61 protein-coding genes and 3 tRNA genes (1 of these 64 running past the window's edge) are annotated in these 54,830 nt (G+C 54.2%); 21 read left to right on the forward strand and 43 right to left on the reverse strand.

Features of this window, described 5'->3' with window-relative positions; genetic code table 11:
- Positions 1-865: 865 nt before the first annotated feature.
- On the reverse strand, positions 866-2,227 hold the full coding sequence (locus ACTIDN_RS01675) for a hypothetical protein (protein ID WP_441375771.1): 1,362 nt from the start codon (positions 2,225-2,227) through the stop codon (positions 866-868).
- A gap of 507 nt (positions 2,228-2,734) precedes the next feature.
- Between ACTIDN_RS01675 and ACTIDN_RS01680 the strand changes: the two genes are divergently transcribed.
- Both ACTIDN_RS01680 and ACTIDN_RS01685 read left to right on the forward strand, forming a co-directional pair.
- Positions 2,735-3,055 (forward strand): hypothetical protein, encoded by a 321-nt coding sequence (locus ACTIDN_RS01680; protein ID WP_441375772.1) that lies wholly within the window; start codon positions 2,735-2,737, stop codon positions 3,053-3,055.
- A 149-nt stretch (positions 3,056-3,204) separates the two neighbouring features.
- Positions 3,205-3,858, forward strand: coding sequence for an HNH endonuclease (locus tag ACTIDN_RS01685; protein WP_082770781.1), 654 nt, complete (start codon positions 3,205-3,207; stop codon positions 3,856-3,858).
- Between the two features lie 48 nt (positions 3,859-3,906).
- Here ACTIDN_RS01685 and ACTIDN_RS01690 read toward each other — a convergent pair whose 3' ends face one another.
- From ACTIDN_RS01690 to ACTIDN_RS01730, 9 genes are all read right to left on the reverse strand, one after another.
- A complete protein-coding gene (locus tag ACTIDN_RS01690; RefSeq protein WP_082770780.1) occupies positions 3,907-4,887 on the reverse strand; it encodes a DNA cytosine methyltransferase in 981 nt (326 codons plus the stop codon).
- Positions 4,888-5,001: 114 nt separating this feature from the next.
- Positions 5,002-6,162, reverse strand: a complete 1,161-nt coding sequence (locus ACTIDN_RS01695; RefSeq protein WP_441375773.1) for a DUF3644 domain-containing protein — start codon at positions 6,160-6,162, stop codon at positions 5,002-5,004.
- A gap of 44 nt (positions 6,163-6,206) precedes the next feature.
- Positions 6,207-7,808 (reverse strand): DUF6538 domain-containing protein, encoded by a 1,602-nt coding sequence (locus tag ACTIDN_RS01700; protein WP_441375774.1) that lies wholly within the window; start codon positions 7,806-7,808, stop codon positions 6,207-6,209.
- A gap of 95 nt (positions 7,809-7,903) precedes the next feature.
- Positions 7,904-7,989 (reverse strand) — tRNA-Leu (locus tag ACTIDN_RS01705).
- A 92-nt stretch (positions 7,990-8,081) separates the two neighbouring features.
- Positions 8,082-8,780: a M48 family metallopeptidase gene (locus ACTIDN_RS01710; RefSeq protein WP_441375775.1), complete on the reverse strand. Its 699-nt coding sequence runs from the start codon at positions 8,778-8,780 to the stop codon at positions 8,082-8,084.
- Between the two features lie 68 nt (positions 8,781-8,848).
- Positions 8,849-9,364, reverse strand: a complete 516-nt coding sequence (locus tag ACTIDN_RS01715; protein WP_415508607.1) for a YcgN family cysteine cluster protein — start codon at positions 9,362-9,364, stop codon at positions 8,849-8,851.
- Positions 9,365-9,392: 28 nt separating this feature from the next.
- Positions 9,393-9,839 carry a hypothetical protein gene (locus tag ACTIDN_RS01720; RefSeq protein ID WP_441375776.1) on the reverse strand — a complete coding sequence of 149 codons (447 nt, stop codon included), beginning with the start codon at positions 9,837-9,839 and terminating at the stop codon, positions 9,393-9,395.
- A gap of 16 nt (positions 9,840-9,855) precedes the next feature.
- Positions 9,856-10,953, reverse strand: coding sequence for an extracellular solute-binding protein (locus ACTIDN_RS01725; RefSeq protein WP_441375777.1), 1,098 nt, complete (start codon positions 10,951-10,953; stop codon positions 9,856-9,858).
- Between the two features lie 44 nt (positions 10,954-10,997).
- Positions 10,998-12,113 (reverse strand): ABC transporter ATP-binding protein, encoded by a 1,116-nt coding sequence (locus ACTIDN_RS01730; protein WP_441375778.1) that lies wholly within the window; start codon positions 12,111-12,113, stop codon positions 10,998-11,000.
- Between the two features lie 68 nt (positions 12,114-12,181).
- Between ACTIDN_RS01730 and ACTIDN_RS01735 the strand changes: the two genes are divergently transcribed.
- The 7 genes from ACTIDN_RS01735 (at position 12,182) to ACTIDN_RS01765 (ending at position 16,575) form a co-directional block, all read left to right on the forward strand.
- On the forward strand, positions 12,182-12,484 hold the full coding sequence (locus ACTIDN_RS01735) for a hypothetical protein (RefSeq protein ID WP_048837818.1): 303 nt from the start codon (positions 12,182-12,184) through the stop codon (positions 12,482-12,484).
- 39 nt (positions 12,485-12,523) lie between these two features.
- Positions 12,524-12,949 carry a phage holin family protein gene (locus ACTIDN_RS01740; protein ID WP_415508603.1) on the forward strand — a complete coding sequence of 142 codons (426 nt, stop codon included), beginning with the start codon at positions 12,524-12,526 and terminating at the stop codon, positions 12,947-12,949.
- A gap of 138 nt (positions 12,950-13,087) precedes the next feature.
- Complete coding sequence (locus ACTIDN_RS01745) at positions 13,088-13,585, forward strand: MarR family winged helix-turn-helix transcriptional regulator (protein WP_441375779.1); 498 nt, start codon at positions 13,088-13,090, stop codon at positions 13,583-13,585.
- Between the two features lie 19 nt (positions 13,586-13,604).
- On the forward strand, positions 13,605-13,799 hold the full coding sequence (locus ACTIDN_RS01750; RefSeq protein WP_048837815.1) for a DUF1656 domain-containing protein: 195 nt from the start codon (positions 13,605-13,607) through the stop codon (positions 13,797-13,799).
- A gap of 29 nt (positions 13,800-13,828) precedes the next feature.
- Positions 13,829-14,740, forward strand: coding sequence for a biotin/lipoyl-binding protein (locus ACTIDN_RS01755; RefSeq protein ID WP_048837814.1), 912 nt, complete (start codon positions 13,829-13,831; stop codon positions 14,738-14,740).
- A gap of 19 nt (positions 14,741-14,759) precedes the next feature.
- Positions 14,760-16,274, forward strand: coding sequence for an efflux transporter outer membrane subunit (locus ACTIDN_RS01760; RefSeq protein WP_441375780.1), 1,515 nt, complete (start codon positions 14,760-14,762; stop codon positions 16,272-16,274).
- Between the two features lie 16 nt (positions 16,275-16,290).
- Positions 16,291-16,575, forward strand: coding sequence for a hypothetical protein (locus ACTIDN_RS01765; RefSeq protein WP_415508600.1), 285 nt, complete (start codon positions 16,291-16,293; stop codon positions 16,573-16,575).
- A 99-nt stretch (positions 16,576-16,674) separates the two neighbouring features.
- On the opposite strand, the gene ACTIDN_RS01770 is transcribed toward ACTIDN_RS01765, so the two are convergent.
- The 8 genes from ACTIDN_RS01770 to hpnC form a co-directional block, all read right to left on the reverse strand.
- The gene (locus ACTIDN_RS01770; protein WP_441375781.1) at positions 16,675-17,187 is read right to left on the reverse strand and encodes a RidA family protein; all 513 of its coding nucleotides are present in this window, start codon (positions 17,185-17,187) and stop codon (positions 16,675-16,677) included.
- A gap of 1 nt (position 17,188) precedes the next feature.
- Positions 17,189-17,623, reverse strand: a complete 435-nt coding sequence (locus ACTIDN_RS01775) for a c-type cytochrome (RefSeq protein WP_441375782.1) — start codon at positions 17,621-17,623, stop codon at positions 17,189-17,191.
- Positions 17,623-19,221, reverse strand: coding sequence for an FAD-dependent oxidoreductase (locus tag ACTIDN_RS01780; protein WP_441375783.1), 1,599 nt, complete (start codon positions 19,219-19,221; stop codon positions 17,623-17,625). Before ACTIDN_RS01780 ends, ACTIDN_RS01775 begins: the two co-directional genes overlap by 1 nt.
- Before the next feature lie 440 nt (positions 19,222-19,661).
- Positions 19,662-20,366 (reverse strand): phosphorylase family protein, encoded by a 705-nt coding sequence (locus ACTIDN_RS01785; protein ID WP_441375784.1) that lies wholly within the window; start codon positions 20,364-20,366, stop codon positions 19,662-19,664.
- A gap of 5 nt (positions 20,367-20,371) precedes the next feature.
- Entirely contained in the window at positions 20,372-22,342 is a 1,971-nt protein-coding gene (gene shc / locus ACTIDN_RS01790) for a squalene--hopene cyclase (protein ID WP_441375785.1), read from the reverse strand.
- A 61-nt stretch (positions 22,343-22,403) separates the two neighbouring features.
- Positions 22,404-23,702, reverse strand: coding sequence for a hydroxysqualene dehydroxylase HpnE (hpnE, locus tag ACTIDN_RS01795; RefSeq protein WP_441375786.1), 1,299 nt, complete (start codon positions 23,700-23,702; stop codon positions 22,404-22,406).
- A 24-nt stretch (positions 23,703-23,726) separates the two neighbouring features.
- Positions 23,727-24,617, reverse strand: coding sequence for a presqualene diphosphate synthase HpnD (gene hpnD, locus ACTIDN_RS01800; protein ID WP_048837934.1), 891 nt, complete (start codon positions 24,615-24,617; stop codon positions 23,727-23,729).
- Positions 24,618-24,693: 76 nt separating this feature from the next.
- Positions 24,694-25,557 (reverse strand): squalene synthase HpnC, encoded by an 864-nt coding sequence (hpnC, locus tag ACTIDN_RS01805; protein ID WP_441375787.1) that lies wholly within the window; start codon positions 25,555-25,557, stop codon positions 24,694-24,696.
- Between the two features lie 2 nt (positions 25,558-25,559).
- On the opposite strand from hpnC, the gene ACTIDN_RS01810 reads away from it, so the two are divergent.
- Together ACTIDN_RS01810 and ACTIDN_RS01815 are read left to right on the forward strand one after the other, a co-directional pair.
- On the forward strand, positions 25,560-25,739 hold the full coding sequence (locus ACTIDN_RS01810; RefSeq protein ID WP_441375788.1) for a hypothetical protein: 180 nt from the start codon (positions 25,560-25,562) through the stop codon (positions 25,737-25,739).
- An 82-nt stretch (positions 25,740-25,821) separates the two neighbouring features.
- The gene (locus ACTIDN_RS01815) at positions 25,822-26,157 is read left to right on the forward strand and encodes a YegP family protein (protein WP_415508592.1); all 336 of its coding nucleotides are present in this window, start codon (positions 25,822-25,824) and stop codon (positions 26,155-26,157) included.
- Positions 26,158-26,227: 70 nt separating this feature from the next.
- Here the strand turns inward: ACTIDN_RS01815 and ACTIDN_RS01820 are convergent, their stop codons facing one another.
- Entirely contained in the window at positions 26,228-27,481 is a 1,254-nt protein-coding gene (locus tag ACTIDN_RS01820; RefSeq protein WP_441375789.1) for a glycosyltransferase, read from the reverse strand.
- Between the two features lie 12 nt (positions 27,482-27,493).
- Positions 27,494-28,489: a hopanoid-associated sugar epimerase gene (hpnA, locus tag ACTIDN_RS01825; RefSeq protein ID WP_415508590.1), complete on the reverse strand. Its 996-nt coding sequence runs from the start codon at positions 28,487-28,489 to the stop codon at positions 27,494-27,496.
- 208 nt (positions 28,490-28,697) lie between these two features.
- Here hpnA and ACTIDN_RS01830 point away from each other — a divergent pair, with 208 nt between their 5' ends.
- Together ACTIDN_RS01830 and ACTIDN_RS01835 are read left to right on the forward strand one after the other, a co-directional pair.
- On the forward strand, positions 28,698-29,759 hold the full coding sequence (locus ACTIDN_RS01830; protein ID WP_441375790.1) for a lysylphosphatidylglycerol synthase domain-containing protein: 1,062 nt from the start codon (positions 28,698-28,700) through the stop codon (positions 29,757-29,759).
- Positions 29,760-29,763: 4 nt separating this feature from the next.
- Complete coding sequence (locus ACTIDN_RS01835; RefSeq protein ID WP_441375791.1) at positions 29,764-30,675, forward strand: prephenate dehydrogenase/arogenate dehydrogenase family protein; 912 nt, start codon at positions 29,764-29,766, stop codon at positions 30,673-30,675.
- Positions 30,676-30,719: 44 nt separating this feature from the next.
- On the opposite strand, the gene ACTIDN_RS01840 is transcribed toward ACTIDN_RS01835, so the two are convergent.
- The 3 genes from ACTIDN_RS01840 to ACTIDN_RS01850 all read right to left on the reverse strand — a co-directional run bounded on the left by ACTIDN_RS01840 (position 30,720) and on the right by ACTIDN_RS01850 (position 32,792).
- Positions 30,720-31,559 carry a tetratricopeptide repeat protein gene (locus tag ACTIDN_RS01840; protein ID WP_441375792.1) on the reverse strand — a complete coding sequence of 280 codons (840 nt, stop codon included), beginning with the start codon at positions 31,557-31,559 and terminating at the stop codon, positions 30,720-30,722.
- 3 nt (positions 31,560-31,562) lie between these two features.
- A complete protein-coding gene (ykgO, locus tag ACTIDN_RS01845; protein WP_003625637.1) occupies positions 31,563-31,688 on the reverse strand; it encodes a type B 50S ribosomal protein L36 in 126 nt (41 codons plus the stop codon).
- Positions 31,689-31,823: 135 nt separating this feature from the next.
- Complete coding sequence (locus ACTIDN_RS01850; protein WP_441375793.1) at positions 31,824-32,792, reverse strand: hydrogen peroxide-inducible genes activator; 969 nt, start codon at positions 32,790-32,792, stop codon at positions 31,824-31,826.
- A 209-nt stretch (positions 32,793-33,001) separates the two neighbouring features.
- On the opposite strand from ACTIDN_RS01850, the gene ACTIDN_RS01855 reads away from it, so the two are divergent.
- Both ACTIDN_RS01855 and ACTIDN_RS01860 read left to right on the forward strand, forming a co-directional pair.
- The gene (locus ACTIDN_RS01855) at positions 33,002-33,544 is read left to right on the forward strand and encodes a peroxiredoxin (RefSeq protein WP_048837798.1); all 543 of its coding nucleotides are present in this window, start codon (positions 33,002-33,004) and stop codon (positions 33,542-33,544) included.
- 270 nt (positions 33,545-33,814) lie between these two features.
- On the forward strand, positions 33,815-34,342 hold the full coding sequence (locus ACTIDN_RS01860) for a carboxymuconolactone decarboxylase family protein (RefSeq protein ID WP_441375794.1): 528 nt from the start codon (positions 33,815-33,817) through the stop codon (positions 34,340-34,342).
- A 349-nt stretch (positions 34,343-34,691) separates the two neighbouring features.
- Here the strand turns inward: ACTIDN_RS01860 and ACTIDN_RS01865 are convergent.
- From ACTIDN_RS01865 to ACTIDN_RS01875, 3 genes are all read right to left on the reverse strand, one after another.
- Positions 34,692-34,768, reverse strand: a tRNA-Asp gene (locus ACTIDN_RS01865).
- A gap of 190 nt (positions 34,769-34,958) precedes the next feature.
- Positions 34,959-35,567 carry a YceI family protein gene (locus ACTIDN_RS01870; protein WP_441375795.1) on the reverse strand — a complete coding sequence of 203 codons (609 nt, stop codon included), beginning with the start codon at positions 35,565-35,567 and terminating at the stop codon, positions 34,959-34,961.
- A gap of 55 nt (positions 35,568-35,622) precedes the next feature.
- Positions 35,623-36,498, reverse strand: coding sequence for a DODA-type extradiol aromatic ring-opening family dioxygenase (locus tag ACTIDN_RS01875; protein WP_441375796.1), 876 nt, complete (start codon positions 36,496-36,498; stop codon positions 35,623-35,625).
- A gap of 317 nt (positions 36,499-36,815) precedes the next feature.
- On the opposite strand from ACTIDN_RS01875, the gene ACTIDN_RS01880 reads away from it, so the two are divergent.
- Complete coding sequence (locus ACTIDN_RS01880; protein ID WP_441375797.1) at positions 36,816-37,355, forward strand: glycine zipper family protein; 540 nt, start codon at positions 36,816-36,818, stop codon at positions 37,353-37,355.
- Between the two features lie 56 nt (positions 37,356-37,411).
- On the opposite strand, the gene ACTIDN_RS01885 is transcribed toward ACTIDN_RS01880, so the two are convergent.
- From ACTIDN_RS01885 to ppa, 4 genes are all read right to left on the reverse strand, one after another.
- Positions 37,412-38,647, reverse strand: a complete 1,236-nt coding sequence (locus ACTIDN_RS01885; protein WP_441375798.1) for a hypothetical protein — start codon at positions 38,645-38,647, stop codon at positions 37,412-37,414.
- A gap of 10 nt (positions 38,648-38,657) precedes the next feature.
- On the reverse strand, positions 38,658-38,987 hold the full coding sequence (locus ACTIDN_RS01890; protein ID WP_415509086.1) for a DUF4282 domain-containing protein: 330 nt from the start codon (positions 38,985-38,987) through the stop codon (positions 38,658-38,660).
- A gap of 73 nt (positions 38,988-39,060) precedes the next feature.
- Positions 39,061-40,749 carry a hypothetical protein gene (locus ACTIDN_RS01895; RefSeq protein WP_441375799.1) on the reverse strand — a complete coding sequence of 563 codons (1,689 nt, stop codon included), beginning with the start codon at positions 40,747-40,749 and terminating at the stop codon, positions 39,061-39,063.
- Between the two features lie 197 nt (positions 40,750-40,946).
- Positions 40,947-41,474 (reverse strand): inorganic diphosphatase, encoded by a 528-nt coding sequence (gene ppa / locus ACTIDN_RS01900; RefSeq protein WP_441375800.1) that lies wholly within the window; start codon positions 41,472-41,474, stop codon positions 40,947-40,949.
- A 151-nt stretch (positions 41,475-41,625) separates the two neighbouring features.
- Here ppa and ACTIDN_RS01905 point away from each other — a divergent pair.
- The 3 genes from ACTIDN_RS01905 (at position 41,626) to ACTIDN_RS01915 (ending at position 44,067) form a co-directional block, all read left to right on the forward strand.
- Positions 41,626-41,699 (forward strand) — tRNA-Ile (locus ACTIDN_RS01905).
- 59 nt (positions 41,700-41,758) lie between these two features.
- Positions 41,759-43,438 (forward strand): energy-dependent translational throttle protein EttA, encoded by a 1,680-nt coding sequence (gene ettA, locus ACTIDN_RS01910; RefSeq protein WP_048837930.1) that lies wholly within the window; start codon positions 41,759-41,761, stop codon positions 43,436-43,438.
- Positions 43,439-43,563: 125 nt separating this feature from the next.
- Positions 43,564-44,067 (forward strand): GNAT family N-acetyltransferase, encoded by a 504-nt coding sequence (locus tag ACTIDN_RS01915; protein ID WP_441375801.1) that lies wholly within the window; start codon positions 43,564-43,566, stop codon positions 44,065-44,067.
- A gap of 73 nt (positions 44,068-44,140) precedes the next feature.
- Here the strand turns inward: ACTIDN_RS01915 and ACTIDN_RS01920 are convergent, their stop codons facing one another.
- The 9 genes from ACTIDN_RS01920 to queA all read right to left on the reverse strand — a co-directional run bounded on the left by ACTIDN_RS01920 (position 44,141) and on the right by queA (position 51,599).
- Positions 44,141-44,764, reverse strand: a complete 624-nt coding sequence (locus tag ACTIDN_RS01920; protein ID WP_048837790.1) for an MlaC/ttg2D family ABC transporter substrate-binding protein — start codon at positions 44,762-44,764, stop codon at positions 44,141-44,143.
- Positions 44,765-44,771: 7 nt separating this feature from the next.
- Complete coding sequence (locus ACTIDN_RS01925; RefSeq protein ID WP_415509081.1) at positions 44,772-45,641, reverse strand: MlaA family lipoprotein; 870 nt, start codon at positions 45,639-45,641, stop codon at positions 44,772-44,774.
- Between the two features lie 278 nt (positions 45,642-45,919).
- On the reverse strand, positions 45,920-46,747 hold the full coding sequence (locus ACTIDN_RS01930; RefSeq protein WP_441375802.1) for a TerB family tellurite resistance protein: 828 nt from the start codon (positions 46,745-46,747) through the stop codon (positions 45,920-45,922).
- A 145-nt stretch (positions 46,748-46,892) separates the two neighbouring features.
- Positions 46,893-47,198, reverse strand: a complete 306-nt coding sequence (locus ACTIDN_RS01935; protein WP_441375803.1) for a winged helix-turn-helix domain-containing protein — start codon at positions 47,196-47,198, stop codon at positions 46,893-46,895.
- A gap of 7 nt (positions 47,199-47,205) precedes the next feature.
- Positions 47,206-47,820 (reverse strand): hypothetical protein, encoded by a 615-nt coding sequence (locus ACTIDN_RS01940; RefSeq protein WP_441375804.1) that lies wholly within the window; start codon positions 47,818-47,820, stop codon positions 47,206-47,208.
- Positions 47,821-47,945: 125 nt separating this feature from the next.
- Positions 47,946-48,185, reverse strand: coding sequence for a ribbon-helix-helix domain-containing protein (locus tag ACTIDN_RS01945; protein WP_441375805.1), 240 nt, complete (start codon positions 48,183-48,185; stop codon positions 47,946-47,948).
- Positions 48,182-49,279, reverse strand: coding sequence for a tRNA epoxyqueuosine(34) reductase QueG (gene queG, locus ACTIDN_RS01950; RefSeq protein WP_441375806.1), 1,098 nt, complete (start codon positions 49,277-49,279; stop codon positions 48,182-48,184). Before queG ends, ACTIDN_RS01945 begins: the two co-directional genes overlap by 4 nt.
- A gap of 77 nt (positions 49,280-49,356) precedes the next feature.
- Positions 49,357-50,517, reverse strand: coding sequence for a tRNA guanosine(34) transglycosylase Tgt (tgt, locus tag ACTIDN_RS01955; RefSeq protein WP_048837783.1), 1,161 nt, complete (start codon positions 50,515-50,517; stop codon positions 49,357-49,359).
- Complete coding sequence (gene queA / locus ACTIDN_RS01960) at positions 50,514-51,599, reverse strand: tRNA preQ1(34) S-adenosylmethionine ribosyltransferase-isomerase QueA (protein ID WP_441375807.1); 1,086 nt, start codon at positions 51,597-51,599, stop codon at positions 50,514-50,516. Before queA ends, tgt begins: the two co-directional genes overlap by 4 nt.
- Before the next feature lie 175 nt (positions 51,600-51,774).
- On the opposite strand from queA, the gene ACTIDN_RS01965 reads away from it, so the two are divergent.
- Entirely contained in the window at positions 51,775-51,993 is a 219-nt protein-coding gene (locus ACTIDN_RS01965; RefSeq protein WP_048837781.1) for a hypothetical protein, read from the forward strand.
- Between the two features lie 20 nt (positions 51,994-52,013).
- Positions 52,014-52,499, forward strand: coding sequence for a kinase inhibitor (locus ACTIDN_RS01970; RefSeq protein WP_415508186.1), 486 nt, complete (start codon positions 52,014-52,016; stop codon positions 52,497-52,499).
- 62 nt (positions 52,500-52,561) lie between these two features.
- Here ACTIDN_RS01970 and ACTIDN_RS01975 read toward each other — a convergent pair whose 3' ends face one another.
- From ACTIDN_RS01975 to ACTIDN_RS01990, 4 genes are all read right to left on the reverse strand, one after another.
- Positions 52,562-52,909, reverse strand: coding sequence for a hypothetical protein (locus ACTIDN_RS01975; protein WP_441375808.1), 348 nt, complete (start codon positions 52,907-52,909; stop codon positions 52,562-52,564).
- Positions 52,910-52,940: 31 nt separating this feature from the next.
- Entirely contained in the window at positions 52,941-53,225 is a 285-nt protein-coding gene (locus tag ACTIDN_RS01980; RefSeq protein WP_441375809.1) for a hypothetical protein, read from the reverse strand.
- 498 nt (positions 53,226-53,723) lie between these two features.
- On the reverse strand, positions 53,724-54,479 hold the full coding sequence (locus ACTIDN_RS01985; protein WP_441375810.1) for a methylenetetrahydrofolate reductase: 756 nt from the start codon (positions 54,477-54,479) through the stop codon (positions 53,724-53,726).
- Positions 54,476-54,830: the end of a bifunctional methylenetetrahydrofolate dehydrogenase/methenyltetrahydrofolate cyclohydrolase gene (locus ACTIDN_RS01990; protein ID WP_415508195.1), read on the reverse strand. Its footprint extends 554 nt past the window's final position; 355 of the gene's 909 nt are visible here — the last part of the coding sequence; its start codon lies off the right edge, out of view; the stop codon is at positions 54,476-54,478. Before ACTIDN_RS01990 ends, ACTIDN_RS01985 begins: the two co-directional genes overlap by 4 nt.

Consider the following 54,830-nt stretch of genomic DNA (forward strand, 5'->3'; position numbering starts at 1 on the left):
GAATAACCCGGATGGGAAAGCATCAGACATGCTGTTCCAATGCGAAATAAGCCACACACAGACACGAAACAGGAATGAAGGGTATAATCTTCCCTGAAAAGGGAAAAATCGCATCCACGGGTCAATTATGGAGATTTACGGAGGATATGGAACGAACCTGATAGAGTGAATCACAAGAAACAGAAAAATGGGTCTGATTAATCTGAAAGTGATAGGGAAAAAGAAAAGAACCAAAAGAAAAAGAAAAAAAAAGAAGGTTGGGTGGATTTCATAATCCATAGTTATCCGTCCACACCTGTCTCACGTCAAAAACAAAACCAGAACCTTACAAAGTCCCTGATTTTTTCATTCTGTAATAACCCGGATGGGAAAGCATCAGACATGCTGTTCCAATGCGAAATAAGCCACGTTGAGAAGCAAAACAGACTTTCAGGGAAGGATTATACCCTCCAAGGGTAAACCCTGCATCTACGGTTCATTTATGAAGAAAACCGGAAGTTCACTACAAAGAAAAAAAATCTGTAGTGACCTTTGAAACCAGAAACAGATTTTCCAGATGGATCTGGTGAAACAGATAAAACGCGAAATAAGCCACACACAGACACGAAACAGGAATGAAGGGTATAATCTTCCCTGAAAAGGGAAAAATCGCATCCACGGGTCAATTATGGAGATTTACGGAGGATATGGAACGAACCTGATAGAGTGAATCACAAGAAACAGAAAAATGGGTCTGATTAATCTGAAAGTGATAGGGAAAAAGAAAAGAACCAAAAGAAAAAGAAAAAAAAAGAAGGTTGGGTGGATTTCATAATCCATAGTTATCCGTCCACACCTGTCTCACGTCAAAAACAAAACCAGAACCTTACAAAGCTCCTGATTTTTTCATTCTGTAATAAGTCGCTCTGGAAATGTTCAGGGTTTCCCATGGTTTGGAAACTGACAGATTATTTTCCGCAAGCCATGCTTCTCGGCTTTGTCCCTGACTGGTTGGTCTTTCTACATTTCCCTGTTCATGACGTTTGGTGCGTTTTCTGAGCAATCTTTCCTCATGGTCAATGAGGACACTCAGATGTTTCATTTCCTCGCGGGTAATGCCTAATTTCTGAATAATGGTCTTTGTGCCAGTCGTGTAGCCCTTATGTCGCTTTTTGGCTGAATAGTCCTGACCGGCTTTCTTGTAGAGGGTCTGCATGGCGTTGTGCATATGTTTGGCAATATATCCCTCATCAATCACGCCTTCAGCCCATTGTTCCAGATTGGAGGGAAGATTGTCAGGATTGGATATCTGAGCCAGCAGGATGCCCGCTTCATGGCAGAAAATATCACATTCCCCTTTGCGAACTGGTCCCCTGTAGCGCAGGAAGCCAAGCGTTTTCAGGTCATACAGTCCTTTCTTGGCCCATGAAGCCCACCCCTTGAAACCCTGGGCTCCACGTTCGTCAGGAACAAGCGCATTGGTTTTCCTGCGAGCCAGATATTCAACCCTGGCTTTTTCACGCCTCTCCTGTCTGGCTATCTTCTGTTTTTTGTAATCTTCGTATTTCTTTGGAAGAACCATGTCGCACAGGGTCGAGAAGTCATAAAACTTTCCTCTGTAATCAAGGAACTCGCATCGATGACGCCTTGGATGCTGAGAGTTCACACTCCCAGGAAGACGAAAGACACGTGAAAAATCATAGGTTGCCTGGTCTGCTCCCCATGGGATGAATTTTCTTAACAGTTCTCTGTGAGTAGCCTGAAAGCGTCCTTTGCATCGTGCTGGAACAGGACATTCAAACGTATAATGCAGATAAATACCTCTGCCAGAACTGAGGATATTGGAGGGACGAGGAATGTTGTTGTCATCGCAGAACTTGAGCAGGATTTCATAATTCTCCCCAAGGTCGTGATATTGAATGGTGGGGTTGGTTTCATATTTGTAGCAATCAAGGTCGATGCAGATATGGTCAAAAACCGCGACAAACTCGCCCCTGCGACTGCATTTGTAAAACCAGTTCATGGAGATATAGGAATCTTCAATGTCCTGGGCCATGTCAAAAACGGTTTCGTATTCCGAGATATGGTAAGGTTTATCCCACCACGTTCTGCCTTTTGCATCAGGCTGTTTTAATTTTTGACCCATGATGAAAAACAGATTTGGATTGTAAGGTTTGAACCTTTTCATCCTCCAATCGTATGGATATCTGTCGAGTGCTACTTCAGGTTTTTTAAATGCTAATCCCATAAAATTCTTCTCCTTTAATCAGGATGAAGAAAAAATTACGAGAACTACATTTTTTACTTGACTAATTCATTTAAATACTACATAATCAAAATCATAAAACGTGGTTGTTTTGTTCTCGGTGGCCTCTTCTCCATCGCATTTGTTAAAGTCAGATGTTTGTCGCATCTGGCTTTTTCCATTATTAAAGCATGAAATATTAATTTATGCAAGTAAAATATAAACTGTAGTTATATACAGGAAAGATTATTAACAAATATGTATTTTTATTTGACAAAATACCTTAAATTGTGCATACTAAAATTACACAAAAACAGTAGTTTGGATGGAGTAGTTCCCCATCTGTGTTATGGAAGCCAGATTCTCACAAGTCTGGCTTTTTTGTTGTCCGGATTTCAGGGCATTCTTTGTTAAACTGGCTGTTGAGCCATTCTTTGCAACGTCCAGTCTTCCTTGCCTGTGTTCCTGTCATACTGGTTGGACAGGGCTGTTTAACAGGGAAGGAAACATATGGAAGACACTACGAAAACATGGGGCATCAGGGGGATTTCTGCTGATGTCAGGCAAGCTGTCATCACACAGAGCCAGAAGCAGGGCATGAAAGCTGGAGAGTGGCTGACACTGGCTATTCTGGAAAAAATCAGACAGGACAGAAATGCAGGGAAAGCCATGGTGGCTACCAATGGGAAACCTGCTGTCAGTGCAGAGGATGCCTCTGCTGTTCTGGCTTTGCTGGAACGTCTTCAGGGCATGGGAATTGAACCTCCTGACAGAATGAAGAAGAAAGCGATCACTCTTGTCAGAAGGTGCATGATGCTCACGAAGGCGTGATGTAATGGCGCATACCAGAAACATGGGGTTTTGATAAGCCATTTTTATGATGAAGATATTGAATCTAGTTTAATGATAGGTCCTAGTTAGCGGAATAACTTCCTGATATCATTGATACAGTTTTCATTGTATCTGGGAGTTTTTCAATAATGGATATTGAAGAATATTTAAAAAAAGTTGGAGAAAAAAGCAAAGTTAAAAATATTTTGCTTAGAGAGTTATGGGGAGAACCCTTGGATAATAATTTCCCGAAAGCTTGGGTAAAATCCAAACATTTGTTAGATGTTACAGGACAAAAATATTTTGACAGACGTTTGAGAGAGTTACGTGATGAAAAAGGTTGTGATTTAGAAGCTTCTATGAAGGAGGGGTTCCCTGTTTGGAGGCTGATTTCAGATATAATTAAGGAAGGAAATGTCAGAACTTATTTATCAGAAAAAGAAAAAATAGATATTTTTACTAAAGCAAATTATGGTTGTGCTATATGTAAAAAACATGTTCTGCCAGGGACAAGAGGACTTCAGGCCGACCATAAAATTCCCCTTATACGGGGAGGGACCAATGACCTTGGTAATTGGCAGGCTCTTTGTCATAACTGTAATGTTGTTAAACGTAGACAGTGTATGAACTGTTCAGATGATTGTCTTTCTTGCTATTGGGCTTTTCCAGAAAAAACAAACAATAAGATTATGGTTTTCTTGGATGATGATGATGCCGATAGAGTGGAAATCATAGAAAGAGAAACTGGGGATAAAATAGAAAATATTTTAAAAAGATATATTCACGGATATGGTAAAAAATAAATTCTTTTACAGTGCATTGGTTTTTTAGGCCAATGCACTTAATGCTTTTTAAACAGTTGTTTTGTTATAGCGTTTTTTTGGTAATGATATTTTTGCAGTTTCCTCGATCGCTTTTTTTATCTGTGATGCAACCGCACAGGCTACAGGGGGAGGGAAAGCATTTGCTACCTGTCGATATGAAGTTGTTTTGCGTCCATAAATCTGCCACGTATCAGGGAAGCCCTGCAAACGAGCCGCCATACGAACAGTTAATCTTGGATGACCAACAAACCCAGGTTCTGGAGCAGTTTCAGCAATAGATTTTGCATTCACTCCTAAAGCTTCCCATGCTCGTTTTGCGCGTGTTGGCCCAAGGTCAGGACCCCCATGCTTTTTAGAGCCTCCTACCAATGTTGGAGCAATATCGTCACATTGTTGGGCCCATTGTTCTGCGAGTTCCCACCCATTTGCACTCATTAAGTCTAATAAGCTATCACCAACTGTAGAGGCAGAGGATGGGTTGGGGGTCGGCCACTCAAAGAAGTCCATTGTTTGAGTTGGAAGAGCTACAAAAATCACTCTTGGGCGCAGTTGAGGAACTCCAAAGTCACATGCATTCAAGAGACGCCATTGCACATCATAACCGAGTTTTCGTAGTTTCTTTCTGAGGTCGGTCCTAACTTCTTCGAAACGAGGAGATAGAATACCTTTTACGTTTTCTATCATTACGCCTCTTGGGCGAGTTTCATCAATGACACGTAGGCCATGGCCAAAAAGGTCTCGTTCATCTTGAGGACCTAGTTGTTTCCCTGCAATAGAGTATGGGGGGCAAGGTAATCCTCCCGTTACCAAATCTACTCCTTTCCATGGAGTGCCAGAGAAAGTGGTAAGGTCAGCATTATGGATGGTCCATTTAGGACGATTCAAGCGAAGAGTAGCACATGCATCTGCATCAATTTCCATAAGACCAGAGTGCTCAATGCCAGCCCTTTCTAAACCAAGGGCTTGTCCTCCGGCTCCAGCGCAGAGTTCAAGCGATGTGATAGCCATGGAAATCCTCGTACACTTTTTGTTCTGGTTCCATTTTAACTAAATTAAGTGCTGGTGGCGAGTGAAAAATATAGGAAATTTTTGATAATTTAGATTTGTATATCTGGGGAAAATCTAAAAAAAATCTCCTTTATTTATTTCAGATATTAAAAAATTTATCCAGCTTTGATTGTATGTGTAGTCTTTGTGGGCTTTATTGTAAACGCAGTATTTTTTATTTGTTTTTTCGGGATTTTTATCTTTTGATGGGGGTCTTATTTTATATTTTTTCCAAGCACGTGTATGAGCGTTCATATTGAATATAATTTTTACAGACTTTTGAACAGCTTCTTGGACTGGCTTGGCTTTGAATGGGTATAAGTCATCTGCAAGACGTTCGTGCAATAAAATATTATGGATTTCTTGTCCTGCGGAAGATGAGGGGTTCACAAAATGTACATTAGCTTCACTTTTGGAAACCTTGTCTAAGGTGTAAATAACCTTCAAGCGATATTCGATGTCTTCCTTATCAATAGGTACGTCTTTGTTTAAGCGAGCATCTAAAGCTAGAATACGTGGTGGAACATTGAAGTTTTGTATTGATGCAATCTGTGGAATTGATAGTTTCGCAAACTGCAATGCGAAAGAAAGATTCTTCTGAAGGGATACTTTTATTCCAAACCATGAAACTAATGTTGCGTCATAATTCAGGCAGCAAGCTTGGAAAATAGAATACCAATTGGCGTCACTATTCCCCGTGATACGATGTTCAACAGCGTCTCGGATTTCTTTGAGAGCTTCTAAATTTTTTATGATTCCGGTAGATAGTTTTAATTCTTGTTTTTTAATTAATACACAAAGAGTAGCAGTGCGACCGTGTTTATCTTCAAAGGGTACGTTATTGCGAGAACAATATTCATGAACTAGATACGTCCATGCGATGGTTGCATAAACTGAAAATCCTTCTGCTTTAAATTTTAGATGGGGAGTGTTGAAGAGATTAACAGCGAGAAACATTGCTTCACGAGATTTTATAATCCTTTCATCATCCACAATGTTCAGACCAGTTTGCAGGTCATATGAGTTTTTTTTGTAAAGGTAAGCTTCAACTTCTGCATCACTGGCTGGTGTGATAGTCGATGTCTTAACGGCTGAAATACGACCACTATTAACGGGTGCTTTTCGGCCTATGTTGATGGTATTCTGAATATCTTGCCCCGTTATGCCCCGATTTAATAAAGCTTTAACTATTGGCTTTTCTTCCGGTGTTAGAGAACCTCCAGTTTTTCCACGCATTTGATCCTCCGAAAATATTTAAGATTCAATGAAAAACAAAAAATTTAGCATTTTACTTTAGATGTAAAGAGAGACTTTATATCCCAATACTCAGGATATTTCACGCTTTCCGCAACTCTTTTGAGGTTCACAATATCCACATCATCAAAGTAGACAGTGCTTCCGACCGACTTGTCGGTGCTTTCGTGCCCTAGAAAATCATCAATCCAGGATTCACGTAAGCCACCCTCGCCATGCTCATGAATGTTCCTGAGTTTGGTCGAGACGTTGTGTCGAAACGAATGGAACACCACGCTCCTACCAATGCCCAGACGTGATTTGAATTTGCTGAAGTCCCTCTGGAAGTGAGCAGAGCGTTTATTGTCCTGTCCCTTAAAGTCCAGGTCATGGAACAGGTAGTGACGTTTCTGGTTCGTGGCTCTTTGGGCAAGGTTCAGCAATCCGGCTTCCTGTAGGGTCGTGCAGATGGGAACGACACGTCTTCCGGCTTCGGTCTTCGCACTCCATTCCGTCCAGGGTTTACCTTTCAGGGCAGGGTGATCCTGCACCAGAATGCACGGAATGCCTTGAATCTCCTGAATGTCCTGCGGTCTTAGACGACAGATTTCTTCCAGTCGCATCCCTGTATAAGACGCAATCCCCACAATCATGGACGCTGTTTTATGGCTGATGGTGCCAAACTGCCAGGGCTGGCCTGCAATGGCCTTTAAGTCGCTGTCACTCCAACGCACACGATTGGTTTTGGACTTGGTGTCAAACTGCCAGCCACCTGTGAACACATTGCGATCCACAAGGTCACGCAGGAGAAAATGCTTCCAAAGCCCGGAAAGCTTGGTGAAATGGTTTTTGACTGACTTCCCGGAGATGCGTGGCAGTTTGCGTTTCTTCGCATCCGCCACAAATTCCTGAACTGTCCGGGTATCATTGCGCTGTTTGCCATAACTTTCCGGTAGCTGTTCCATCAGGGCTTTGAAATGCCCAACATCTGCCCCGGTATAATCCCGCATGGGTTTATCCCCACAGACCTCCAGAAAGCGTTTGAAGGTGCGTTCGTAGGATTTGACCACAGTGGATTTGACTGTGGTGTCCTTGCTTTCCAGAAAAATTTTAATCGCTTCTGAAAAGAGGGGAGAAGGCTTTTCCTTCGGAGCCAGAAAGGCTTTCATGTCCTTAATCTGGCTTTGAATATCAGTCAGGGCTGGAAGGCTGGCTTTGGTCTTTTTCAGGTCTGTGACCGTGCGCTCCAGCAGATTCACACTTTTACCAGTCAGTGTTCTGGCTTTCTCCAGCTTTTCCATCTGTTCCAGACTGTCCATGGAATGCCTGAGTTTCTGATGGTCATATTGCGTCTGTAAGGATGCAATCCTGTGCTGATAGTCCTGAATGAGCAGGTCAAAGAGTTCCCGCACGTCTTCAGGTAGTTCATCTCTGATAAAATTTTCGTCTTCGCTGAGTTCTGTCTTGAGGTGCATTACGGAACGGAACAGCCTTTCGGTCTCTGCGAAAACTGCACACGCATATGGTTTGGCAACCTCGCGTTTGTTAGTGCCAAGGGAGAGCCATAGCTCCTTTTTGCCCACAATATCACGGATATGTGAAGGGACGGCCCTGCGGAAATGATACCCGGATTGGAGACGAATCAACATACAGACGGCTCGTTTTGTAGAAGCCGATTGTAGAAGATTCGGCTTTTATGGTTGTGGAAAGACCATAAAAGTCAATGAAATCAATATGTTATGGGTGGTGCGAACTGCGGGACTCGAACCCGCACGCCCTTACGGACTGGAGATTTTAAGTCTCCTGCGTCTACCATTCCGCCAAGTTCGCATCAGGCAAAGTCCGTTTGGGGCGGGCTTTGGTCTGGGTAGGCTGTAGTGGGGTGGTTTTTAGCACGCTGGCGCGTCTGGGCAAGGGGGATTTTACTGTGCGCTTAGCAAACTGGTGCCATAAAGCTTGAGCCACGCTTCTGCCTGCTGCCGGTGTGGCGTCAAAGTATCGGTATAGGACCAGAAATGCGCACTATGATTCATATGCTTCAAGTGGGCGAGCTCGTGCGCAATAATGTAGTGCCTTACGGGGTATGGGGCCATAACCAGCCGCCAGGACAGCATGATGCGTCCGGCAGTGTTGCAACTGCCCCAGCGGCTAGCCGTATCACGAATATCTACTTTGCTTGGAGTAAGATTAGCCGCCTGCGCAATGTGCCGCAGCTCTTCTGTCAAAAGTATACGGGCATGGTGTTTTAAAAAATCAGTGACACGACGGGCAATGAAATCACTCTGGCCTGTTACTATAAGAGTATCACCATCCAGCCATGCGCCGCCACGCCCCTGTGGCTGGTGCTGGATGGTATAAAGTTTTCCCGCGATGGGGATGGTGTTTCCATCCAGAAAAGAAAATGACTGAGACTTTAATTTTTTAAAACGAGCAATAATCCATTTCTGCTGCTTGTGCAGAAAATCCAGAACATGCTGAACTGGGTAGGCTGGTGGATAGGTGATGAGCAGAGCTTGCTTTTTCGGATCAAGACGTAACGACACGCGCCGTGTTCGAGGGGATGTGCGCCATATTAATGGCACGGTAAGCGTGCCAAATTGCAGGGTTTCAGGGTGAGGCATAGAATGCGCTTATGGGTAAGGCACACCCAGATTGATCCGGATAATGCCTTATAACAGCAAGAACTTGATTAATTGGCTTTGGAGCGGACACGGCGTATGTGCGGCGGCTGTGCTGGTGTATGCGGCGGAGAAAAGGCTGGTTCACTGGGCCAGTCAACCAGATAATCTTCTAGGTCGCCAGCTTTGCGTTCGCTGATGCACCGGCCAGCAGCAGAAGCTCCGGACTGTCGGACACTCTCCTGCGTACCCGTGATGAGAGGATGCCACTCAGGAAGACCTCGATTCTCAGAAAGGCGACGATACGCACAATCTGGTGGCAACCAGTCTAATTCTGCAATCATTTCAGCCGTGAGCGTGATGCAGTCCTGTACCTTGCGGTGGCGTTGCGCGTAGTCAGTGCATTGGCAGGTGGATGTATCCAGCAGACGGCAGGCAACGGATGTGTAGTGAATGGCATCCGTTTCTTCATCGCGGAGTTTGTGCAGGCAACAGCGGCCACATCCGTCACAGAGGGATTCCCACTGGGGGCGTGACATTTCGTGGAGGGGCGTTGTTTCCCAGAATGGAGCAGGGGCTTTGGTCATGTCCCCTATCGTAAACGACCGACCTCTTTCAGGGAAGAGATGCCTTGATGAGCGCAAATGTTCCTAGCAGGCTGATGATCAGTGCTAGAAAAAGCCCCACAGCCAGAGCATTGCCCAGTAAAGGGAGCCACAGCAACGTAAAGCGTGCTTTGCGCCCAGCTCCCAGTTCCTGCGCTGTAGCGGCCCATGATCCCGGTGTATTTTTCAGGCGGGTGAGGGGGGCAAGAGAGATCACTGGCCCGATCAGCACCCCTTGTAGAAGCGTTATGAGAACCGCTTTGGTGCCAGTGCCTGTCAGCAAAAAAGGCAGTAGAAGCGCGATGCTCGTGGCAGGTAGAACCACCAGCAGCAGAAGAGTATGGAGTTTCTGGCCTTGGCGTGTCAGCAATGCCAAGCTTAATACTGCAGTAGCAAGCACTATGCCGGTCAGCGCCATGAGTGCGCTGTGCAAAATCAGGAAAAAAGGTGAGGGCACAGGCCGTATTCCGGGTTTAGGGTTCTTCAGCCCAACGCTCAAAGCGGGCGCTTATATCAGCCAGATGCGTGCTCCAGAACGTATCACTGACCGCAATGGCGGGGGGGAGATGCTGTAGGTCTGCCGTACCCGATGTGATTTCTGTAAGAGACGGTAATGAAGGCCATGCATTGGCAAAGGCCTGCTTTTGGGTAGGGTGCTCCAGCCATGCCACTAAAGCCAAGGCAGTGTTATCCTGCCCGACTGTTTTAGGTACGCCCCACGCATAATTGATGGCCAGACGCTGCCCCCAGAATACGCCAAAGCGAGAACGCTCAGTGGCGGGCAAATTCAGGATTTCTCCTGTAGGCGCACACCCCATCAGTGCGCCTCCACTTTTGAGAATGCGGGCAGCTTCCTGCGGCGTGGACCACCACACGATATAGGGGCGGAGCTGATCAAGCTTACGGAAGGCACGGTCCAGCCCTTCACGGCTGTCTAGCACACGGTAAAGGGCATCTGGCGGAACGCCATCCGCTAAAAGAGCAACCTCGAGTGTTGTGCGGGGGTCACGCCGCAAGCTGCGACGGCCGGGGTGGCGTGCAACGTCCCAGAAGTCACTCCAGTTGGGAGGGCTGTCCAGCACGGCGCGGTCCCACACCATGGCGAAGTCAATGGACGCGGAGGGTTGGCCACAGCTACTGCTGGAGCTGTCCATAGGGTCACGTACAAGCAGACCCAAAGAGCAACTGACCTGAAGGGCGCTGTTTTCCATCATGACAGCCGCCCAACGGGTGGGGGCAGTGTTTTCCTGCTTGCGCAGGCTTTCAATTTCTCCGTTCCAGAATGTCATGGCAACGGTGCGTTTTTCTGTCTGGCTGTACGGGGTGAAGAGCACTTTCTGCTGCACATCGGCAATGGCCCCGCCGAATGTCAGTACCTTCAGGGTAGGAGAGGCGGGACTGTGGCGGATGTGCCGATAGGTGCGGGCGTGAACCTCTGCCGTCATGCCGGAGACTGTAATACAGGCGAGCGCCAATGCCCCCAGCCCCGACAGAATGCGGGCTGGCATATTGTGCGCAGGGCGTGGTGCTGGAAGCACTGTGCGCTGGGTAAAAGCATGAAACAGAGACAAAAGTAGGATGACCTCACACCGTGCAGTCTGAACGTGCCGCTAGTCTAGCCTGATTTATGGTCCATCGGGAAGGCTGTAGCATTTGCTGTTTGCCAGGCAATCAATGCGGGGCGTCCCGGCTCCAAATCTCGTGGCATGTGAACAGGGGGACGGTAGGCAATAATTTCCGCTCCATCCTGCAAGCGGAAACGCATATGAATGCTATTGCCGATATGCCGGGCCGAGACCAGAGAGCATAGCAACATGCCAGGTTCATTCGCGGCATCAGGGCTGCGCGGAAACAGGACGGAAAGCCGGTCAGGTTGCACACAGATTGTGGCGAGGTCGTTTTCTTCCAGCTCAGGGCTGGCCATGGCCTCGACTGTTTCGCCGGAGGGCAGGCGGAGTTCGGCGCAGTCATCTTCCAGCATCAACACCTTGCCGGTAAAGCTGTTGGCTTCTCCAAAAGCAACGGCCACGGCCTCGCAGGCAGGGCGCTGGAGCAAGGTTGCTGCCGTGCCCTGCTGAAGCAGCGCCCCATTCTGCATGATGCCAATTGTATCCCCCAGTAACAGGGCTTCGGTCCTGTTATGGGTAAGCAGCAGCGTGCTCAGCCCTATGGCGCGTTGCAGTTTTTCAAGAAGGGCTACCAGTCGGGTGGTGCTGCTATGGTCCATCCCGGCAAAAGGTGTTTCCAGCACCACAGCAAGCGGGCGTAGGACTAGCAGGCGCGCAAGCTGTGCCCGGAAGGTCTGTTCAGCGGTAAGCGCACGTGGGGCTTTGTCTCGCACAGCATCCAGCCCAAGCAGGGCCACTGTCTCTGAGGTACGGTAACGCATTTCTGATACCGAGAGCCGCCCGGCCGCCTTGAGGGGGAATAAAATATTCTCGTTGACGGAAAGATGCGGGAACAGCGGCGTATGGGGGCCAAGCGTACCAATTTGGCGGGATCCGGCAGGTCTTTGCGTTACATCAACGCCACCGGCTGAAAGTGTGCCACCATAAGCAGGCGTATGACCGGCCAAGGCACGGGTGAGCGGGGCAAAGTCTTGCAGGTCCGGCCCGATTCCCAGCAGTGCCACACAATGGCCTTGTGCAACGCGCACGGTCAGGTCAGGCGCATTTGGCTGAGCCATGAAGTTAGAAAGTGCGAGTGGCGGCAAGCCATGCGCTGTATGCATGCAACGGTATCCTGATTAATCCGTTAGTAGGGTATCTTCACTTTTTGAGAGCGAATAGGATTTTTCAAATGTCTTCAGATAAAATCAAGGAAGTAAAAGCCGCTGGTGAAAATGCTGCTGAAACGGCTCGTGACGAAATTGAAGCCGTGAAAGCACATCTGGAACGCCTGATTACCAAACATATTGTGCCTGCGCTCACCACTGCAGGCGGTAAAGCCGAGAATTTGACCGATCAGGCTGTTGCCAATGCACGTGAACTGGCCAATCATGCGCGCAAAGATATTTCCAAGCAGACGCGTGCTCCGTCCTCTCTTGTCTCCATCGCCATCTCCGGTGTTGTTGGCTTTATCCTCGGTCGGCTCTCACGCTAAGCACTTAATGCGATCTGAACGAAGGTAGTCTCGGAGTCCATGCGTATTCTTGAACTTGGCAGGTCAGCCCTGCATGCCCAATCAAACCTCATGCAGCAAATGGCTATCCGCCTTGGGCGTCAGGCTGCATTCTTGGTGGTTGCCGCTGTGTTTGGCTTTTTTGCTCTTGTTTCCGGGCATGGGCTTCTTTGGGCACTCTTCCTTTTCACGTTCCATTGGGGTCCGGTGACAGCAGCGTTCGCCGTGTTTGCGCTGGACCTCTTTGTGGCGCTGATCTGCGTTCTGTTCGGCCGTCGCTCTTACCTCACAACGTCTGAGGTAGAGGCCCGTATTGCGCGCAACCGCTGCATGACCCAGATGCGCGAGTCCGTGACCATGGCGGCAGTCACCGCCACGGTTGCAAGCTCTCTTGGTCGGCACGGCACCCGCAAGGTGTGGGACGTTATGCGCGGTAAGAAAAACTAATTTTTAAGACAGCCCTGCCTTTGCCCATAGGGTTCCATTCCAATTTTGCATTGGCAGGGTGGCTTTTTTTCTGGAAATGATGTGTCCCTGAATTGTGAGTGTGCAAACAGTTTGCATGCTTGCTAGTATAGGCACGTAATGGAACCTGACCCCAATCCTGTAACAATAGCAGAAACCCGCCGCTCCTTCGGGCATCGGCTGGCGCGTCTTGCCGCCGTGTGGCGACGTGAGATTGATGCTGATTTACGGGAATTTGGCCTGACGGATGCCACGTGGCGGCCCATTTATTACCTGAACCTCTCCGCGTCTCCCCTCCGCCAGACAGATCTGGCACGGTCGCTTTCTTTGGAAGCGCCTTCACTGGTACGCCTGTTGGACGTGCTGGAGAAGCGTGGCTTTATTGTGCGTGCGACAGATGAAGAAGACCGGCGGTCTAAACTTGTCAGCATTACCGATGCGGGACGTGAGATTGCAGCGCTGGTCAGCCGTGCAGCAGATCAGGTTGCGGCACGCCTGACTGCTGAGGTAACCGCCAGAGAGATGGATGACTGCTGCCAGATTTTTGATCGTGTTGAACAGGCAGCGGCCTCACCCAGAGAGTCAGCCTTGGGTGAGCGGGAGAGCGTCCGGTTATGAGTGTAACGAGAATGGCGTCATGCTGACGGAATTCAATCTCTTTGGTGTCTTTATGGCGCCTGTGGTGGTGTACGCTCTGGCCGCACTGCCGTTGACCATGTTTGTTCGCTTCGTGCTGTGGTGGAGTGGCGTGCTGGGCTGGTTCTGGCACATCGCCCTGTTCGAAGTCTCGCTGTATGTCTGTATTTTCTGCCTGCTGATCCTGTACGTCTGATCCTCCATAAAGGCTTTTGAGTCTCTGCAATGCCCCTTCTGCGCACCCTGATACGAGTGATCCTGACCCTGGCGGTCGTTTCAATGGCCATTGTTCTGGGGATAACCCTCTGGAACGTGTACATGATTGCCCCATGGACCCGCGATGGCCGTGTGCGCGTGTACGTTGTGGATGTAGCCCCTGAAGTGCCCGGCACTGTGGTGCAAATTCCGGTGGTGGATAACCAGTACGTTCATAAGGGCGACCCGCTTTATGTGCTGGACCCTGTGCGCTTTCGCCTTGCAATCCGTGAAGCGCAGGCGCGGCTGGATGGTGCATTGGAAGACCTGAAGCTGAAGCGCAATGACGCCCGCCGCCGTATGGGCCTTGGCGGCATTGTGTCAGCGGAAGAGCAGGAAGTCTTTAACTCTAATGTCGCAACCCAGATTGCTGCGGTGGATGCGGCACGGGCTTCTCTCGATCTGGCCAAACTGAACCTGCAACGGTCAGTGCTGTATTCTCCGGTCAATGGGTATGTGACCAACCTGAACGTGCGGGTGGGTGACTATGCTCCGGCGGGGCAGGCCCGCATGGCCGTGATTGATGCGGATTCCTACTGGGTTTACGGCTATTTTGAAGAAACCAAGATGTGGGGTGTGCATATTGGTGATGAAGCCCGCGTGAAGCTGATGGGCTACAAACCCATTCTGACCGGGCACGTTGTCAGCATTGCCCGCGGTATTAATGATACTAACGGCACGCCCGATAAACTGGGTTTGCAGGACGTCAACCCTATCTTTACGTGGGTGCGTCTGGCGCAGCGTATTCCGGTCCGTATTCATCTTGACCATGTGCCGGATAGTGTCACGCTGGCAGCGGGTATGACGGCAACAGTCAGTGTGGGGCCTGAACCGCGTGGCCGACGCGGTAAGCTGACCACCTGGCTGCAAGACCACCTCTGAGCGCGGCAGGATGCCAACAATGAATCTTCGTCGTCGCCTTGGTCTGTTCATGGCATCGTCCATGCTGCTGTCTGCCTGCACGGTCGGGCCGAACTATCAGCCGGACCGCATGAAAGTGCCAGCAGGCTTTAAGGAAGCGGCGGAAGAACACACCGCCACGCCTGAGGAAATTGAACGCACCAACAAGGAAATGACGGAGTGGTGGGCCTCGTTCAACGACCCCATGCTTACAAGCCTTGTTGAGCAGGCCATTGCGGGTAACTTTGACCTCCAGATAGCAGGCCAGCATATTCTTGCTGAGCGTGCCATCCGCGACCGTTCTGCCTCCCAGTGGTATCCGCAGATGGATGCCAATATGGGCGGTGGGGATGTGCGTTACTCCATCAATATCGATAACTGGCCCATCCGTCCCGGCAACCCCTCCAATCGGCCACAGGCGTCTATGTTGACGTATGGGGCAATGGCCACATGGGAAATGGATGTGTTCGGCCGCATCCGCCGCGATGTGGAAGCGCATGAGCGGGCGGTTGAAGCCTCCATTGAAGGCCGCCGCGCCTTGTTAATGACGCTGCTGTCCGAGCTGGCGTCCGACTATATGCTGCTGCGTGTGACACAGTTGCAGATTAGTATTGCCACAAACAATATTCGGGTTGCTAAGGAAGGGGTGGACCTGTCCAACAAGCTGTATCTGGAAGGGGTGGGCAACACCTTGCAGACAGCGCAGGCCCAAGCTGAGTTGGATACCCAGATTGCAGCGCGGGAACCCCTGAAAACCCGCGTGTCACAGGTTACACACGCTATTGCAGTGTTGCTGGGTAAAATGCCGGGTGAGCTGGAAGATCAACTTAAGGTTGTGCGCCCGCTCCCAGTGGTTCCGGCTTTCCCAGCTACCATGCCCTCCATTGTTATGGCCAACCGGCCAGATGTGCGTATGGCTGAGCGGAAATATGCTTTGGCTACAGCGCAGATAGGGGTGGCTGTCGCCAACCTGTATCCACATTTTGTTATTCCGCTGACCTTCAATCCTAATGCGTCGGCCATGTACCAGCTCTTTCAGGTGAATGCCATGAGCTGGCAGTTCCTGATGATGGCCAGCCTGCCCATCATGCATGGTGGTAAGATGACGGCGGAAATTCGCGCAGCTCAGGCATCGGCTGAGGCCGCCCGGTTGAGCTATCGCCAGACAGTGCTGACGGCCTTCAAGGAAGTTGAAGATGCTATGGCAGCCTGGCATGACGATATTGAATATGCCGAGCAACTGCATAAGGCAGCAGAAGACAGCGCCCTTGCCAGTGAGCGTGCCCGCAAGCTGTATGGGGCCGGTCTTGTCGGCTTTTTGGAAGTGCTGACAACCGAGCGTACAACCCTGAATGCCCAAAATATGGAAGCAATGGCTAAGCTGGAGCGCCTGCGTGACGCCGTGAACCTTTACACGGCAATTGGGGCGGGCTGGAAGGGCGTACCGTTGACCAACTCCACATTGCCTGTTTCCCTGGAAACCCAGAATGTGCTAGCGCGGGCCTTCAAGCAATAATGCTGGAGGGCTTGCTATGGCTGGACCATCCTCGGTTTACACGCGTCGCCTGATCTGGATTACGGTTTGTTTTTTGGGGGGCTTTGCCCTGCTGTGCATAAGTGGCTGGGCCATGGTGATTGGCGGCAGCATGAATGACAGCACCCGCGTTACCGTGCTGCGCTGGGTTCCTATTGTCGTGGGCGTTGTCACGGTATTGCTAGGTTTTTATTTGCTGCATCTTCCTGTGCCGGAAGATCCGGAAGACTTTTTTCTGGGTAACGATGCGGATAGCGAATTACAAAAAATGGATGGAAAATAAGGCTCCTCAGCCTTGCTTTGGGCAAGCGCTCTGCCGTTTTGCATAAAAAAAGCCCCGCACTCATGATGATGAGGCGGGGCTTTTTTTGATGGCTCTACCTTATTTTTTAAGAGAGCGGACTGCGGTTACTTCAATTTCAATCAGCCAGCCAGGGTTGGCCAGCTGGGCCACGGCAAAGGCAGAACGAACAGGCAGGTTAGGCTGTTTGGGTGTGCCGAAATACTGGGTGTAAGCCTTCATCATGCCAGCAAAATCAAGCTGCTTGGTGCGGGGGTCTGCCACCATGTAAATATGCATCTGCACAACATCGCTCATGCTCAGGTGCAGTTTGTTCAGCTCCCCTTCAATGCGTTTGAGGGACGCAAGGGTTTGGGTCTGCGTGTCACCATATGCTTCTAGGCTTTTAGGTGCGGCAGATGTGTTCTGCACTGGAGCACCCATGCCGCTCAGGTAAATAGTGCTGGCACCAGCGGGGACTTCAACCGCTGTGGAGATGGGAAAATCTCCCGCGCCGTGACGAATGATGCCGTCTTCTGCCTGCGCAGCAAGCGGTGCAGCAAGCAGACCACCAGCCAGCAGGCCAGCGCACAGGAGGGGTTTGGAAAACTGCATGTTATTCTTCCTCAACACTCAAATGGGGGCGCATGTCCGTAATATCTTCGGGTTTGAGCGCGTCCGTGTAGCTGTTACCAAAATGGGAGCGAATGTAATTGACCACATCCGCCACCTGTTTGTCATTCAATAGGCCCGCGAACCACGGCATGCCGCCATAGCCGTTGAGCACAACATAGGCGGGGTAGTCGGCCGCTTTCAGTTTGGGGTTACCTGCCAGTGCCGGGAAGTGTGCTCCGGCCCCTTCAGCTCCTTTCCCGTCCGCCATGTGGCAGCTTTGGCAGATATGCTTATAAACGGCAGCGCCATCAGGCAGCGCCTGCATTTTGCCCGCAACTGCACTGGCGCTATCGGCCTTGGCTGCGTTGGGTAGGGCAAGGGGGCTGAACACCACCCCGGCGAGAACCAGAGCAGAAATGCTAGGAATAAGACGCATCAGGCAGCTCCCAGTGTGCGTTTGTGCAGACGGGTTACAGCATCCAGCGCGGAAAGGATGGCTCCTTCCTGCCAGCAGCCAACGTAGGAGGCATGTTCACCCGCCAACACCACGCGGTTATCAATGCTGCACAGGGTTTTGTAATGGGTTTTACGGGCTTCCTCTGTCCACATGGAGCAGCAGCCCAAGGTCCAGGGAACACGACTCCACGCAAAGCTGACACCGTTGGAAAATTCTTTGCGGTATTGCGGATGAATGGCCGAACCCTGTGCCAGACCACGCTCAATCCGCTCCTGCGGGGTCATGCCGGCAAAGTCGTAGGCGGCAGGTCCAAACATATAGCCGCCCAGCAGCACACCCGGACCTTTGGAGAAATAGCCGTGGCTAGGATAGGAGATCTGGCTGATCTGCTGGTCTGTAAAGCTGATGCCACCATAAATCTGGTCATCTTCCTCCCAGAATCGGCGCTTGAATTCCAGCCCCAGTTTGACGGAAGAGGCATAGGGAACAGCCTGAATGGCGGCCTTCATGCCATCACTGACCTGCACGTCCAGCTGGGACAGCACGGACAGCGGAATGGTGCAGACACAGTAATCCGCCTGCGCCTGCCGTACGGCCCCCCCATTGGCCATGTCATTATAAGTGACAGTGACACCGTGCTCGTTCTGATGGATGGCGCTAACCTTGCAGTTAAGCGTAATCAGATCCTTGACCTGACGTGTGAAGCCCTTGCCAATCTGGTCCATGCCGCCAACAGGCTGGAACATGGTGGTTTGCATATCCAGCCGTTCGTGAAAGGCCATCCAGGTCCACAGGCCGGACTTGAGCACTTCTTCCCGTCCGAAGAGGTCAGACGGGATGGGGGCACCGTCAATTCCACCCCCTTGCGGGCGGGCAAAACCTCGACGCAGAGAACTGGTGTTGCCTTTGGTGTAAGCGTAGTCCTTGTTCAACGCGCCCCAGGATTTCATGGCCGTGCGCAGATGGTCCCGCTCATCCGCTGTGGCAAAGTCATCCAGCTTGTGCTGGTCAATGGCTTTGGCGAGGAGTTCCGCGGTGAAGCCGTTGAAGTCTGACGCAAATTCGCGGTAGCGAACGGCCTTGCCACCAAAAGCACCGCTGGAATGGAGCCAGCTATTGTGGTTCAACTCCACAAAGGGTTCCAACTCCACCCCAAACTCACGGCAATAATGCAACAGGCCTTGATGATGGTATGGGATACGCCATGGGCCAGGATTGATATAGTTACCCGCTGCAAAACCAACTTTCTGGGTGGCGCCCCCAAGTTCGGTTACGGTGTCCCCACCACGCAGACTGATGTTACGGCCGCCGCTGCGGGTCTGGAATTCCAGCACCTGCACATCATAGCCAGCCTTACGGAGCTCATAAGCAGAGAGCATGCCGGACAGGCCAGCACCCAGCACCAGAATTTTTGTGCCTTTTTTGGCCCCTTTCAGGGCAGGTGCGCCTTTGAAGTCTGTTCCGGTAGCGTGGCCCATGGCGGTCATGGCCTGATACAGTGCTGCGCTGCCAGCCAGAGTGCCAATGCGGGTTAAAAGCTGCCGCCTTGTAGGAGGGAGGGAACGAGCATGTGGCATTCAGTAATCCCGCAAGAGTCGTGAAGAATGCTGCCTGCACAAAAGGCGTTGGGGCGCCTAAAGCAAAGCATGGCAATGTTGTCTTATCGAAACAATATGCGATTTGTTTCGATAAAGCAATATAAACACACAGGCAGTTAGGCGGGAATTTAGACAAAAAATGCGCGCGGGATCGCTCGTGCTGCTCAGGGAGAATTGCGCGAGAAAAACGCTCTTGGGGTGTTTTTAGGAAGGAGGAAAAAGCAGGTATTTTTTGCCTAAGTGACTATAGGCAGCAGCATTCTGCAAAGCGTTGTTGGTCGGACGGGCAGGGATTCGCGCGGGTAAGTTGCAGACTGCAAACGCATTGTTTGATAGCCCGTGATAGCCGTAGTGCCGGTGGTATTCCGGCCTCCGCTACAGCGCATCAAGACATGCTTTGATACGCTGTGGGCTGTTCTTTAACCCTCTGCCAGACGGACAAATGCGCGGAGTGTGCGTTGTTGCGTCAGAAAAGTTTGCATTGCGGTACGCGCTTTGCCCGCATCGCGCCCGAGGGCAATTAAAGCTGGAATTTGCGTAGGCTTGCGGAGCAGGGACCCGGCCAAGGCTCCAATATTCAACCCACCATCAGGAGACAGCACAGCCGCCGCGACAGGGGGGAGGGTACGAGTGGCAGGGTCACACACCACACGCAACACAGCGAAGGGAAGCCCCGCTTCCTCCGCCGTGCGGGCTAGAAACCCGCTTTCCATGTCCAGCGCGGCGCAACCAGACTGAGTAAATAGTCGCGCTTTTTCTTCAGCAGTCAGGACCACATGGTCACTATGCAGCAGAGTACCCCCTAGCGTGGCTGGCTGGGTGCCCCCCAGAATATGGCGGAGCGTTGGGTCGCACCGGTAGCTGGTGCCCCACGCCTGCACGGTCTCTGGCACAATCAGCGTGCCAGCAGGCAAGGCTGGGTCCAGCCCTGCCGCCAGACCGAAAGAAAGCAGGCAATCTGCCCCGCACGCGGCCAGACGTGCGGCTTCCCGTTGAGCGCCAACGCGTGTGGCACCGCTTGCAGCAATGGCCGCATGCGGGAAGATTTGCCGGATAAATTTGGCCTCGGCTTTTAGCCCGACCAGAATACCCGGCTTTGTTGGGGCACTATGCGCTGTGGTCATGCTGCTTAGAACCCAAAGGCGACACGGCGGCTATTGCTGCTTTCCAGATTACGGTAGCGGGCCAGAGCCATGAGCGGGAAGAACTGCTTGTAACCATGGTAACGCAGGTAGAAGACTTTGGGGAAGCCAACAGCATTGTACGGGTCTTCATGCCATTCCCCATTCTCATCCTGCTGGCTGGCCAGCCATGTCATGGCTTTGCCAACGGCGGGGTCATCCCGGCGGCCAGCGGCCATAAGGCCCAGTGCAGCCCACGCGGTCTGGGATGGCAGGCTCTCACTATACACGCCGTGAGCACCCCCTTCATAGGTTTCACAGCCTTCGCCCCAGCCGCCATCTTCGCGCTGTACGGACCGTAGCCATTCAACAGCCCGCACAACAGCTGGATCATCATGTGACACGCCAGCTACGTTGAAGGCGCACAGCACGGACCACGTGCCATAAATATAGTTGGTGCCCCAACGGCCAAACCATGAGCCATCTTCTTCTTGCTCGGCCCGCAGGTAGGCAATGGCCCGGTCAATAACGGGCTGGTCTTCTACATGGCCAAGCTGTTTCAGGAAGGAGACGCAGCGGGCTGTTACGTCTGCCGTGGGCGGGTCTAGCAGAGCACCATGGTCCGAGAACGGAATGTGGTTGAGTATTTCTTTGTCGTTATCAATATCAAAGGCACCCCAACCGCCATTGGTGCTTTGCATGCCAATAATCCACTGACGGGCACGCTCAAGCGCTTCAGCGTTGGCGGGGTCTCCTTCCCGGTGCAGCAACATGCCCACAACGGCGGTGTCATCCACGTCCGGGTAGTGGTCATTGCCGTACTGGAAAGCCCAGCCGCCGGGTGCCAGATCTGGCTTGTTGATGGCCCAGTCTCCCTTGACGGTGAGAATCTGCTTCTCACGCAGCCATGCGCTGGCTTTGCGCAGTTCTGTCAGGGTTTTTTCCGGGGCAATGCCTTGTGGACCAGAGGCGGATTCCAGCATGGCATGACCTGACAGGCTTGTATCCCAAATAGGGGAAACACAAGGCTGGCAGTAGGCTTCATCATCCTTGATCACCAGCAGCTTCTGCACGGCTTTCCAGGCTGTGACGGCGCGTGGGTCTGTATCCGGCACACCAAGAGCACGGTACATCATGACCACATTGGCCATGGCCGGATAAATGGCACCCAGACCGTCTTCCCCGTTCAGGCGGGGTTCAATGAAGTCAATGGTGGCCTTAATGGCTTTCTGGTGCGTTTTGGCGGGAATAAGTGGGATAAGGGGGCGCAATACTGCATCCAGCCCTTTGAACATACGCCCCCATGCAGAACGATAGGGCCCACAAATCCAGTCTTTCACGGCATCAGGTTTGGTAACAAACAGTTCCTGCACGTGAATGCCACGCGGGTTGATGGCTTTTGGCTTGAGCGCTGCCAGAACCAGCAGCGGCGCTATAACCGTGCGCGACCAGTAAGACATATTCCAGACGGAAAAGAACGCCTTGCGTGGCAGGAGCATCAGCTCAATGGGCATGACCGGCGTTGCCCGCCAAGGCACTTCTCCAAACAGAGCAAGCTGGCAGCGGCAGAATACGTTGGAGCGCTCAGCGCCGCCATGGTCCAGAATGGCCTCGCGCGCACGGCGCATGTGCGGGGCATTGATGTCTTCGCCGGTAGCCTTGAGCGCAAAATAGGCTTTCACAGAGGCAGAAAGATTAAACTTGCCGTTATGATACAGCGCCCAGCCGCCGTGATCTTCGCTTTGGGTGCGGCGGAGATAGACTGCAATTTTCTGCTGGAGCGGGTCATCAATCCGGTCCAGATAATGTTCCAGCAGCACATATTCGGACGGAATGGTGGCATCAGCCTCCAGCTCATAGACCCAGTGGCCGTCTTCTTGCTGGCGTTTGCCCAATGCGGCCTGTGCGGTGGTGACCACACGGTCCAACTCTTCCCGGGAGAGGAGTGTTTCGGAAAGAGCGCTGCCATTAACGGCCATGGTGAATAGTCCTTTCTGTTGTGGTCCAAACCGGCCAAAAAAGAGAGAGTGCCGCTCTGCCTCAGGATGGGCGGCGTAACCCCAGAGTATAGACAGCCTGCACGCCGGAGCGCATAGCGCCTTCCAATGTGGCGGGCAGGCCAGTTGCCGTCCAGTCCCCTGCAAGCGCAAGATTGACCAGAGCCGTTGCCGGACCTGGGCGCAGACGGTTCTGGGCAGGAGTGGCGGCAAAGGTCGCCCGTTTTTCCCACACAATGCGCTGATGTGGTGGGGTGGCGGGCAAGGCTGTTTTTAAAACCGGGTCACAGGCGCGGCGTACATCATGCCAGATGGTGCTGGCCAGCGTGTCTTGATCCTGCGTTGCAAAACGATTGGCGGCACTGACGGTGACAGACAGAATGTCATTCCGCAGGAACACCCATTCCGCAATGCTCCCTACCAGCCCCATAAAGCCGCTTTGGGCAAAAGTGCCCAAGGGTTGCGGAGCCTGATCTAGACGGAAATGCAGGTTGAGGATGCTCTCAAACTCATCAGGCGCGCTAAAGCCGGGCAGACGGTCAGCTAGCAGGCTGGAGGCCACGGGGGCTGGCACAGCCAGAATAACGGCATCTTCCGCCGTGATAGGGAGTGTGCCCTCAGAGGTCTGCAGCGCCGTGACGCGCCCGCGCTCACAGTCCAGTGCGGTAATACGGCTTTGGGTACGGACTTCCACCTGCATGATGGCAAGATGCGCCAGAGCCGGGTCTACCAGTGATTCGGACAGGCCGTCCTTGGCATACCATGGCAGGCAGGCATTCCCGCCCTGAGAGAGGGATTCCCGTACAACTGCCCCTAGCAGGGCGGCGCTTCCTGTTTCGTAGGACGTATTGAGAGCGGAAATAGCAAAAGGCTCAAGCAACCTGCGGGAAAACGCGCCGGGCAGCAGGCAGTCCGCAACTGTCTGGTCCCCTGTGGCGGCCATTAGTTTTTGCAGGCTACGCAGTTCCACAAGGCGCATGTCTGGCACACGCTTGTGTGGCTGGAACACCCACCACGGCACTTTGCCGCGGGAGAGGTCCAGCGTCCAGCGGGCCTCTTCCTTCAGGTCAACAAACGGGAAAAGGGGAGCGCCGGGGCCTGTCAGGGTGTCTGTAGCCCCTGTCATGGCCAGATAACGGAACACGGTTTTATTGGCAGAAAGCAGCAGGTGGTTGCCGTTATCAATCCGGCAGCCAAGCTGACGGTCTTCATAAGACCGGGCGCGGCCACCACAGGCCCGCCCGGCTTCATGCAGGATAATGTGCTTGCCACAGCCTGCGGCTTCAACAGCGGCGGCCAGACCCGCCATACCGCCACCAATAATATGCAGTGTTCCTGCCATTGTTTTTACTGCCTGCGCTGGTGGTTACGGAATGTAGGAGGATGCCAGTGCGTAGGCCTTGCTCAGGGCAGAGGTCTTGGGGCGGGCCAGCAGAACCTCCTGCGCCCAGCCCCGTTTGCACAGTGCTACCAGAATGGATTCGTAACTGGCACCCATAATGCGGGCAGGCAGCATGGCCTTTGGCGTGCACAGCTTCATGGTGGCAAACGCCTTGCGGAAGTGGTCCTGCGCACGTGCGGCCAGAATGCGGGCCACATCTTCCAGCCCCGGTGCGGACAGCGCCTGAATGGGGTTGAGCGGGACATGAAAGCGGTTCAGCAGGTCTGCTGGCAGATACAGGCGGCCACGGGCTGCGTCTTCCGCAATATCGCGCAGGATATTGGTGATCTGGAGGGCGCGGCCCAGGTGGTAAGCTACCTTCTGCGCGTTGTCTGAACTATCCCCAAACACATAGACGGACAGGCGGCCCACGGCAGAGGCAACGCGGTCACAATACAGGTCCAGCGTTTTTTCATCCGGGGCGACAATGGCGTTCTCGGCATCCATGATCATGCCGTCAATCACAGCATCAAAATCAGCCTGCCGGAGGGAGAAGAAGCGTATCGCGGCCATAAGCACCCGTTCCAGCGGGTCATGGGCCTCACCCTCATAGAGTCTGGCAATGCGGGCATGCCACTCTTCCAGTTCCGCCTTGCGCTGGGGCAGGGGGTCTGAGCCATCGGCAATATCATCCACCACGCGGCAGAAGGCGTAAATGGCGTACATACCATAACGCCGCATGGGGGGCAGAATACGCATACCGGCAGCAAAGGATGTGCCGGCCTGTTTTACAGTGCTTTCCACCCAAGCCAGATCTGCCGGGTTGCAGCCAAGAGGGGTTGGCTGGTCATGCGTCTGAATATCTTCGGCTGTCACGCGCGTTCCACCTGTCTGTTGGGGATCATGAAAAGAAGTGAAGGTCTTTTTACAGAACTTACCCGTGGGGGAAAGGTCAGGGCCATACCCGCAGGGCCGCAAGCCCTGCATGGAGGACATCCGGCTTGGTCAGGGCTACGCGGCTGGCAAGGGGGTCCTGCCGGCGCAGGCGTAGGGTCAGCCGCTGGGCAAGGGCCACAATGGCGGCACATTCCATACGGAAGCGGCGGTCCTTCATATAGCCGGGCAGGCTGGCGGCCTGACGGTTCAGTGCATCCACACCATCCAGCAGAGTGTTAAACACCCGGCGCAGGCGGGGGGAGGTTCGTCCAGCCTCAAGGTCTGACACGTCTGCCCCGGCCAACCGGAGCAGGTCAGACGGCATGTAGCAGCGTTTCAGCCGGAGCAGATCTTTCTGGCAGTCCTGCAAATGGTTGAGAATTTGTAGGGAGGTGCATAGTGCGTCTGACGCCGGGTAAGACTCCGGGCTTTCCTTATGCAGGTCAATCAGAAAGCGCCCTACGGGATTGGCCGAGTATTTGCAGTAGCGCAGCAGGTCATCCCACGTTTTGTACTCGACCCCGTGGGAGTCATCCCGAAAAGCGATCAGTAGGTCAGTAGCCGTTTCAAAGGGCACGCCGGTGCTGATAAGGGAGGTGCGGAGCGTTGCAGCGCTCATGGCGTCCGGGCGCATAATAGGGTCACGCTTGCCAAGCAAGACATCTTCCATGGCGTTCAGGCGGGTGATCTTGTCTTCCGGGCTGAGGGTTTCACAGTCCGCAATATCGTCAATAACACGCGCATAGGCATAGTAGGCGTGCACATGGGGCCGCAGTTCCTTGCTGAGCAGAAAGGAGCCTACGGGAAAGTTCTCGTCTGATGCGCCTTTGCCTGAGGAAACATCGGCCTTGCCCCAGACGGAGGAGGATGTTTCGGTCATGCATGGTCTCTCGGCTGGTGGGCTTTCATAGCCCGGACCTTTACACGCTCTTTTTGCACCTGCCTACTCCCGCCCGGTATGGCGGTGTTTCCGCTACCGCGTATGCAGGGCGGGAAACAGACGGTTCTGCCGGGGAGGTGGTGTGCTCTCGGGGGGAGTGGGGGCCTGAGGTCGTTTTGTGAGGTTTTTTATGCGTATTTCTGACATGATTGCCGTGTTGAGTGCCGGATACACTCACCTATCAGAACGGAGGAAAAGGCCATCATGGCAGCCAAGTTTGAACTTTATAAAGACAAAGCTGGTGAATACCGTTTCAGGCTGAAGGCAGGGAATGGCGAGATCATTCTTGCCAGTGAAGGCTATACAAAGAAGGACAGTGCCCAGCATGGCATTGAGTCCGTCAAACAGAACGCGCCGGATGATGCCCGCTATGAGCGCAAGGACGCCAAGTCTGGCAAACCGATGTTCAACCTCAAGGCCCGCAACGGCGAGGTGATTGGCACGAGCGAGCAATATGAGAGCGCGGCCGGACGTGACCACGGCATTGAGGCGGTGAAGAAAGCCGCCCCTGATGCCACGGTGCATGACCTGACCCACTAATCCCCCTTCGGTTGGTCACAATAAAAAAAGGGGAGCCGGTGAGGGCTCCCCTTTTTGGTACAGGTCAGTTTTAGTGTGGCCTGTGGGACTGTTGGCCGGACCGGCGGGGTGCTGCGCTATCAGAGGCAGCATCACACGCAGGACTATTCACAGTCTGTTTCCCGCTATTGGGAATAGCGTCACGGTACGCACGGTTTTTCCACACTACGCCCCGGCCCCGGTAATGGTTTAGGGCCGAGCCAAGCGTGGCAGCAGTATAGAAAAGCGCTACAAGCGGCAGTGCCAAGGCCCAGAGCGGTGAAATACGGAACCGCCGCAATGTCGGCAGGAAAGAGGCCATGGATGTCAGCCATGTTGCCAGCCCCACCCATTGTACAACCCCATGGCCAAACAGAGCCAACAGGCCGGGTGCCACCCAGACCACCAGCATAGCCAAAACGGTCAGCACCAGCAGAATGGCGGAGAAATGAAGCTGCACATACGCTGTGCGGGCAATCATGTTCCAGACATCTGCCGCACGGGGGTAAGGGCGGATAGATTTGGCTAAGCAGGAATGCCCCAGATAAAGCCGTCCGCCATTCTGCTTGACGCAGGAGGCCAGCGCACAGTCATCAATCAGTGCGCCGCGGAGGGCAGCAATACCCCCAATTTCGGCCAGAGTATCCCGTCGGATCAGGATGGTTCCGCCAGCAGCTCCCGCTGTGCGGCTGGCCGGGTTGTTGACTTTGGCAAACGGGTAGAGCAGGGCAAAAAAGAACACAAAGGCAGGCACCAAAGCCCGCTCCGCCAAGCTTTCACACTGAAGTTCCACCATTTCAGACACCATATGCAGGGCGTCTGTCTGGGCTTTGGCAACCAGTGTGGCAATGTGGGCAGGTGCATGCACGATATCTGCATCGGTCAGCATAACATAGCCGCCTGTCCCGGCGTTCTGGCGGTTGGCTTCCGCCACACCCTGAGAGACCGCCCAGAGCTTGCCGCTCCATCCGGCTTCAGGGTCAGCACCGTCCAGCACGGTCAGTCGTTTATGGGGGTCTGGCAGCGCGCGGGCGAGGGCACCGGTTGCATCCTCGCTACGGTCATTGACCAGAATAAGGGAAAGTTTGCCGGGGTAATCCTGCATCAGCAGGGAGGAAAGAGCGGTTTCTATAGACTCCGCCTCATCCCGTGCTGGAATAACAACCGTTACTTCTGGAGCTATGGTGGCTGTGTGCGTCTGGGGCGGGATGGGCTGTAAAATAGGCCCCCCCTGCCAGAATTTTCCGTGAAAGAAAATCAGCCCGAACCAGATGACCGCGGATAAAATGGCCAGAGCAAGCAGCATGTGCCGTACTCCTTATTTCAGCATACCGTTATTACGGAACCATGTGATGGCATCTTCAACAGCCTTGCGGGCCGGGCGCGGCGCATAGCCCAGATCCTGTATGGCTTTGTCTGAAGAGAAGAACATTTTCTTGCGGGACATGGCCAGCATTTCCCGCGTGACACGCGGTGAAAACCCAAAAGAGCGTGACAGCCATTCAGAGGCTACAGCCACTGGCCAGATCACGTTCTGGGGCAGGCTGATACGCGGCGGGGGCACATGGGCAATTTCAGAGACCATGGCAAACAGGTCCCGCAGCAGATAGTTCTGGCCACCCAGAATATATTTCTCGCCAATGGTGCCGCGTTCCAGCGCCAGCGCATGGCCCTCTGCCACATCATCCACATGCACGATGTTCACGCCTGTATCCACATAAGCGGGCATACGACCGGCGGCGCAATCCAGAATCATTTGCCCGGTAGGGGTGGGTTTGATGTCACGGGGGCCAACGGGGGTGGATGGGTTAACAATAACCGCTGGCAGGCCCTGCTCCTTCACAAGGCGCAGCACTTCCTGCTCCGCCCGGTATTTGGAGCGCTTGTAAATGCCAATCACGCCGTGTTCCTGCACCGGCGTGTTTTCATCAGACACCGTGCCATCCCCAACCAGCCCGAGGGCCGCCACGGATGAGCAATAGACAATGCGTTCAACGCCTGCCTTCTGGGCTGCAAGCATGAGCAGGCGTGTGCCCTCCACGTTGGCAGTCATCATGGGGGCTGGGTCTGGCACCCACAGGCGGTAGTCTGCGGCCACATGAAACACATAGCGACAGCCTTCAACGGCGCGCGCAAATGTGTCCGGGCGGGAGAGGTCCCCTTCCACCAACTCGGCGGGGATGTCGGCAATGTTGCGTCGGTCACTGCCTTCGCGCACCATCAGCCTCAAGGAGTGTCCGCGTTCCAGCAGGGTTCGGGCTACAGCAGAGCCAACAAAACCTGTGGCACCGGTGACAAGCGTATGGGCGGTCATGAAAGGGCGCTCCCATAAGGGTATGAAATAACACGGTACAGAGACCGAACAGATGGTCTGCTTCTTTATCCTGCCGCCCAAGGTGGCGCCAGACCCTATGCTGGTGTAAGTGGACGGTCACGCAAGAACATACCCCCCCTGTCCGCGCACGAGCGGCAGGGTGCTGGGGGGCCCAAAGGGGGCGTCCTGGGGAGATAGAGCTTAGGCATTGAAAAAGCTTACTATTTTTCTCACTTTGCTCGGCCTGGTGGCCATTACTGCAGCCGTTGCCTGGAGTGGCTTTGGCTCTGTCATGCATGCTGTCATGCGTATTGGTCTGGGCGGGTTCCTTCTCATGGTATGCTGCCAATTGGCCGTAAATGGCGTGCTGGGGCTGGCATGGTATTCCGCCGTACCTGAAATTGGGTATTTGCGCCTGCTGGGCGCACGTATGGTGCGGGATGCTGCGGCCACATGCCTGCCTTTCTCCCAACTTGGGGGAATTGTCATTGGCATACGGGCAACCTGCTCAGGCCACGGCTTTCATAAGCGCGACTCTCGCACGGTTGATCTGCCGGAGGCCACTGCCGCCAACCTTGTGGATATTACAACCGAGGTCATGGGCCAGACGGCTTTTGTGCTGCTGGGTGTGGCGTTTCTTGTGGCGCACCAACGCAACAGCCCGTTTGTAGTGCCGGTTATCTTTGGGGCTGTGTTCCTGATGGTGGGAACGGCAGGCTTTGTCTGGACCCAGCGTAACGGCGGCCACATATTCCGCCGGTTGGGGAGCAAATTTTCCAGCAGTCTGGCTGCCCAGTGGCATGATAATCTGCTGACAGGTGCTGGAAACCTGCAAGAACGGATGGAGGCGGTCTGGAGCCACCCGTTGCGTATTTGTGGCTCTGCTTTTTACCATTTTCTGGGCTGGATCAGCAGTGCTGCCATGTTGTGGCTTGCCGCCAACCTGATGGGTGCGGGCCTGAGCTTCCCTAACGCCATAGCCGTAGAAGGGGTGACATGCGCCATCATGTCCGTAGGGTTTTTGGTGCCGGGTAGCCTTGGTGTGCAGGAGGGGGCCTATATTGCACTCGGGCATGCCTTTGGGCTTGAGTCGTCCGTCTCTCTCGGGTTGTCACTGTTACGCCGGGGGCGTGAGCTGGCGCTGGGTATCCCCATCCTGCTGCTGTGGCAGTTTATGGAAATGCGCGGCCTGCGTGCTGCCAGTCAGCCCGAACCCGTACAGGCACCAGATGCCGCGTATGTGCCAACTTCTTCCGTGGTGAAAGAATAAGAGCGTGCAGACACCATCTGACACCAGAGACCTTCCTCCCGTTTTTGAAACGCTCGTGGTTGTTGGGCCGGGGCTGATCGGGTCTTCCGTCCTGCGGCGCGCCAAGGAATACGGTGGGCTGGCCCGCCATGTTATTGCTGTGGATAAAGACCCCGCCGTATGTGCCCGCGTGGCAGAATTGGGCATTGCGGATGAGGTTACGGATAACGCAGCAGAAGCCGCAGCACGGGCAGATTGCGTTATGCTGTGTGTGCCTGTGGGGGTAATGGGCCCTGTTGCAGCAACGGTGCTGCCCGCCATGCAACCGGGTGCCATTCTGACAGAAGTTGGCTCTACCAAGGTTTCGGTCATTGAGGCGATCAGCCCCTATTTGCGGCCAGATGTACCGTACGTGCCTGCACACCCTATGGCAGGAACAGAGTTTTCTGGTCCGGATGCCGGGTTTGCCACGCTGTTTGAAAACCGCTGGTGCCTGCTTACGCCGCTGGAGGCTACGCCGGATGCCGCAATAGAGGCCATAAGAACCCTCTGGCAGCGCTGTGGTGCCCGCCTGCGGGACATGACCCCCGCGCACCATGACCGTGTTTGCGCTATCGTCAGCCATCTACCGCATCTGTTAGCGTTTACCATCTGCGGCACAGCAGATGATCTGGCAGATGAAACACGCTCTGAGGTGCTGGATTTTGCGGCGTCCGGCTTTCGGGACTTCACGCGTATTGCTGCGTCAGACCCTACGATGTGGCGCGATATTTTCCTTCTGAACCGTGAAGCCCTGCTGGAAATGTTGGCCCGTTTTATGGAAGACGCACAGGCTATGGCCCGCGCCATCCGTTGGGGGGATGAAGCCTATATTGTGGACCGCATTGAGCGGGGCCGGAAGATTCGCAAAAGTCTGATTGAAAACCAACAGGCCTGATTACAAAACGCCGGGACTGTTCCCGGCGTTTTTTTTAACGGGTCTCAGGTTGGTTGTCCGTAAGCCTTAATGTGCAGCGCATCCAGCCTTTTATGGGCGCGGTCCGCCATAGGGTTGAGCGCCATAACTTTCTGCCAGGCTTTCAGGGCAGCGGGACCATCCTTGCGGTGCTCCTCAACCGTTGCCAGCAAAGCCCAGCTTTGCACATCGCGCGGGTCGCGTTGCAAGGCGGCTCCCAAATCCTGCACAGCCCCATTCAGGTCTCCCGCAACAAGGCGCATCTGCGCACGGGAGCGCCACAGGATGGCTTTATCAGATTGCAGGGCGATGGCATCGCTCATGTCCTCCACGGCCTCATCCGGCTTGCTGTTGGCACTATCTTTCTCGGCCCGGCGCAGGAGGAGTTGAGTGGTGGGGGAAATGTCAGCGGCGCGCAGAGTCTCTAGCGCAGCTTCCAGCCCATGCGCCTGTTCGGGCGTTTTTGCCTTTGCCAATTGATCCGCCAGTTGAGCAATCTGGTCTTCAGGCTTGGCGGGTTTCTGAGCAGTGGGGTCGGGTTGGGCAGTGCCCGGTTTGGGAGCAGACGGTGCAGGTGCTGGGCCGGGCGGGGCGACCGGTTCCGGTGCGTGCGCTGCCGGGCGTGATGCGTGTTGAGCCGGAGTATGAGACGGAGTCTTGGAGTGCTGAGCCTGATGAGGCTGGGTTTCTGCCATGCCGGAGGAGAGCGGCGCAATGCTGCCCCCCAGTACGAGAACGGCCCCGGTTAGCAACAGAAACGAGCGTGGCGTGCCAGAACGCAAAAACCCGCTTCCCTGCAAAGCAGAAAAACGGGTTGCGCACATGTCATGCGTTTTCAGCCAGCCAAAGAGGGCCGGAGAAAGCATGGATTAGCCCTGACGAGCTTTCATGCGGGGGTTCTTCTTGTTGATAACATAAACCCGGCCGCGACGCCGTACTACACGGCAGTCTTTATCGCGCACCTTGGCCGATTTCAGGCTGTTTCTGATTTTCATGGCCCGTTATTCTCCGCCAATACTCAATGAAGTGGAAACAAGTTGTGAGCGCACATACCGAGCCTGCTTATATGAGTCAATGTTTTCGGCCTGCAAAGCGCCATTTTCTTTCGGTTTTGGGCTGTTTTCCGGTATTTAATGGCCTGATTGTGGGCTTTTGGCTGCAAGGGAGCTTTCTTCCGGGTGTGGGGCGAGTGCGGCAAAAGCAGTCGCCAGAGTATGGAAATCTGCCGCACGGGGGGAGCGGGGCCGCCATGCCAGCCCGATTGTGCGCCATACTGGCCCACCAGAGAGCGGGCGGGTAATGACTTTGTGGCTGGCCAGCAGCCCGTTTTCCGTGGCCAGTGCAGGCACAACCCCTATGCCCAGCCCCAGTTCAACCATATCGGCCATGGTGTGGAGGGAGGTGGCGGTGAATGTGGAGTCGCCCTCTCCATCTGAGCTATCCCACCCGCGGCCCTGACGGCAGACCGCCAGTGTTTGTTCCCGCAAGCAATGTCCGTCTTCCATCATGATCATCCGCTGGTCTTCCAGCCGCTCGACGGGAACATGCGCCAGGGATGCCAGAGGGTGCCCATCAGGCATGATCACCTGAAACGGGTCTCGCCACAGGGGGAGCGTTTCCGTGCCGTCACACAGGCAGGGCATGGCCAGCATGAGAATATCCAACCGCCCCAGCGCTAGCTTCTCCAGCAAATGCTCTGTCGTATCCTCGGTGATGGAGAGGGTGATCTGGGGAAAGCGTGCCCGAATGGTTTTGACAATGGGTGCCACCAGAAAAGGCCCGATTGTGGGAATGATACCCAACCGGAGTGGGCCGGTAAGCGGGGTGCGGGCTGCCGCCGCCAGTTGCGGCACAGCTTCCAGTGCTTCCAGCGCCCGGCGGCCCTTGAGGGCAATTTCATGCCCCAAAGGTGTAAAAACAACTTTCTTCCCCACTGTGCGGTCCAGCAACTGGGCGTCCAGTTGGCGCTCCAACGCCATAATACCTGCCGACAGGGTGGATTGTGTGACGGCACACGCGGCAGCAGCCCGCCCGAAATGCCGTAGTTCCGAAAGGGCTATCAGGTAACGCAACTGCTGTGCTGAGGGCAGGGGAAACATGTCAGACCTTTAAAAACATCAGGCCCTAAGGCCAAAACTGTGGTGATACTTACGCCCTGACGCGGGGTTCAGATCGTAATCGATCATTTCGATTGTTTTGATATAAAATATTCATTGGCATAAATGAATATGCCGCGCCATATAGAGTTTCACAAGCAGCGATGCACAGGCAACGTTGTATTTTGAACCTGATACTAAGGAGCAAGCTTATGCTGACCGTTGGTGATAAGTTCCCAAGCTTTGACCTCACTGCCGTTCCGGGTGGCCCTGAAGGCCTTAAGGGTGAGTTTGTTCAGATTTCTGACAAGTCTGACGCTGGTAAGTGGAAAGTTGTTTTCTTCTGGCCAAAAGACTTCACGTTTGTCTGCCCGACCGAAATCGTAGCTTTTGGCAAGCTGGCAAAAGACTTCGCAGACCGTGATGCCGTTGTGTATGGCGTGTCCATCGACAGCGAGTTCGTTCACCTGAACTGGCGTCTGCACCATGAAGACCTGAAGGGCCTTCAGATCCCGATGCTGGCAGACATCAAGCGTGAGCTGACCGAAGGCACGGGCGTTATGGCGAAGGACGCTGGCGTTGCCCTGCGTGCAACGTTTGTGGTCGACCCACAGGGCATTATCCGCCATGTGTCCGTCAATGACCTGTCCGTTGGTCGTAACCCGCAGGAAATCGTACGGATTCTGGACGGCCTGCAGAGCGACGAACTGTGCCCATGTAACTGGAAACAGGGCGACGACTTTATTAAAGTCTGAGACCAGTTGGCTTTCCTGTACCGGCTGGTTCGGTACAGGCTTTCTGCAAGGTGGTTTGTGCCACCTTGCAGGGTAGCCCCTGCGCAGCAGGAGCTTACCCTTGGCAAGGTTTTGTGCCTTGCCTGCGTTATGTCTCTTGTTCGTACGGCAAGGGGATGTAGCAAGCTCAGTTTTTTCTGACACACTATATGCGCCGTGTGCGGCGTCAGAATTTTGGCACGGGTGTCACGCCTGTGGCCTTTCACGTTCCCATTTTGCAAGGATAATCAGATGTCTCTGGATGCCCTGAAAGACCGTATTCCCGACTACGCAAAAGACCTGCGCCTGAACCTTGGTTCTCTTGCAAATGATGTCAGCCTGACCCCGCAGCAGTTGGCTGGTACATTTGTGGTTTCTGCTATTGCATCCCGCAATGATGACGTGACCAAGGCCATTGTGGCGGAATTTGCAGACAAGCTGACACCAGACGCCCTGAATGCTGCCAAAGCGGCCGCTGCTATTATGGGCATGAACAATATTTACTATCGCTTTGTGCATATGGCAGGCGGTGACTACGGCAAAATGCCTGCGCAATTGCGCATGAGCGTTATTGGCCGCCCCGGCGTGGAAAAAGCAGACTTTGAACTCTGGTCTCTGGCTGTCTCTGCCATCAACGGGTGTGATCTGTGCGTAACCAGCCATGAAAAGATTGTGCGTGAAGCACTGGGGGCCGAGTCTGTGCAGACTGCTGTGCGTATTGCAGCCACCGTGCATGCCGTAGCGGTAGCCTTGCAGGGTGCCGCCGCGCTAGGTGAATAAGAAGAAAGCATTTTTTAAAAGTCGTTCAAGGTGGGCTGAGGTGCTTTATGATGCCTGAATGAGGTATCTTGTGCCCCGATGGTATTGCGTCGGGGCGACAAAGCTACTTGTTCAGTCAGGCTAAGGCCCTGTCTAGACCTCAGATCTGAACTTTTGAAACAACGTCTAAGCGTTGCGTTTTCTTTTTTGTGCTGATGAAAAATGGCTCGGCTTATGCTGGGCCATTTTGCGTAGAGCTTGCGAGAGTGCGTATTAGAAGACGCGCGGTGCAGAAGATATGCTATATGGGAAGGAGAAACCCCTGAGGGGTCGCGCCCTTTCTCTATAAAAATATATTTTTGAGAGAAAGTGGCGCGAGTGACGGGGCTCGAACCCGCGACCTCCGGCGTGACAGGCCGGCGCTCTAACCAACTGAGCTACACCCGCAGTCCAGACGCTCATCAGTGATGTGCGTTGGTATGTCGCGTCTTATAGCGAGGATTTTTTGTTTGGCAACAGGGTTTATCGAAAAAAATGCATTTTTGTTATTTTTTCTGTCTGTTCAGCGGGTTACAGGCTGTGCAGACAGAGCCTCCCCTCCATCATATGAAGGGGAGGCGTCTTTAGGGGGCAGAAATCAGGGCTGCTTTTCAAATGCGCCTGCAAGGGTAAGTGTCACATCATCACCCACAACCGGCACATATTTGTTCACACCGTAGTCGCTGCGCTTAATAACGCCAGTGGCCTGAAACCCTACCGTATAGGCTTTGTCCATCGGGTTTACGCCGGACCCAACATAGGTGGCGTGCAGGGTAAGGGGTTTAGTAATGCCATGCAGGGTAAAGGTGCCCGTAATGGTGGCGCCGCCTTTGCCATCTGGCGTTATTTTAGAGGAGGTAAAGGTGGCCGTGGGGTAATGGGCTACGTCAAACCAGTCTGCCTGCTGGAGTTCGGCTGTCAGTTTATCACTGGTGGTCTGCACACTGTTGACCGGAACAGTCACTTGCAGGCGGGAGGCAGCAGGGTGGGCTGTGTCCAGTTTCAGGGTGCCGCTTGCGTTGGAAAACAGGCCCACATAGGGCGTAAAGCCAAAATGCAGCAGAGAGAACAGAACCTGCGTATGCGTTGGTTCAATGGCGTAGTTACCACTCTGCACGTCTGAAAAAGATGCAGCCTGAGCACCAGACAGAGTCGTGCCAGCCAGTGCTGTTGCGGTGAGTGTGAGGACCAGAATTTTTTTCAGCATAAGAAAACAACCTTGTTTGTGTGAACGGAAAGGAAGGAGGGGCTGCGTATGGTGCTCAAGCCGGACTGACGGCATGGGGCTGGGCCATAGGCGCAGTGGGGGAAGGGGAGAGGCCAAACCCAAAACCGGAAAGCGCCTTGCCGTTAACGGTATCGGCATAAGTGCGTTGGCCTTGGTCTGCGCCCGCCGCACCAGCTACAACCATAAGTGGCAACAAGTGCTCCTCACGCGGGTGGCATAATTTGGCAGCGGGCGCTGCCTGCCATTGGGTCAGACTCTGATTGCGCTCGGCTTCTGGTAGGTAGGCAGCCTGAAGCAGCCACGTATCAAAAGCACGGGCAGCGTCATCGGTAGTAGGGTCTGCGTTCATGAAGTGCCGCAGGTTATGGTAGCTCATGCCTGTGCCCAGAATCAGCACGTTCTGATCCCGTAAAGGGGCGAGCGCCTGCCCTATCCGGATATGGAGTGCGGGGTCCAGAGTGTTCTGCAAGGACAGTTCGACCACCGGAATTGTTGCCTCTTCAAACGTCACCATGAGGGGAATGAACACCCCATGGTCCAGCCCCCTTTCAGGGTCAGTAGCGCTAGGGATACCAGCTTCGGTGAGAAGAGCAGCCGCCTGCTCTGCCAGTGCCGGGGAGCCGGGCGCAGGATAGCGCAACTGGTAGGTGTGCGGTGGAAAGCCGGAATAATCGTAAATCAGACTGGGTGCTTGGGCCGCTGTCAGGGTGGGAACAGCACTTTCCCAGTGGCCGGAAACAACCAGTATGGCATCTGGCATCTGGGGCAGGCTGTGGCGCAGGTTGCGCAAATACGCCTCCATGGCGTCCCACGTCACGGGCCAGTCCATAAAAAAGCACGGGCCGCCGCCGTGGGGAATAAACAGCACAGGCTGGCGGCCGGTAACCGGATGTGAGGTTTGAGCGGCCATGGGTGCCGTACTCCTGAAAACAACAACGAACCGAGTGTCTGCTCATTTTCACGGTTTGATAAGCGCGTATTTTGGCAACAGATTTCACACGCATGGTGTGAGATGAAAAACCAAAAGCATGATGGGCGAGTAGTGAAAATGGAAGCGATAGCGCTTGTAAAACTGTGCGTGTTTAAAGTGGTGGTGCGCAAGACTATTGTAGGTGGAAACTTATAGTTTATTCATTTTGAAGAGTGCCAGATTTGTAAAATATAAGCCTTCATATGGCCGTGAATATATTGTAAAAATCACAGGCAAAATTTTATTCGGGGATATCAATGTCGTTCAATACTAAAGCCCTCATTCCTTTGGCTGCGCTGCTTTCTCTTGCCGCATGTGCAGAAACCCCAACAGCACCAACCGCACAGGTTTTGCCGGGCCCCGGCAAGGACTATACTGTCTTTCTACAAGAGCAGCAGTTTTGCCGTAATCAGGCTGCTCAGGCCATTAGCGGGCAAGCTGAGCACCAAAATCACAGAGCAATTTACGGAGCTTTGGCTACAACAGCACTGGGTGCTGGCCTTGGTGCGGCGGCTGGTGGCGGCGCAGGTGCAGGTATTGGTGCTGCGGCAGGTGCGTTGGGTGGTAGTGGCGGTGGGGCATATTATTCCCAAAACCAGCAGGATGGCCTCCAGACGCAGTATAACAATACGTATGTGCAGTGCATGATTGCCTACCACAACGTTCTGCCGGGCTATACGGCGCAGGCTCCAGAAAGTGCGCCGGTACAGCGCTCACACGTCAAAACCCGTCAGCCTGCCAAGAAAGCAGCTGCAACGTCAGGCAAAAAGCCAGACTCAACAATTGAGCTGGATTAAGAGTGCACTAAAGAAAAGAGAAGGGCTAGTTTTTTGTTTGAACCAGCCCCTGTTTTTTAGTTTGCTGTTACGTCCGCATGAGTTGCGGCAATAAATTGGCGGAGTGTGTTAAAGGCAGGGTTAAGGGTTGGTTGCCCCAGAAACCCTTGCGTCATGACAGGCAGCGGCTGTTGCGGTTGCGCTGTAACGGTCAGTTTCCCGCCTTGTATGGTCCACTTTTCCAAAGGAGAGGCGGCGTCAGGTACAGTCTCCGTTTGTGGAAACTGCGTATTCGGTACGGCCTGCGCACGCTCTACCAGTCCGGAGTTGTCCAATTTAAGTGATGCACTGTTCAGCACAGCACTATTCGACTGTGAGGCCAGTTGCATCAGCATCAAAAAGCTTTGTTCCGGATTGTTCTGAACCATGCCAGACAGCGCTTTGAGCTGCTCTACAGGTACGCCACCAAGGTCAAAATTGACAGTCCAACCACCAATTTTGTCAAAATCAGACTGGGAAGCGAAGCGGAGTGTCTGGCCAGAAAGAGTGTAGGACAGTGAGGCATTTCCCGTAACGTGGGTATAGCCCAGCGTTCTCAGGCCCTCGCCTCGGAATGTGCCGCCTGTATAGGTTCCTACATCATTCAATGGGCAGTCAATATCGCTGGCTGTCAGATCAAGAGAGTTTGGCAGTGTGCTGGAGGATGACAGGCCACTCGCTGACAGAGCGCCAATTTTGAGGGGCGGCGAACCCGCTCTGGCGAACTGTACCTGCACGTTGTGCAGCGTAACAGACCCAAAAGGCGTTGCGCTCACAGACTCGTATTTGACATAAGGTGAGAGGCCAGACTGAGTGAGAAAGTCCTGAACCTTCTTATCAGCGATTGTACTGGCTTCGTGGCGTACCACGCCCCAACCAACGCCTGCCAGCACAATCAGGCCAACACCGCCGCCTATAAAGACAGTGCGGTAACGTGCCCATAAACCAGACCGTTTTTCTGGGTCTGCCATGGTTGTGCGCAGGCCTTGCAGGGTATCTTCTCCCTGATGCACGACCGTGCTGGCAAACTTGCCAAGCTGGTCAGCCGTGGCCTTGGTCGAGCTTTTGATGCGCGGAGCATGTTCACCCCACAAGGCTTCGGCCCGTTTGAGGACATCATCAACAGATGATGTGTCCATAGGGGCAAAAGCCTGAGCAGAGCTTGCCTCTGCCAGCTTGCCGGGAGGGGCGAGGGCGGAAAGAGGGGGGAGCAGAAGGTTCGGGTCCGGCTTCCCCTGCGCCAGAGGCGCTGTGCTGTATGTGCCAGACTGCATGGGTTCGGCCTTAGGAGAGGGAGGATTTGGTCGTGTTTTCACGCTGCCAGGCAAGTTCATCCCGGATCATGAAGATCACTAACGTCAGTTCACTGGAAACACGGGCCAGAACAATGCCCACAAGTGTAACAATGGTGCCTGCGATCAGGCCGAGAATCAGGCCGAGAATAGCCCCCATAGCAGAAGAGGAGCCAGACATCTGTGCCCCATTAATGCAGCCGAGCAGAATGGAAATAAATGTTCCAAAGCCAGTCAGCATGCAGAAAAACACGCCAACATAGAAAAAGAATTTGATGAATTTGGGGGTAATCAGCGTGTCAAATGTCAGAAGAGATTTCATTGGTGCGATCCCGTATTGGAAAAAGCGTGAGCAAAAAAGACGTTCCGCAAACCGGTTTTCTAAAAAGCGCGGTTCAGGGTTTAACTGTGGGTTGTAGCGCAGCCAGAAGGGCCTGTGGGTCTTCCGCTTCCTTGCATTGATCCTGCTGACAGGCATGAAGGGTTTGCACGGTCATTTCTGCCGCGGGGAAGTCCCCTTTTTCAGGAACACTGACAGGCCCCTGCACAAGATACCATGTGCCGCTGGCGAGGGCAGGCTGATCCTTAGGTGTTGTTAGGTTCAGTTTGCCCGGCCATTTGGTTGGCACCTGTGCGCGACCACTGCCATCCGCCTGAACAAGCAGAATGGCATCTACAGGTGCTCCCTGCATAATGGTTCTGGCGCGCACAGACCGCATGGTGTTCAGGTCGGGTGTGTTAAATCCATGCGTGTTCTGGCCAACCCACATGGCCAATTTTTCAGACCGGCTGGCACTCTGTAAGCGCTCCGCCATTCTACGCCGGTTTTCAGCCTGTTGTTCAGCGGCTTCTTTGGCCTGCTGTGCTGCTTTTGCTGCTTCCTGTGCCTTACGCATGTTTTCCAGTGCGTCTGGGCCAATGTCAGCAAGAAGGCTGGTTTTGTCTGTGTCGCTGTAGATTTTCACATGGGTCAGCGTCACTGGCTGTGGCGCGTTATCTGCCATTTTATCCAGTTGGCTGTCTTCTACATGGAAGGTCAGAACGGCCATCATCTCCCGGTTGATGAAGCCAAAGCGCGTCCGCTGTTTCAGGAATTGTTCTGCTTCAGCAGCGGGCATAGGCAAGCGGAATATTGGCGCAGTTTCACCAAGCTTCAGACCGACCCGACCGGGAACGGTCGTGTCAGACATATCGCAGGAGCTGGACAGTGTGAGAACATTGCCATCGAGCGCCACCGGGAAGGAAGACTGTTTAAAGTCATACTCACCAAGGCGCACAGCCAAGTTTGCTTCAAGGGTGCCCGCCGGGATTTGCTGGCTGATCTGGGTCAGATCTGCCTTGGCCCTGTTCTCAACCTCATGTTTCCGGAACTCGTTACCTTGGGCGGCAAAAAAGTCGCGCTGGAAAGCATGGCGTGCCCAGCAAGTCTGAATATTTTCATTATCCAGCAGCGCCGGATTATGGCGGACCAGTAGGGCCAGTAAGCCCATGTATCCTTCCGGGAGTACAACCGGTGTTTGTTGGGGCACTGAAGGCGCTGCGTCCTGCGCCTGAGCGGGAGATGTCGTGGGTGCGGGCGCATCTGCTGCTGGTGCATTGGGTGCAGTTACGGCTGCGGCACCCAATGCGTCAGGCACCGGGGGGAATGGGGCTGCTGGTTGGGCAGGGGGAGCTGGCTGGCTCGCTGAAACCTCGGCAAACTGCCAGTTGGTGCCCCTAGTGGCCTGAAGGTGCCGAGCTTCGGACCCGTTTTGGATGACAGCAATATCCACAGACTGCACGGCGGCGCACTGGTGGTCAGTTGCCAGTTTGCGCCCTAATGCGTTGGCTAGGTGGATCTGCTGCTCAACAGCACCAATGTCATGGCTTTCTGGGGTAATGGCCATTTTCAGGTGCAGGTCGGTCACGGCGCACCGTGCTGCTGGGTCGGCAAAATCTATTTCAACATTATGGTGGCGCGAATGGGCAAATGTGGCTGGTTCGGCCGCCGCCGTTTTGGAAACAAGAGGGTGCAGGGCGAGCGCTGCAACACCGGAACATATGAGATAGCGCCATAAAAAAGCAGATTTATGAAATTGCGACATCGTCCACTCCTAATATCTTACAACTTATACACAAATAAAATTTAAGATGACGATAAAAATATAACTTTGAAGGTATAAATTTGAAGAAGGTAAGCTGCGGTCTGCAATAATGCTTAAAATGACCGAACTGTTCTATAAAAAATGGGCAGGCAAAGGCTACCTTGCGGTAGCCTTTATCTTTTGTGCTGGGAGGAGGCTCAGCCCTTCTTGGCAGCTTCCACACCACTGCGGATGAAGTCTGCTGCTTCTTCGCGGGAGCCCCAGCCGGTTACTTTGACCCATTTGCCGGGCTCAAGGTCTTTGTAGCGGGTAAAGAAATGCTCGATGGCTTTAACCGTGATTTCCGGCAGATCTGCAATGCTTTCCACTTTGCTGAACTGCGGGTGAATCTTGTCGTGCGGGACACAGATGATTTTTTCGTCCTGACCGGATTCGTCTTCCATCTTCAGCACACCAATTGGGCGTGACCGGATAACGGAGCCAGGCACTACGTTGGCGGGGGTCAGCACTAGCGCATCGGTCGGGTCACCATCAGCGGCCAGTGTGCCGGGAATGAAGCCGTAAGCCGTGGGGTAGGCCATGGGTGTAAACAGGAAGCGGTCAACAAAAATGGCCCCGCTGTCTTTGTCTACTTCGTATTTTACAGAGGAACCCTGCGGGATCTCAATGACGACATTAATGTCAAATGGTACATCTTTACCGGCGGAAATTTTTGATACGTCCATAACGTACTCCAGCACTAAAAATACGGATGTCAGACCCTATCCACAGCCGTGCTTCTTGCCAAGCGGGAACAGCTATAAGGTTTTTTGGTTATTTTCGTGCTCTAACCCTTGCCAAATGGCTCAGGTTGCGTAAATCAGGGCCTACCTGTGTGCGCCTGTAGCTCAATTGGTTAGAGCGGGCCGCTCATAACGGCTAGGTTGCGGGTTCAAGTCCTGCCGGGCGCAGGTTTTTCTTTTCACGTCCTTATACGGCGCGCCACCATTCATTTGCGGGGGTTCATCTCATGGCATCCTATCAATACGTCTATGTGATGAAGGACCTCACCAAGTCCTATCCAGGCGGGCGCGAAGTGTTCAAGGGCATTACGCTCTCCTTCCTTCCCGGTGTTAAAATTGGTGTGCTCGGCGTCAACGGTGCCGGTAAATCAACCCTGCTCAAAATTATTGCCGGGATTGATAAGGAATATGGCGGTGAAGCGTGGGCTGCTGAAGGCGTCAAGGTTGGCTATCTGGAGCAGGAACCCCAGCTTGATCCCAAACTGACGGTCGGGGAAAACGTGGCCCTCGGCTTTGGTGAGCTGAAAAAGGCGCTGGACCGGTTTAACGAAATTTCCATGCGTTTTGCCGAGCCCATGAGCGACGAGGAAATGAATGCCCTGCTGGCCGAACAGGCCGAATTGCAGGAAAAAATTGATGCAGGCGATGGCTGGGAGCTGGACCGCAAACTTGAGATTGCGCTGGACGCCCTACGCTGCCCCCCTGCTGATAGCCCGGTTGACAAACTGTCCGGTGGTGAGCGCCGCCGCGTGGCCCTGTGCCGCCTGCTGATTGAAAAGCCAGACATTCTGCTGCTTGACGAACCAACCAACCATCTGGACGCAGAAAGTGTGGCTTGGCTGGAAAAAACCCTGCACGACTATCAGGGCACTGTCATGGTCATCACCCATGACCGTTACTTCCTTGATAACGTGACCAACTGGATTCTTGAAATCGAGCGTGGCCGTGGCCTGCCGTTTGAAGGCAACTACTCCTCCTGGCTGGAACAGAAGCGCAAGCGTCTTGCTCAGGAAGAAAAAGAGGAAAGTGCCCGCCAGCGTGCTCTTGCTGCCGAGCAGGAGTGGATTGGCTCCAGCCCCAAGGCCCGTCAGGCCAAAAGCAAGTCCCGTATTGCCCGGTATGAAGAAATGCTGGCCGCCAGTGCTGAAAAACAGAACGGCGTGGCAGATATCGTTATTGCGCCCGGCCCACGCTTGGGTGGCACGGTTATTGAGGCCGACCACTTGTGCAAAGGCTTTGGTGACCGCCTGCTGATTGATGACCTGAACTTCAAGCTGCCACCGGGTGGCATTGTCGGGGTTATCGGGCCGAACGGTGCTGGTAAATCCACCCTGTTTAAAATGATTGTGGGTGCGGAAAAGCCGGATTCCGGCGAGCTGAAAATTGGTGAGACCGTCAAGCTGGGCTATGTTGACCAGTCCCGTGATGATCTGGACCCCAACAAAACGGTCTGGGAAGAAATTTCCGGCGGTACGGACGTCATCTATCTGGGTAAGCGCTCTGTGCCGTCCCGTGCGTATGTGGGGGCCTTTAACTTTAAAGGGTCTGACCAGCAGAAGAAGGTTGGCATTCTGTCCGGTGGTGAGCGTAACCGCGTGCATCTGGCCAAAATGCTGCGTCAGGAAAGCAACGTGCTGCTGCTTGACGAACCAACCAACGACCTTGACGTGGATACCCTGCGTGCCTTGGAAGAAGCCTTGGCTGAATTCCCCGGTTGTGCCGTGGTGATTACCCATGACCGTTGGTTCCTTGACCGTCTGGCAACGCATATTCTGGCCTTCGAAGGGGATTCCCACGTCGAATGGTTTGAGGGTAACTTCCAGGCTTATGAAGAAGACAAACGCCGCCGCCTTGGTGCTGATGCAACCGAGCCGGGCCGCATTCGTTATCGCCCTATCGCACGCTAAGGTCTGGCTGACGGCTTGGGAGAGCGTTTTCTTCTCTCAAGTCGTTCCGGTTATTGTTTTGCAAAACCCTGCTCTTCACCGGAGCAGGGTTTTGTGTATTTCCCCCCTGAGCGGGAGGGCTTTTCATGACTGATGCACGCACTCTCAACACAGGGCGGCTTACGCTCCGGCCTGTGAGCTGGCGCGATATGGAAGACATGGTGCGCCTGAAGGCGGATGGTGGTGCATTTGGCCAGATGTTGGGCGGCGTCTGCACCCGTCAGCAGGCAGAGAAGGAAATGGCGGATGATATCGCCTTCTGGGCCTGCCATCGCGTTGGTATTTTCACCATCCATGAACAAGGGCGGTTTGTGGGCATGACCGGTATTCATGACCGACCAGATGGACGCGGCTTTGGCTTGCGCTTTGCTCTCTACCCGTGGGCGAGTGGGCGCGGTATTGCGCGGGAAGCAGCCAATGCGGCGCTTAGTTTTACCCATAATGCAGGCATACGCAGGGTGATAGCGGTTGCGAAGGAGAGTAATCTGGCGTCCCGCAGTATTCTGAAAGGCATAGGGATGCAGGAATGTGAGCGCTTTATGCGCGAGGGGCAGACCATGTTGGTTTATGAAAGCAAACGCCAACCGTAGCCAAAGTATTTAGCCATAAAAAAAAGCACCCGGTGTGGGTGCTTTTTTGTAACCGAACCAAATGGTTAAGCCGTTACTGAGCAGAGGCTGAATGATGCTCAATCTGGTGTTTCAGAGCCTTGATCAACGCATCAACATTGCCACCATTGCGGGCGATATAGGCTGAGTAGTCTTGGCGCTGTGTCAGGCGCAGGCTGGCACCTTCCCCAATAACGTCCACAACTTTGTCTGTCCCGCTGGCGGAACTGACAATCCACTGCATGCTGGCAGGGGGCTGCTGTGGGCGAAGCAGGGTTGCTTCAACAGAATCATCATCGCCAGATTTGGTGATGGCACCAATGGTGAAGCTAACGCCGCGATAGTCACCCAGCTTGTCTGTAATGGCGCTTACAAGAATCTGGTTGAACAGGCCCAGATATTCTTTCTGCTGCTGTGGTGTTGCTGTTTTCCAGTAACGGCCAAGGCAATAGCGGCCAATGGCATCAATATCCACATTCTTCTGGATCAGCGGCAGAACCTTCTCTTTCTTTTCAGAAAGTGGAACCGGGCTGTTTACAATAGCAACAAGCTGCTTGCCGAAGCTCTCAATAAACTGATGGGTGTTCTGTGCTGCACGGGCGGGGGCGGCAGCAAGGCTGCCTGCACACAGGAGAGCAAGGGAGCCGAGAAAAAGGCGACGGCCGGAAAAGAAAGTCATGTCAGTGCTACCCTTGTTGTCTATTCTTGACATGGTACCACAGTGGCACAGTGGCCCGGTGGTCGTTTTTAATGGCCTCAGCATGGGCTTTGCGCTGTTGCTGATAGGCACTGCGGATGGTGGCATACGGGTCCAGCGCATCACGCTGCAAGGCATCCAGTTCATCCAGATGCTCTGAGCGGCCATGTATTACACCAAGCATGTTATAGGCCCAGTTGAAACTCACGAGACCGTAACCACGCGGCACATAGTTCCAGGGGGAAAGCCCCTGATCAATCCCGTACCCGATTCCATCACGGATGGAGGAGGGGCCCATAGGCAGGAAGAGGTAGGGGCCAGACGGAATACCCCAGTTGGCCAGTGTCAGACCTGCATCGTTATCCTGGTGCGGGTAACCCGCCATTTTGGCGACGTCTATCAGGCCGCCAACACCAACGGACATATTGATGCACCAGCGCACAAAGGCATCGCCTGCACGGCGGGGTTTGCCTGCACCAACATCGTTAAAGAAGGCCGAAGGCTCGTTCATGGTCAGGATCATGTTGCCAAAGGCATTTCGCACAGGGTGCGGCACAGCCCATACATAGGCTTTGGCAACAGGCCGGAGCGCCCATTTGTCCGCCTTCATCATCACACCGTAGATTTTACGGTTCAGCGGCTCGTAGGGGTCATTGGCTTGTTTGTAGTCTTCAAGAGCATCCGGGTCCGTGGGGACTGGCGCTTTAATGCTACTGCACCCTGCAAGGGTCATGAGTGAGAGAGCAAAAACAGCGTGGCGCTTGGAAAAACGGCGGGATGCCGAAGGGGCTTCCTGAGCCTGAGCAGTATGTGCCTGACCACAGGGGCGGAGTCGTGTGCCGTTCCGTCCAGAATTCATTGCCGCCTTCACCTTCACCCTGTCACGTATCCTTAAACATCCTGACCATTATGGCAGGAGGTATCCTGCCGCACTGTCTACCACGAGAACGAGACTAAGCAATGCAGGGCTTCTCTGCGTTGCCGACAGGGTAGAGAAAAATAAGCGCAGTCAGGGCCTTAAGGTTCATAACAAAAGACAATTTTTACAGTTTTGTTGCGCGAAAGACGCAGTTAAGCCACGTTTTGAGCGTGAAAGCAAAAAATACCCCCACGCTCCGCTTCAGGTAATAGGTATGCTTACAGCCCACGGTCGCGTTTTATCACGTCCCATGCCGCGTTGATGCGGGAGATTTTGGCGGAAGCAGCCTCAATTTCGGCTGGTGGGGCATTACGGGCTGTCATCACGTCCGGGTGATACTGGCGCACAAGCATTTTCCAGTGCGCGCGTATTTCCTCGTTGGATGCTGACGACTCGATACCCATAATCACATAGGCATCATCTTCCATCATGGATGGGCGGGCACGTCCCTGTTCCGCCCGCTCCCACGCGCCCCGGCTCAGGCCAAACAGGGTATGCACCCGTTGGAGGAAGTGCAGTTCTTCCTTCGTCAGGGGTTCATCGGGGGCCAGATCAGCACGGGCAATACCAAACAGTACGCCCATCAGGTCTTCCAGTGGCTGTTTCTCGGTGGCGTAAGCGTTGCCGAGCTCACGCGCAAAGCCCTCAAAGTCATCCGTACGCTGGCGGGACATGTCGAACAGGCGGCCCAGTTCGCGCATGTTTTCATCTGGCACGCGGAAGCGGGCTTTGAAGGCGTTAATCTCCCGCCGGTTTACGGGGGCATCACATTTGGCAAGTTTGGCGCACAGAATAACGCTGCTTAGGCCATAAAGCTGCTCCTTCTTGCCCATGGCGGCGGCAAGTTTGGCGGCCATGAAAGTTGCAGCACCGGCCGGGTCCGGGTTTGTGCGGGCTGAAAACCGGTCGCTCCACCCACCGGCAGGAGGGTTGAGCAACGTCCCCTTATCTGCCGCATGGCCAAGTGCCGTACCAAGAGCAGCCCCCATAGGCCCCCCCATGGCAAATCCGGCAACCCCTCCAAATATCTTACCCCAAATAGCCATACTGTCTGTTTTCAACCTGTTTTGCGGGACGGCTGGTTATGCCGCAGCCGTCATATCGGAGACTATAACAAGATTAGTCATGCCATGAGAAGGCAACTCTCCTCTGCCCTTTTGGTTGCAAGAGAGCTCAAGCCCGAAACGCCTGTTACACGGAAGATGCACTGACAAGACGGCTCATGGCTTCCAGATAAGCCAGAAACGCTGTGCGGCCTTGTGGGGTCAATTCAATCTGGGTGAGCGGTTTGCGGCCGGTAAACGATTTATGCTGCTCGATATAGGCCGCTTCTTCCAGTTTTTTGAGGTGAGTGGACAAGTTGCCGTCTGAAACAGCTAGATGTTTCCGCAGACTGGTGAAGTCTGCTGTACCGCTTGCGGCAAGAAAGGCCATAATGCCCAACCGCACCCGACCGTGGATTGTTTCATCAATCTGGTGAATATCGAACAGGGTCACGCGCTCCTCATCCTGCTGCCTGTTTACGGACCAGTATGCAGCCCGGCAATACGGAGAGCAGAAGCAGGAGACCTGCATAAGCCAGAAAAACTGAAGGTTGGTTGCTGAGCGCAGAGATAAGCAGTGCACCAGCAAAGGCTCCCATAGCAACGCACCATACCCAACGCTGCCGGGAAAGCAGGGCTGTCACCTGCCATGCTGCGCCATAAAGGCCGAGAACAAGAGCCGGGAACAAGGCCCATGCCAGAGGGTTCTGGAACTTCCAGTTCAAAATAACTGCCGCTAGAAAAACCGTGGCAATACAGCTTCCCAGCCCCGACCAGACCCATTTGAGGGTACGGTTGGAGGCGGATGCAGCGCCATGTTGCTGTAATCTTGATGAAAGCAGCCACATTGCGCCCAAGTGCACCGCCATAGCAGCAGCAAAAATCCAGACAATGGCGTGGGGTGTCAGACCCAGAGCATTGTGTGTGGCCGCCCAGGCCAGCACGCTGGCACCACTAAAAACAAGGCCAGCCACAATCAGGTAGGGGCCGCAGGTCAGAGGCATATTTTGTCCGGCTTCCGCCAGCGTACGGAGAAAGTTGATATCCTGCTGAAGCGTATGGGATGTCTGGGTCATGCGGGCAGCCTTTGCACACAAAAGAGAGGGTAGAAAAAGTCTACAAACTCACCGTACACAAATAACTTTGAAATACAAAGTATAATTTTCTACAAAGCTGATTGGGGGCTTCCATCGCTTTAATTTCAAGAAGAGGGTTGTTCGTTTTCCGGCGGTAGAAGGCTCTTGAGCGCATAAACCCGCAAGGCAGACGCTAACGATTGGGTGGGTATGCGGGCGGCATCTATCTTGGCGACCAGAGTGGGGAATGGCAGCCGTTTTTGCTGCGCCAGTGTATCCAGCACCTGCCAGAATTCGGGTTCCAGCGCCACGCTGGTATCGTGGCCTGATAAAATCAGGCTGCGTTTGCGTAAGTGCGCGCTCATGGCGTGTTGTCTTTCAGGCGGGTGACAGCCCACTCCGCAGCTTCTGCGACAACCGGGTTGGGGTCGTGGCAGAGGGCACTGGCTAACGGTGTGAGTTCCTGCCTGCCACTATTGCCAATAGCGGTCAGCACATTGCGGATAAACCGGTCACGGCCAATGCGCTTGATGGGCGAGCCAGAAAAACGTTGGCGGAAAGCGGTGTCATCCAGTTGCACAAGGTCTGCCAGTTCAGGGGCTATCAGGTCAGGGCGCGGTTGGAGTTTGATCTGGTGAGACACGGCGGCAAACCGGTTCCATGGGCAGACCGCCAGGCAGTCATCACAGCCATAGATATGTGTGCCAATGGCCGCACGCAGAGCATGTGGGATGGGGCCTGCATGTTCTATGGTCAGGTAGGAGATACAGCGCCGTGCATCCATCTGGTACGGGGCGGGGAAGGCTTGCGTGGGGCAGGCGGTCAGGCAGCGTGTGCAATTCCCGCACTGTCCACCGGACGGCTCAGACTGCGGTAACTCAAGTGTGGTGTAAATTTCGCCCAGAAACAGCCAGCTTCCGTGGCTGCGGGAGACCAGATTGGTATGTTTGCCCTGCCAGCCCAGCCCGGCTTGTTCTGCCAAGGGTTTTTCCGCCACGGGAGCCGTATCGACAAACACTTTGACCTGTGGTGGCTCACCGGTATCGCTCGTGCTGAGGATGGTCTGCCCTTCCTTCACGACAAACTGGGCCAGATGTTTCAGCATGCCTTTTATCAGGTCATGATAATCTCGGTGCCGCGCGTAAACGGATATATTGCCACATTCTGTTTTGGCTAATGTGGCAAGGGCATCGCCTTCCGGCGCGTAAGAGACGCCAAGCGCAATAACGCTCCGGGCTTCAGGCCATAAAGCTTGAGGGTGTGTGCGTTGCGTTGTACGGTCCGCCAGCCACCCCATGTCTCCATGGTAACCTTTGGCCAAAAAGTCGGTCAGGCGCTCCCGTACTTCCGGGCCAAGGGTGGCGGGGCAGAACCCAATGGCGTCAAAACCAAGGGCCAGCGCTTTATCCCGTATGCGGTCCGCCAGCTTGTGCAGCGGGTGGGCGGGGGCTTCAGCCACGCGGTACCATATCCTTCTGGTGGGGGGAGGGACAATAACGCTGTGAATAAGGTGTTTATTGTCCCAACGTGCAGGCGTTAGGGAACGGGCGGAATAACCGGTTGCGGCATTTCATCCTCGCTCCAGTCTTCGGCGGCCCACTCTGCCCGGAGCTGTAGAGCCAAAGCCTCCAATCGCTTTTCCAGAATCGCTTCCCGGATCTGGCGCATCAGGCGCTGATAATAGGCAATATTGTGCCATGTCAGCAGCATGGGGCCGAGAATTTCATTGGCTCGGAACAGGTGGTGCAAATAGGCGCGGCTATGGCGCGTGCACGCCAGACAGTCGCAGTGAGGGGAGATTGGCCGTGCATCCCCGGCATGGCGGGCATTGCGCAGGTTGAGCGTGCCACGCTCTGTATAAGCACGGGCCGTGCGGCCTGCCCGCGTGGGCATGACGCAGTCAAACATGTCCACACCCCGCATGACACTGCCAAGCAGGTCATCCGGTGTGCCTACACCCATCAGGTAACGTGGGGCAGATTGCGGCATGAGGGGGACTGTGGTGTTGAGGGTAGAGAACATCAGTTCCTGCCCTTCCCCTACGGCCAGACCACCAATGGCATAGCCTTCAAACCCAATATCGGTCAGGGCTTTCACGCTTTCGGCGCGCAGGTCTGCCTCGGTGCCGCCTTGTACAATCCCAAACTGGCCATAGCCCTCACGCTGTATAAAAGCCTGCCGGGACCGTTCTGCCCATTTCATGGACAGGCGCATGGACTTGGCAATGGTTTCAACCGGAGCAGGCAGGGCCGGGCATTCGTCAAAACACATGGTAATGGTGGCATCCAGCTTGTGCTGAATGTCTGTTGAGCTTTCTGGTGTCAGCCGGTGGGTCGAACCATCAATATGGGATTTGAAGGTTACGCCATCCTGATCCAGCTTGCGGAGCGGGCCGAGAGACATGACCTGAAACCCGCCGGAATCCGTCAGGATCGGGCCGGACCAGTCCATAAACTTGTGCAGGCCACCAAGCTGCTGCACGCGCTCTGCGCCGGGGCGCAGCATCAGGTGATAGGTGTTGCCCAGGACTATTCCTGCGCCGGTTGAGCGCACGGCATCCATGGTCATGGCTTTTACGGTGCCCACTGTGCCCACAGGCATGAAAGTGGGGGTGGCAACAGGGCCGTGTGCCGTGTGCAGCGTGCCTGCACGGGCAGCGCCATCCGTGCTTTCGCAGGTCCAGTGAAAGCGGCTCATGGTGTGGCTCCGGTAGGGGAATGGGGGGTATGAATGCTGTGGGCGCAGCGCAGCAGGCAGGCGTCACCATAGGAATAAAAGCGGTACCCGGTCTGCACGGCGTGCTCATAAGCCTGCCGCATTCTGGCTTGCCCGGCAAACGCGCTAACCAGCATAAACAGCGTAGAGCGTGGTAGGTGGAAATTGGTCATCAACATATCCACCGCCCGAAACTGGTAGCCGGGCCGAATGAAAATGGAGGTCTCAGCGTTAAACGGATGCACTACACCGTGTGCGTCCGCAGCACTTTCCAGCAGGCGTAGGCTGGTTGTGCCAACGGCAATAATACGGCCACCGGCTTTGCGTGTTGCATTAATCCGTGCGGCAACCTCTGGCGTAATAATGCCGCGTTCAGCATGCATGTGGTGTTTGGAAATATCGTCGTCCCGCACGGGCAGAAAGGTGCCTGCGCCCACATGCAGGGTCAGGGTACAGCGGTCAGCGCCTGTGGCATCAACCGCGTTGAGCAGGGCTGGCGTGAAATGTAGTCCAGCCGTGGGGGCTGCTACGGCACCTTTATGGTCTTCAAAAATGGTGGCGTAGTCGCGTGCGTCCTGCTCTGTCGGGCCGTGGGGGCGGTGGATATAGGGCGGCAGGGCCAGAGCGCCCACATGCAGCAGAAAGGCATCAAAAGCCTCCCCTTCCGCAGTAAAGCGCAGGATGCCACCGCCGCCTTCTTCCCGTGCCATAACGGTGGCGGTGTGAGGGGTGTTGGCAAAGGTCAGGGTGTCTCCAACCTTAACGCGTTTGGCGTTGCGGAGCAGTACATGCCATGTGGTATCCGGCAGGATACGGTCCAGCGTAATCCCAATGTGGGCCTCCCCGCGCATGGCGTGTAACTGGGCGCGTATGACGGCTGTATCATTGGCTACAAGCAGATCTCCCGGCTGCAAAAGGCCGGGAAGGTCTGAGACATGCAGGTCTCTGAACGGGCCGTGCAGGGGCACATCCAGCAGGCGGGCGCTTTCACGCGGGCGGGCGGGTTCCTGCGCGATCAGGGTTTCGGGCAGGTGGAAATCAAAATCTTCGGTGCGATTGCTCATGGCTGGACGGGTTTACGCAATCGGGTGGCGCTACGCCAGAGGATATGCGGCCTTTGAGCCTTTGTGAGCTTCAAAAAAAGCGCGCAGGGGTGGCTAGACCTTGCAGGGCTTGAACAACGGGCACACAACCGCCAGATTCACTTCACCATTATGAATAAACAGGACGCTAAAAATTATGTCTTATGCCCTTCTTGATGCAGACCGTGTTGCCAAAGCTGCCCAGACCTCACTTGGGGTCTTGAAATCCGTGCAGGAAACATCGGAAGCTCACCAGCGTAAAGTTATCATGATTGAGCGCATTGAAGCACTGGCCCGCGCAGCGGCAGACTCCGATGCCGGGAAAGCTGTCACGCTCACATCTGAAGAATTCTGGCTGATCAGCCGTAACTGGTAACGATAATACAGGGGGAAACCATGACCTTTGTGCTCACAAGCCCGGCTTTTCGGGACGGAGAGACCCTGCCACAGGCTCAGGTCTTCAATGGCATGGGGCAGACGGGGCAAAATCTGTCCCCCGCGCTGGTATGGCAGGATGTCCCGCAGGGTACCAAAAGCTTTGTGGTGACCGCGTATGACCCGGATGCCCCAACAGGGTCTGGCTGGTGGCATTGGGTTGTGGCCAATATTCCGGCACAGGTGACTACTTTGCCGGAGGGTGCTGGTTCAGGCAAAGCACCACTGCCTGCTCAGGCCGTGCAGGTACGGACGGACTTTGGACAACCCGGTTACGGTGGGGCCGCACCACCACCCGGCCGGACGCATCGCTATGTTTTTACGGTGCATGCGCTTGACGTTGAGGGATTGGATGTCACGCCAGACTCCAGCCCAGCTATGGTGGGTTTTCTGGTGCATCACCACACACTTGGCTCGGCAACGCTGACTGCAACCTACGGTAGTTAGGGTATGAGCGCCTCCCCACCTCTGGTACATACCAGAGGTGGGGAGGTGCCTCATTATGGTGGTTATGCTCGCAGAGGTGAGGCCTGCGCTTCAGTGGGAGTAATGTCATATTCCCCTGTAGCCCGCAGTTGTACGGCCAACATGCCAATGGCTCTTGGGCGACGGTGTGCGAGCGGAAGTTCCGCTTTCCCTTGGGTCCAGCGTGCCTTGTCCTGCACTTGCCCCCACCCTGACAGATCTTCCGTTTTAAGATGGTCGGTTATGGGGCGTGTCCGGCCTGCTTCAAAAAATGTAATCTCTCCAACCAGTACACCATGTGGAGAACGGCCTTTGTCTGCCAGTTCTGCGGCATCATCCAGATAGGTGACGCGGGATACAAGGGAGACGGAAGCAACGCCCGGCGGCACCATAAAGGTAATCTTGCCATCGGCCTCGCGTATCTTACGGATGACATGCCCGGAGTCCGTAACTTAGGTGCAGGTCAGCATTCTCTGTCAAAACAGGCTGGTCTGTTTTTAAGGAAACATCAGCCTGCTCAGCCCGCACTGCAAGGTGGTCCCGCACCGGGTTTACCGTGTGCCGGTCTGTCACTACGGGGGCAGCAGCATCTGTCTGCCATGACCTGGTTGCAGAAAGAGCAGGGCGTGGAGCAGGTGTCTGTTCCTGCGGCAGCGTGGACGCGGTGTTTCTGAGCCAGTGTCTTGCTGTGGAAGTGCCGTGAGCCATGTTGTAAAGCGCTCCTGCTGTCGTCGGACCAAATACGGTTAGATACAAAGACTTTGCCACCGTGGCGCCGAATGTGTGCCGGGTACCTACTGGTAACCTAGTATCACATGTGTGCCTGCTGCGGCAGGTTGGCGTTGATTAACTGCCAACACAGAAACATTACATAAAATCCATAAAGAAAAAGTTAATCAGCATCAAAAAATATGGATTTTTTATTCATATTCATAGAAAATGAATAAAATCAATCAGTTGCTGTTAATTTTTCTCGCGTTTCTGCGTCTGTTGTAGGGGATAGTAGGCGTTTTGTTGTTATATTACAAACTTACAGTGTTTCAGACCAAAGAGCAAAGATGCCATTGGCAGACTGAGTGTGCTCAAAAAGCGCCTAGAGCACTACAGAACTATGAAGGAACAGTTGCATACTTGGTCTGCCTGCCTTTTGTGATGACCAAGCAAAAGTTGGGGGAGGACAGCCTTATGCCAGTCCTCCGTAACGCACTAACCTAGCACGCCCTGCAACGGTGGCAGGTATTGCTCCAGTTTAACCCTCAAGGGCATCAGATAGACAGATCCGTCTTCCGCACTGCTGGAGAGTTCACGCAATACAGTCTGGGCAAACGCAATATTGGCGTCCAGAGTGGGCGAGAAGTCTTTGGGAAAAACAACGTGGTTTGTTGTTTCCCAGTAAGAGCGGGAACGAGGGCCAATAACGGGTGACAGACCCCAGAACACCGTTTCGTCCCGCAGCCATTCCCGGCAGAGGTCAAACAGTTTGCGGTCAAACACAGGCTGCGTGAAAAACCCTTCCGCTCCTGCTTCTTTTTTGCGGGCAACATCTTCCAGCTCCCGCCACGGTGCGCGGCGGTAGGGGTCAAAGGCTGCATAAACGCGTAGATGCGGTGCTTCTTTTTTGTACCGGCGAATAATGCTTTCCGTACTATTGGGGTATGTACGGTGGGACAGATCTGCCGGTGGGTCACCATGCACCACGAGTATTTCTCGTAGTCCGGGCTGCGTGGCACCGGGCAAGGGGGCATCGGGTGCAATATCGATGGCCCGGATATGCGGTATAATAGTGGGGAAAACCGGCTGGAGCAGGGCCGCAGCATCCCAACTACGCAGGGGAAAGCGCATAAGGTCAGGAATATTCAGCATATCTGCTGCTGGCAGCAGGGTTTTCACCGCATCCGTGTCACCACGCAGTGCGTCTTCGGCACGGGGAATAAGCTCGACGGAAAGATGGGTCAGGCTCATTCCGCTTTCCCGGTCACCAGCAGTTTGGCTGCTGTCAGAGTATTTTTCAGCAGGCAGGCAATGGTCATGGGGCCAACGCCACCGGGCACGGGGGTAATGCGCCCTGCCACCTTTACAGCTTCATCAAACACGACATCCCCAACCAGACGGGTCTTGCCGTTAGGGAGGGTTATGCGGGTAATACCAACGTCAATAACCGTTGCACCCGGTTTGATCCAGTCGCCCCGTACAAGGCCGCTGCATCCCGTTGCAACCACCAGAATATCGGCCTGACGTGCCAGAGCAGCAGTGTCGCGCGTGTGAATATGAGCGACAGAAACAGTGCAGCCCTCAGCCAGAAGCAGCAGCGCG

Source organism: Acetobacter sp., from assembly GCF_052102375.1.
GTDB lineage: Bacteria > Pseudomonadota > Alphaproteobacteria > Acetobacterales > Acetobacteraceae > Acetobacter.

Coding starts and splice junctions, on each gene's coding strand:
- ACTIDN_RS01875 (WP_441375796.1), bottom strand. CDS start 36,498: ATGGCCGCTCAAACCTCACATCCGGTTACCGGCCGCCAGCCTGTGCTG.
- ACTIDN_RS01810 (WP_441375788.1), top strand. CDS start 25,560: ATGGTCTCTCGGCTGGTGGGCTTTCATAGCCCGGACCTTTACACGCTC.
- ACTIDN_RS01855 (WP_048837798.1), top strand. CDS start 33,002: ATGCTGACCGTTGGTGATAAGTTCCCAAGCTTTGACCTCACTGCCGTT.
- ACTIDN_RS01695 (WP_441375773.1), bottom strand. CDS start 6,162: ATGCGTGGAAAAACTGGAGGTTCTCTAACACCGGAAGAAAAGCCAATA.
- ykgO (WP_003625637.1), bottom strand. CDS start 31,688: ATGAAAATCAGAAACAGCCTGAAATCGGCCAAGGTGCGCGATAAAGAC.
- ACTIDN_RS01980 (WP_441375809.1), bottom strand. CDS start 53,225: ATGGCTCACGGCACTTCCACAGCAAGACACTGGCTCAGAAACACCGCG.
- ACTIDN_RS01750 (WP_048837815.1), top strand. CDS start 13,605: ATGCTGACGGAATTCAATCTCTTTGGTGTCTTTATGGCGCCTGTGGTG.
- ACTIDN_RS01735 (WP_048837818.1), top strand. CDS start 12,182: ATGTCTTCAGATAAAATCAAGGAAGTAAAAGCCGCTGGTGAAAATGCT.
- ACTIDN_RS01975 (WP_441375808.1), bottom strand. CDS start 52,909: ATGGTGCCGCCGGGCGTTGCTTCCGTCTCCCTTGTATCCCGCGTCACC.
- ACTIDN_RS01740 (WP_415508603.1), top strand. CDS start 12,524: ATGCGTATTCTTGAACTTGGCAGGTCAGCCCTGCATGCCCAATCAAAC.
- hpnE (WP_441375786.1), bottom strand. CDS start 23,702: ATGGCAGGAACACTGCATATTATTGGTGGCGGTATGGCGGGTCTGGCC.
- ACTIDN_RS01715 (WP_415508607.1), bottom strand. CDS start 9,364: ATGACCAAAGCCCCTGCTCCATTCTGGGAAACAACGCCCCTCCACGAA.
- ACTIDN_RS01745 (WP_441375779.1), top strand. CDS start 13,088: ATGGAACCTGACCCCAATCCTGTAACAATAGCAGAAACCCGCCGCTCC.
- tgt (WP_048837783.1), bottom strand. CDS start 50,517: ATGAGCCGCTTTCACTGGACCTGCGAAAGCACGGATGGCGCTGCCCGT.
- ACTIDN_RS01775 (WP_441375782.1), bottom strand. CDS start 17,623: ATGCGTCTTATTCCTAGCATTTCTGCTCTGGTTCTCGCCGGGGTGGTG.
- ACTIDN_RS01685 (WP_082770781.1), top strand. CDS start 3,205: ATGGATATTGAAGAATATTTAAAAAAAGTTGGAGAAAAAAGCAAAGTT.
- ACTIDN_RS01820 (WP_441375789.1), bottom strand. CDS start 27,481: ATGCTGCTTGCTCTGGCCATTTTATCCGCGGTCATCTGGTTCGGGCTG.
- ACTIDN_RS01755 (WP_048837814.1), top strand. CDS start 13,829: ATGCCCCTTCTGCGCACCCTGATACGAGTGATCCTGACCCTGGCGGTC.
- ACTIDN_RS01970 (WP_415508186.1), top strand. CDS start 52,014: ATGACCTTTGTGCTCACAAGCCCGGCTTTTCGGGACGGAGAGACCCTG.
- ACTIDN_RS01700 (WP_441375774.1), bottom strand. CDS start 7,808: ATGTTGATTCGTCTCCAATCCGGGTATCATTTCCGCAGGGCCGTCCCT.
- ACTIDN_RS01860 (WP_441375794.1), top strand. CDS start 33,815: ATGTCTCTGGATGCCCTGAAAGACCGTATTCCCGACTACGCAAAAGAC.
- ACTIDN_RS01915 (WP_441375801.1), top strand. CDS start 43,564: ATGACTGATGCACGCACTCTCAACACAGGGCGGCTTACGCTCCGGCCT.
- ACTIDN_RS01985 (WP_441375810.1), bottom strand. CDS start 54,479: ATGAGCCTGACCCATCTTTCCGTCGAGCTTATTCCCCGTGCCGAAGAC.
- ACTIDN_RS01730 (WP_441375778.1), bottom strand. CDS start 12,113: ATGCATACAGCGCATGGCTTGCCGCCACTCGCACTTTCTAACTTCATG.
- ACTIDN_RS01890 (WP_415509086.1), bottom strand. CDS start 38,987: ATGAAATCTCTTCTGACATTTGACACGCTGATTACCCCCAAATTCATC.
- ACTIDN_RS01765 (WP_415508600.1), top strand. CDS start 16,291: ATGGCTGGACCATCCTCGGTTTACACGCGTCGCCTGATCTGGATTACG.
- ACTIDN_RS01940 (WP_441375804.1), bottom strand. CDS start 47,820: ATGACCCAGACATCCCATACGCTTCAGCAGGATATCAACTTTCTCCGT.
- hpnA (WP_415508590.1), bottom strand. CDS start 28,489: ATGACCGCCCATACGCTTGTCACCGGTGCCACAGGTTTTGTTGGCTCT.
- ACTIDN_RS01965 (WP_048837781.1), top strand. CDS start 51,775: ATGTCTTATGCCCTTCTTGATGCAGACCGTGTTGCCAAAGCTGCCCAG.
- shc (WP_441375785.1), bottom strand. CDS start 22,342: ATGGCCGTTAATGGCAGCGCTCTTTCCGAAACACTCCTCTCCCGGGAA.
- ACTIDN_RS01930 (WP_441375802.1), bottom strand. CDS start 46,747: ATGGCTATTTGGGGTAAGATATTTGGAGGGGTTGCCGGATTTGCCATG.
- ACTIDN_RS01870 (WP_441375795.1), bottom strand. CDS start 35,567: ATGCTGAAAAAAATTCTGGTCCTCACACTCACCGCAACAGCACTGGCT.
- ettA (WP_048837930.1), top strand. CDS start 41,759: ATGGCATCCTATCAATACGTCTATGTGATGAAGGACCTCACCAAGTCC.
- ACTIDN_RS01785 (WP_441375784.1), bottom strand. CDS start 20,366: ATGACCACAGCGCATAGTGCCCCAACAAAGCCGGGTATTCTGGTCGGG.
- ACTIDN_RS01840 (WP_441375792.1), bottom strand. CDS start 31,559: ATGCTTTCTCCGGCCCTCTTTGGCTGGCTGAAAACGCATGACATGTGC.
- ACTIDN_RS01780 (WP_441375783.1), bottom strand. CDS start 19,221: ATGCCACATGCTCGTTCCCTCCCTCCTACAAGGCGGCAGCTTTTAACC.
- ACTIDN_RS01850 (WP_441375793.1), bottom strand. CDS start 32,792: ATGTTTCCCCTGCCCTCAGCACAGCAGTTGCGTTACCTGATAGCCCTT.
- ACTIDN_RS01920 (WP_048837790.1), bottom strand. CDS start 44,764: ATGACTTTCTTTTCCGGCCGTCGCCTTTTTCTCGGCTCCCTTGCTCTC.
- ACTIDN_RS01675 (WP_441375771.1), bottom strand. CDS start 2,227: ATGGGATTAGCATTTAAAAAACCTGAAGTAGCACTCGACAGATATCCA.
- ACTIDN_RS01760 (WP_441375780.1), top strand. CDS start 14,760: ATGAATCTTCGTCGTCGCCTTGGTCTGTTCATGGCATCGTCCATGCTG.
- ACTIDN_RS01710 (WP_441375775.1), bottom strand. CDS start 8,780: ATGCCTCACCCTGAAACCCTGCAATTTGGCACGCTTACCGTGCCATTA.
- ACTIDN_RS01895 (WP_441375799.1), bottom strand. CDS start 40,749: ATGTCGCAATTTCATAAATCTGCTTTTTTATGGCGCTATCTCATATGT.
- ACTIDN_RS01885 (WP_441375798.1), bottom strand. CDS start 38,647: ATGCAGTCTGGCACATACAGCACAGCGCCTCTGGCGCAGGGGAAGCCG.
- ACTIDN_RS01880 (WP_441375797.1), top strand. CDS start 36,816: ATGTCGTTCAATACTAAAGCCCTCATTCCTTTGGCTGCGCTGCTTTCT.
- ppa (WP_441375800.1), bottom strand. CDS start 41,474: ATGGACGTATCAAAAATTTCCGCCGGTAAAGATGTACCATTTGACATT.
- ACTIDN_RS01690 (WP_082770780.1), bottom strand. CDS start 4,887: ATGGCTATCACATCGCTTGAACTCTGCGCTGGAGCCGGAGGACAAGCC.
- ACTIDN_RS01680 (WP_441375772.1), top strand. CDS start 2,735: ATGGAAGACACTACGAAAACATGGGGCATCAGGGGGATTTCTGCTGAT.
- ACTIDN_RS01945 (WP_441375805.1), bottom strand. CDS start 48,185: ATGAGCGCGCACTTACGCAAACGCAGCCTGATTTTATCAGGCCACGAT.
- ACTIDN_RS01770 (WP_441375781.1), bottom strand. CDS start 17,187: ATGCAGTTTTCCAAACCCCTCCTGTGCGCTGGCCTGCTGGCTGGTGGT.
- hpnC (WP_441375787.1), bottom strand. CDS start 25,557: ATGACCGAAACATCCTCCTCCGTCTGGGGCAAGGCCGATGTTTCCTCA.
- queA (WP_441375807.1), bottom strand. CDS start 51,599: ATGAGCAATCGCACCGAAGATTTTGATTTCCACCTGCCCGAAACCCTG.
- ACTIDN_RS01925 (WP_415509081.1), bottom strand. CDS start 45,641: ATGAATTCTGGACGGAACGGCACACGACTCCGCCCCTGTGGTCAGGCA.
- ACTIDN_RS01815 (WP_415508592.1), top strand. CDS start 25,822: ATGGCAGCCAAGTTTGAACTTTATAAAGACAAAGCTGGTGAATACCGT.